The organism is Streptomyces sp. NPDC048825 (assembly GCF_043198355.1).
Classification (GTDB): domain Bacteria; phylum Actinomycetota; class Actinomycetes; order Streptomycetales; family Streptomycetaceae; genus Streptomyces; species Streptomyces xiangluensis.
In genome coordinates, this window is the sequence record NZ_JBICUR010000007.1 from 225,142 (window position 1) to 280,398 (window position 55,257).

Sequence of the window (55,257 nt, forward strand, 5' to 3'; positions counted from 1 at the left end):
GTCTCTTCGGCAACGTCGACTACCCGAGCGACATCAGCCTGGACGATCTGCGCACCTTCTACGACGCCGTGGTCTTCTCCACCGGGGCGACGGCCGACCGGGCGCTCGACATACCCGGCATCCACCTCGACGGCTCGTACGGCGCGGCGGACTTCGTCTCCTGGTACGACGGCCACCCGGACGTCCCGCGGACGTGGCCGCTGGAGGCGGAGAAGGTCGCCGTACTCGGTGTCGGCAATGTGGCGCTCGACGTGGCGCGCATCCTGGCCAAGACGGCCGAGGAGCTGCTGCCGACCGAGATCCCGCCGAACGTCCACGACGGACTGAAGGCCAACCGGGCTCGCGAGATCCACGTCTTCGGCCGCCGTGGACCGGCGCAGGCGAAGTTCAGCCCGATGGAGCTGCGGGAGCTGGACCACTCCCCCAACATCGAGGTGATCGTCGACCCCGAGGACATCGACTACGACGAGGGATCGATCGAGACCCGGCGCGGCAACAAGCAGGCCGACATGGTCGCCAAGACGCTCGAGAACTGGGCGATCCGCGATGTCGGCAACCGGCCGCACAAGCTGTTCCTGCACTTCTTCGAGTCGCCGAGCGAGATCCTCGGCGAGGACGGCAGCGTCGTCGGCCTGCGCACCGAGCGCACCACCCTCGACGGCACCGGCAACGTCAAGGGCACCGGCGAGTTCAAGGACTGGGACGTGACCGCGGTTTACCGCGCGGTGGGTTACCTCTCCGACAAGCTGCCCAAGCTGCCCTGGGACGTCGAGTCGGGCACGGTGCCGGACAACGGCGGCCGGGTGCTCGAGGACACCGGTGCGCACCTGCAGTCGACGTATGTCACGGGCTGGATCCGGCGCGGTCCCGTGGGCCTGATCGGTCACACCAAGGGTGATGCCAACGAGACGGTCGCCAACCTGCTGGACGACTACGCGGGCGGGCGTCTGCACACGCCCGGTTCGCCCGCCCCGGAGGCCGTGGACGCGTTCCTCGCCGAGCGGAACGTCCGCTTCACGACGTGGGACGGCTGGTACCGGCTGGACGCGGCGGAGAAGGCGCTGGGTGAGCCCGAGGGCCGGGAACGCGTGAAGATCGTCGAGCGTGAAAACATGCTCAGGGAGAGCGGCGCGTAGCACTCAGGCCGCGCGGCCGGGCCCTCCCCCCCATGTGCAGGGGGTGGGGCCCGGCCGCGCGGCGTTTTGAGCGCCGAGCGGTGATGTCACGCCGCGGACCAGCCCGCTGCGAGTGCTCGGCCGACATTGCCAATTCCGATACGCATGGTGTGACGCTAAAGTGCGCCCCTGTCCCGGCGGATCGGGCCGCGCGCCCAGGCAGGACCGGTTCCAAGGGCGTAGGTCCACAGCGCCTGACGTAACTTCAGGGGAACAACCGGCGCCGTTTGTACGTACATCTCTACGCCGGTGCGCCCCGCTGCAAGTGCGGCTCACGAAGCAACGAGGAAGGTCAGCACCATGACTGAAAGCACTTCCACTGCCACTGAACTGACGTCGCAGTACCTCGCCCAGGTGGTCGGCGACCTCGACCGCAACACCAAGGAACAGGAACGCATCCGCGCGGAGATCAGCGCGTTGCAGGAACAACTGCTCGCCCTGCAGCATGACCACACCGTGCTCGTGAACATGCAGCGGGCGCTCGGCCCGGACGCGCCTACTCAGCCCGCGCAGCCCGAAGATGCCGCGGCACCCGGGGCACCTCCCACTCCCAGGAGGAAGAGGCCGAAGGCCGCGTCCGAGTCCGGCACCGGAAAGCGTGCCGGGACGAAGAAGGCCGCCGGCGCACAGGGCGGCACGACAGCGGCCAAGAAGCCCAAAGCACAGCCCAAAGGCGCGCCCATAGCCAAGGCCGAAGCCTCAAAGCCAGCCCAGCCCACGCTCGTTGAACTCATCCGCCGTCATCTCGGCGAGCAGAGCGAACCCCGCTCCGCGGCGGAAATCGCCACCGCGCTCGGCCAAGCCCACCCGGAGCGTCGCATCAAGTCCACCGTCATACGCACCTCGCTCGAAGGACTCGTGGCCAAGAGCCAGGCCCACCGCACCAAGCAGGGCTCGTCCGTCTTCTACACCGCCCCGGACGCACCCGAGCCGACGGCGCAGCCCCTGACCGAAACCCCGTCACCGAGCACCGATTGACGAGTCGTCAACTGCGCTGGGGGTGCGGCGGCGCCTCCGGCGTCGTAGGTCAGGCGTTGGGGTCGAAGGCGATGCCGGCCGGCTTGGCCGCGGCGAGATGGTTGTTGAAACTGCCGTCCTTGAGGCCGAAGTTGGCGCTGCCGAAGTTGGCCTGGCTCAGCCTGTCGCGCAGACCCGCGGGGTAGCCGTTCCAGCCGACCAGCGGGGGGTACTGCCAGGTGCCCTTGTGGTTCTCCGGCGGTTCGTCGCCCGCGGTCGCGGGGCGGAAGGCGTGCGTGCTGACGCCGTCCTTGTGGTACACGATCTTGGGGTGGTTTCCGTCCCAGCGGATCTGGTCGCGGCCGTGGACGCTGAAGCTGCCGTGGGCCGAAGTGGACACGTACATGGCCTGGTTGTTCTGCACCCACAGCACGACGTGCTCCCAGTCGTGGCGGTGTCCGCCGAGACTGCTGCCGGCCACGGCCTGGTCCTTCTCGAAGTACAGGCCGTACATGATGGCGCACCAGCCGTTGTTGCACTTGTAGCGGGAGTACCCATTGGTGTTGTCCAGGTCCGAGGCGTCGCGGCACTCGCCGTTGAGCGCTCCGGACGGGTTGAGGCCGCCGTTGATGGTTCCGTCGGGTCCGATGGCCGGCGTGGAGTAGCAGCCGTCCGTGTCGTAGTCGTACGTCGGCTGGAACGTCTGCTCCAGTGCCTCCGCGTTGGCGGGCAAGGACGGCGGCGGGGCCGCGAGAGCACTGCCCGGGAAGGCGACGACCAGCGCAACGGCGCTGCCCAGTACGAGAGTTGCCCTGCGGATCCGTGAACTCGTCTTCAACGCGTCCTCCTGATCGACCACGATGTGGGCGCATGATGGCACGATTGACATGCCCAGAACAGTCATCAGGAGGCACATTGACACCGTGACCCTCGCGAGGTGTTGAAACGATGAAGTGCCCGCTAATACATCGGATTTGACCAGCCGAGTCGGTCGGCGCACGAGTGCCGGCGGGTCAAGTACGGCTCCCGGCCCCTTCCGGTTGACGACCTGACGTGTCGTCATGCCGAGGCAGGAGGAGCGGTGTTGTGAGGATCAGGAGTCCGGCGATCGCGATCGCGGTGCGGGGGCCGGTGAGGCCGGCCAGCAGACCCCACAGGGCGGTCAGGGCCGCGACGGTGAGTTTGCTGGTGATCGACCACGCGGACAGGGTGCGGGCGACCCGGTCCGTCGCCGTCTGTTCGAGCCGGTAGGTGGCATACACCGGGTTGAACACGCCCATGCTGGTGATCAGCCCGAATTCGACGGCGATGACGAGCACGAGTCCGGCGGTGCCGGGGCGGACGAAGGCCAGCCCGAGCAACCAGCACGCGCGCAGCGTCCCGGCGGTGAGCATGACCCTGTGCTGCCCGAACCGCGCGACGAGCGGCCGGGCCAGTCGTGAGCCGACCAGGCCGCCGACGCAAGGCGCGGCGAAGGCGAGGCCGTACTGCCACGGCGCGAATCCGAGGTCGCCGAGCATGAGGACGGCGAGCACCGGCGAGGTCGCCATGATCAGGCCGCTGACGAGGATCGTGTTGAAGAACAGCGGGCGCAGCGCCGGGTGGGCCAGGATGTACCGCCACCCTTCGAGCAGGTCGCCGACTCTGAGTCGGCCCCGTGCGCCGGTTCGCGCGGGGCGCGGCTCCCTGCCGCCGATCGCGCGGATACCCATGGCCGAGAGCAGGTAGCTGACCGCGTCGGCCATCACGGTCATCACCGGGCCGAACAGGCCGATCGCGGCCCCGCCGAGCGGCGGTCCGAGCACGGTGGCGGTCCAGTTCGTGGATTCGAACCGCCCGTTCGCGACGAGCAGGTTCTCCGGCGGTACGAGCGCCTTGAGGCAGGCGCCGCTCGCCGTGGTGAAGGTGATGTCGGCCGCGGCGACGACGACTGACACGATCAGGAGCTGGACGAAGCCGAGCCGGCCGAGCGCGTAGGCGGCCGGGATGCTCATCAGTGCCGCGAACCGGATCAGGTCCATCGCGACCATCACGGGGCGCTTGCGGCGGAACTCCACCCAGGGGCCGAGCGGCACCGCTGCCGCCGCGCCGACGGCCAGTCCCGTGGCTGCCAGCGCCGACACCTCGGCCGGGCCGGCGTGCAGCACCGTGATCGCGATCAAGGGGAACGCGTCGAACGCCAGCCGCGTGCCGAACGTACTGACCGCGTACGCCGCCCAGAGCCATCCGAACTGCCGCCCCAGCGGGCGCCCGGCCGCCATGTCCTGTGCACCCCCCCCCGCTGCCTCGCTGGAACTACGTCGCGCTGATCAGCGAGATCCAACCGAGCGGGGGCCGAGCGGTCAAACAACCGCTCGGCCAGGAAGCGACAACCGCGGGTTGTGCCACGAGGTTGGTGGGCTGGCGCTCCGCTGGGAGGGCGGTTTGAAGGTGCGGGTTCGTCGTGGCTGGTCGCGCCCACGCGGCGGAGCCGCAAATTGACACAGCCCCGCGCCCTTTCGGGGCGCTACTCGAACCGGACTTCGGCAAGTTCGTCAGCGGCAACAACGCCCTGAGCCGCAACAGCCAGGCCAGGGCGACGAGTGCAACAGTCGTCTCAGGAACCCAGGCGTCTCCACGCCCGCTGAAGCAGAGTCCTGAGCAGTGCCGCCTCCTCGCCGCCGAGGGCCGTCACGATGCCCTCCTGCTCCTGCTCCACCGCCGCAGTCCAGCGACCTAGCGCCTCGTTGCCGCGCTCGGACGCGAAGACCAGCACGCGTCGCCGGTCCGCGTCGTCCACCCGCCGCAGGACGAGGTTGAGGGACACCATGCGGTCGACCACCTTGGTCAGGGTGGGAGCCGACAGCAGTGCGAACTCGGCGATCTCCGTCATCGCGTGGCCGGCGCCGTCGCCCAGGAACGACAGCACGCGCCACTCCTCGAGCGTCGCACCCTCCGCCTTCAACGCCTCACCGAGCCTCGATACGACGCTCCGCTCCACGAGCGTGAGCGCCCGCGCGAAGTCGAGGTCGGATACGGCCGTCGCCGGGGTCGTCGTCATCGCCCTGCCAAAGCTTCGTCGGTGTCGTTGCGGCGCCATGGTGACCGATCGTCAGCGCACGGCAGACCGGCCGGATCGCATGGAGTGATTCCACGATACAGTCATATCCTTATCGCCGCGAAATATTCTCGTAGCAACCAATCGCTAGTGTGAGCGCCTATGATCGAGAAGGCGTCTGTCCGGCTCGGCACTCCGGCAGGCCCCCGGACCCGGGACGCGCTGAATGTCGCCCTCGTGATCCCGCTCCAGGGACCGGCCGGAATCTTCGGCCCGTCCTGCGAATGCTGCGCCCGGCTCGCGGCCGAGGAGGTCAACGCCGAATCGGGAGTGCTGGGCAAGGAGCTGCGGCTCGTACTCGTCGACGGCGGGGCGCCGCGCGAGCAGGTGGCCACCGAGATCGACGCGCTGATCTCAGGCGGCGTCGTCGACGCGGTGGCCGGCTGGCACATCTCCGCCGTCCGGGAGGTCGTCGCCCCGCGCATCGACGGCCGGGTGCCGTACGTCTACACCGCGTTGTACGAGGGCGGTGAGCGGTCCCCCGGCGTGTTCCTCACCGGTGAGACCCCGAACCGCCAACTGCGGCCCGCCTTGCAGTGGTTCGCCGGCGAACTCGGCATCCGGCGGTGGACGATCGTCGGCGACGACTACGTCTGGCCCCGTTCCTCCGCCCGCGCCGCCCACCGCTATCTGCGCGAACTCGGCGGGGAGGTCTGCGACGAGATGTACGTGCCGCTGGGTACCAAGGACTTCGGCCAGGTCCTGGCCAGGGTCTCGGCCAGCGACTGCGAGGCCGTCCTGATGCTGCTGATCGGTGACGACGCCGTGCTCTTCAACCGCGCGTTCACCGCCGCCGGGCTCGACCGCGACCACATCCGGTTCAGCTCGCTGATCGAGGAGAACGTGCTGCTGGCGACCGGGCCGGAGAACACCCGGGGCCTGATGACTTCGGCCGGTTACTTCGAGGACCTGCCCACCGCGTACGGCCTTGACTTCGCCGCCGCGTACTTCCGCCGTTTCGGGCCCCGGGCGCCGGTGCTCAACAGCCTCGGCGAATCCTGCTACGAGGGCGTGCGCATGCTCACCGAACTGCTGCGCCGCGCGGGCACCATGGACATGGACCGCATCCAGGCGACCGCCGAGGGCCTCGAGTACGAGTCTCCGCGCGGCACCGTGCAGATCCGGGACCGCCATCTGAAGCAGCGGGTGTTCCTCGCCGCGGCCGACGGGCTGCAGTGGGACGTGCTCCAGCAGCTGCCGTAGCCGCCTCCTCCCCGTGGTGTGCCTTTCTTTTACACGCCCGTAACGCGCTGCCCTCTTGCCCAATTGCTTCGGTTGAAAATACTTTTTTCTCGAAGCTTTTGGAGGTTGGTCGTCATGGCCACGTATCAATACCGCTGCCCGGGCTGCGGCACCTTCGACGTGATCCGTCCGATCGGCCGCGCCCTCCCCCAAGAACCGTGCGACGCGTGCGGAGACCAGGCCCGCAGGGTCTTCACCGCCCCGATGCTCACCCGCACCCCCGCCCCTCTGTCCCGCGCCCTGCACGCCCAGGAGGCCAGCGCCCACGAACCGCGCGTCGTCGGCGAAGTGCCCCCGGCCGTCCGCAGTCCGGCTGCACCCGCCGACCCCCGGCATGCCCTGCTGCCCAAGCCCTGACTCCCCCTGTTCTGGAGGCCGTTCATGCCCGAAGTCGTCTTCAGCGTCGACCAAGCCATGTCCATGCGAGACCAGAAGGTCCCCGGCCACAACCGCTGGCACCCCGACATCCCGCCGGCCGTCACCGTGAAGCCGGGCTCGGATTTCCGCATCGAGTGCCGGGACTGGACCGACAACCAGATCGGCAACAACGACTCGGCCAACGACGTCCGTGACGTCGACCTCACCCACGCCCACATGCTCAGCGGCCCCATCGCGGTGGAGGGCGCCGAGCCGGGCGACCTGCTCGTCGTCGACATCCTCGACCTGGGCCCCGTACCGCAGTCGCAAGGAGAAGGCTCCGGGCAAGGCTGGGGCTACACCGGCGTCTTCGCCAAGAACAACGGCGGCGGCTTCCTCACCGACCGCTTCCCCGACTCGTACAAGGCCGTCTGGGACTTCCACGGCCAGCAGGCCACCTCCCGGCACATCCCCGGCGTCCGCTACACCGGCATCACCCACCCCGGCCTCTTCGGCACCGCACCCTCCGCCGAGTTGCTGGCCCGCTGGAACGCCCGCGAGCAGGCCCTCATCGACACCGATCCGCACCGGGTTCCGGCGCTCGCGCTGCCTCCGCTCGCCGACAACTCGCTGGCCGGCACGGCGGACGGCGAGACGGCCTCCCGTATCGCCGCCGAAGGCGCCCGTACGGTCCCGGCCCGGGAGAACGGCGGCAACCACGACATCAAGAACTTCACCCGCGGATCACGGGTCTTCTACCCCGTCCTCGTGCCCGGAGCCCTGCTCTCCGGCGGCGACCTGCACTTCAGCCAGGGCGACGGCGAGATCACCTTCTGCGGCGCCATCGAGATGGGCGGCTTCATCGACCTGCACGTCGACCTGATCAAGGGCGGCATGGAGAAGTACGGGGTGACGACGAATCCGATCTTCATGCCGGGCAACGTCGCGCCTCAGTACACCGAGTTCATCTCGTTCGTCGGCATCTCCGTCGACCACGAAACCGACACCAACCACTACCTCGACGCGACGATGGCGTACAAAAACGCCTGTCTCAACGCCGTCGACTACCTCATGTCTTTCGGCTACAGCGGCGAGCAGGCCTACCTTCTGCTCGGCTCGGCCCCGATCGAGGGCCGGCTCAGCGGCGTCGTGGACATCCCCAACGCGTGCAGCACCCTCTACCTCCCCACGGCGATCTTCGACTTCGACATCCGGCCGACGGCCGAGGGCCCGAGAAAAGCCGACCGCGGCCAGTGCGCCGTCACCTCCTGAAAGTCCTGAAAGGCAGCCCCATGAGTGACCATCTCACCTTCCAGCTGGGCGACTTCACCACCCAGAGCGGCGCCACACTGCGCGGCGCGCACCTCGCCTACACCACGTACGGCGAGCTCAACGCGGACAAGTCCAACGTGATCGTCTACCCGACCTGGTACTCCGGCCGCCACTGGGACAACGAGTGGCTCATCGGCCCCGGCATGGCCCTCGACCCGGCCGAGTACTTCATCATCGTCCCGAACATGCTCGGCAACGGCCTTTCCACCTCGCCGAGCAACACCCCGCCGCCGTACGACCGCGCCCGCTTCCCCGACATCACGGTGTACGACCAGATCGAGGCCCAGCACAAGCTGGTCACCGAGGAGTTCGGCATCGAGAAGATCCAGCTCGTGACCGGCTGGTCGATGGGCGCCGGGCAGACCTTCCAGTGGGCCGTCAGCTACCCGGAGATGGTCGAGCGGATCGCCCCCTTCTGCGGCTCCCCGCGCACCAGCCTCCACAACAAGGTCTTCCTGGAGGGCGTCAAGGCCGCGCTGACCGCCGACGCGGTCTACAACGGCGGCTGGTACGACGAGAACAAGTGGCCGACCACCGGACTGCGCGCGCTCGCCCGCGTGTACGCGGGATGGGGCTTCTCGCAGGCGTTCTACTGGGAGAAGGAGTACGAGAAGCTCGGCTACACCTCCCTGGAGGACTTCCTCGTCGGCTTCTGGGAGGGCTTCTTCCTCGACGGCCGCGACCCCAACAACCTGCTCACCATGCTCTGGACCTGGCAGAACGGCGACGTCGGGCTCACCCCCGGCTTCGACGGGAACACCGAGGCGGCGCTGGCCTCCATCAAGGCGACCACGCTGGACATGCCCGCCGAGAAGGACCTCTACTTCCCGCCGGAGGACGAGGCCTGGGCCGTCAGCCACATACCGGGCGCCGAACTCCGCGTGATCCCCGGCATCTGGGGCCACTTCGCCGGCGGCGGCAGCAGCCCCAAGGACACCGAGTTCATCGACACGGGTATCAAGGAACTGCTGGCCAAGCCGGGCGGATTGGCGTAGCCATGAGCAACGGACGCATCACACTGCCGCACGAGGTCAGCGCCTCGATCATCGCCTTCGCCACCGTCTTCCTGCTGATGAGCCCGCTCAACATGCCGACCTGGGCGATCTTCATCACCTGGGCTGGAACGTTCATGCAGGGCGGCCCGAGCATCGCCAACGCCATCTCCATGATCACCGCCACCACGACAGGGGCGGGGTTCGCGGTGGTGGCCGTCCTGCTCAACCGGGAGACGGGCACGATGTTCGGCACCGGGTCGTTCGCCCAGACCCTGGCGCTGGGCGTGGTGATCTTCTTCGTCAACGGCACCCTGCTGGCAACCGGTCGGCTGAAGCCGTTCGCTCTCATCCCGGCGATGTTCTTCGGCTTCGCATCGACCTTCGCCACGTACTTCGGCGGATTCGGCTATGACGCGGGGAATCTGGGCGCCGCCTTCGTCAGCGCCGCCGCGATGTGCGCCCTCGGCCCGCTCGCGGCCACTCTCGGACTGAGGCTGATGTTCGCCCCACCAGCCACGGCACCCGAGCCCGACGTACGCGAAACCGGGGAGGTGACACCTTCGGCCAGCGAAGCACGCGCCTGAGCACGGGGCCCGCCATGAGCTGCGCTGCACGACTGGCGGGCCCCTCATCGATCTCATCGGCGAGCCGACCGAGCCGAGGCCGAGGAGGGGGCGTGCGGCGCCATGTACGGCGCCGATCATGCCGGTTGGGACCACAACCACCCGCAGCGAGTCCGGCTCGGGGCATCAACGGCCCGCGCGGATCAGCCCCGTCAGGTACCGCCAGAGCGATGAGCGTTGCCGGGCGGACGGGTCCGGCACCACCGGTCCGGCCGCCTCCGGTTCAGGAGCGGCGGGCGCCGGCTGCTCGGCCGGTGAGGCGAGTTCGTACCGTACGGGCAGGGAGCGCAGGCCGCGCATGAACGGGGAGGAGCGCCAAGGGAGTTGGTCGGCCGGGAGGGCGAGGTCCAGGTCGGAGAACCGTTCGAAGAGGCGGCTCACGCCCACCGCCGCCACGGTGGAGGCCAGCTCCCGGGCCGGGCACTGGCGGCGGCCCGCGCCCCACGAGAGGTGGGCCCGGGTGCTGATCGTGGTGCTCCCCGCCACATGCCCGGCGAAGAGAGGGTCGGCGTGTGCGGCGGCCGAGGAGACCCACACCGGGTCGCCCGCGCGGATCGTGTAGTTGCCGAGCGGAGTGTCCTTGGCGGCGAACCTCGGCACGAAGTTCACCAGCGGCGGCTTGCGCATGACCGCCCGGTTCATGGCCTCCCTGACCATTCCGGCGGACAGGCTGGCCCGTACACCGCCCTCGCCCGCGACCACTTCGACCACGGTGTTGGAGACGAGGATGCCGACGTGGTCGGACGTCATGCCGAGCAGCATGAACAGCTCGCGGGCCAGTTCGTCGAGCGAGAGATCCGGGTGCGCCGCCAGCAGGTACGAGGGGAAGTCGTCCCCCGGTTCCTTCAGCTTCGCCGCCGCGAGTTCGGCCAGCGTCTCCAGCAGCCGCTCCAGCGCGGGTTCTGCGTCGGGGCCCGCGTCCAGTACGCGCCACATGTCCATCAGGGCGTCGTCGCCCTGCGAGCCGGGGAAGCCCAGCAGATGGCTGGCCACCATCAGCGGCAGCGGTCGCGAGAACTGCGCGGACAGGTCCGCCACACCCGTGCTGCCGCCCTGGGCGATGAGGGTGATCAGTTCGTCGGCGTACGCGGTGACGGCCGTCCTGAGGCGCTTCGCCTGAGGGTGGCGCGGGTCCTGGAACGGCTTGAGCGCCGCGTCCCACGCGCTCCGCAGCGTCCGGTACCCCGAACCGCCCTGGATCAGTACGTGGTTGACCTCGAGGGAGGGACCGAGCGGCCAGTCGGCGGGAACCCTGCCCTCGGTACGGGCACGCCAGTTCTCCAGCCCCTTCGGCCAGCCGTCGTCGTCCTGGAGCACCTGGAGGGACTCGCGATATCCCAGCACCAGCCAGGCGGGCACACCGAGCAGATCGACGGGCGCGACGGGGCCGTGCTGCTGCCTCAGCCGTTCGTAGACGAGGGCGGGGCGCGTCTCGTAGTCCCGGGTCAGCAGTGGCTGCGGGTTCAGCGCCTCGAGCCGTGTGTCGTCCAGGTCCACGGATGCGCCGTCATCAAACTGGGATTCCATCGCGTTGCGGCCCTCCGACACTCTCCGTAACGGCGGGCAACCGTTCGGTTTTGTTACTGACCGGTGGGGACCATACCTCAGGCCGGCCAGGGGGAGTTGTCCGGGTGCGGTATCCGCGTGAGGATCGGATCAACCTCGCCGAGGAGGACATATGACCACCCTTGCCGATCCCGTCCCGGGCGGGCGCCCGGGCGACGTCGAGCGGGCCACCGCCCTGAGCGCGGAGCTGACCGGGCGGGGTGTGCACGGCATCGTCCTCGCCTATGTCGACACCGCGGGCATCGGCCGGGTGAAGACGATCCCGACGGCCAAGCTCGCCTCGGCCGCCGCGTGGGGTGTCGGTATGTCGCCGGTGTTCGACACGTTCCTGGCGAACGACTCCGTTGTCTCCACCGACGTACTCGGCTCACCGGACGGCGATCTTCGCCTCTACCCCGATCTCGATCACCTGGTCGTCCTGTCCGGGCAGCCCGGCTGGGCATGGGCCCCGGTGGACCGGGTCACCCAGGAGGGCGAGCGGCATCCGGGGTGCGGGCGCACCTTTCTGCGCCGGATCGTCGCCGACGCCGCACAGCGGCACGGGATCTCGTTCCAGGCGGGCATCGAGATCGAGTGGGCGGTCGGACAGGGATCAGCCCCCGGCGACGACTTCGTGCCCGCGGTGTCGGGCCCGGCCTATGGCGCCACCCGGCAGGTCGAACTGAGCGACTGCACCGCCGAGTTGATGGCCGCACTGGCCGCCCAGGGCGTCGACGTCGACCAGCTCCACCCCGAGTACGCGGCCGGTCAGTTCGAGATCTCGGTGGGCGCGCTCGACCCGGTGGCCGCGGCCGACCGCAGCGTGCTGGTGCGGCAGACCATCCGGGCGGTGTCACAGCGGCACGGCCTCAAGGTCTCGTTCGCCCCGGCCGTCTTCGCCGAGGGCGTCGGCAACGGCGGCCATGTCCATCTCTCCGCCTGGCGCGAGGGGAGAAACCTGCACTCCGGCGGCGAGGGCCGGTACGGCATGACGGCCGAGGCGGAGTCGTTCGCCGCCGGCCTGCTCGCGCATCTGCCGGCGCTGACGGCCGTGACCGCGCCGAGCCCGGCCAGCTATCTGCGGCTCAAACCCTCGCAGTGGGCAGGGGTGTTCACCGCCTGGGGCCGCGAGACCCGCGAATCCGCGGTCCGCGTCATCACCGGCACGGCGGGCCATCGCGACCAGGCGGCGAACCTGGAGGTGAAGCCCGTCGACCTCGCCGCCAACCCGTATCTCGCGCTCGGCTGCCTCGTCGCCACCGGACTCGACGGCCTGGAGTCGTCCGCCGCCCTGCCCGACGAGATCACCGGAGATCCCGCGCGGTTCGGCGCCGAGGAGGCGGCGACCCGGGGCGTACGCCGACTGCCGACGTCGCTGGACGAGGCCGTCGAGGAGTTCCGCAAGGACGAGCTGCTCCGCGCCGCGCTGGGACCGGTCCTGGCCGACGCCGTGATCGCCGTGCGCCTCGGCGAGATCGCGGCCGTGGCCGGGCTGGACGACGGGCAGGTGGCAGCCGCGTACCGCTGGAAGTACTGACATGAGCGCCGGACCCGTCCAAGAGACGCTTGCCGCACTGCGGTTGGTGGATCACCACTGCCATGGTGTCACCGCCGCCGACCCGGACCGCGAGGGCTTCGAGTCGCTGATCACCGAGGGCGGGACCTGGCCCGGGATCTCGCCCTTCGACAGCCCGGTGGGCGTGGCCGTCCGCCGCCACTGCGCTCCCCTGCTGGACCTTCCGCGCCACGCGCCGCCCGAGGAGTACCTCGCCCGGCGGGCCGAACTGGGCCGGCGCGAGGTCGACCGGCGCTTTCTCGCCGCCGCGGGCACGGACGTCTTCTGTGTGGACACCGGGTTCGCCCCGGATCGCCTCACCGCGCCGCGGGAGCTGGCCGAGGTCGTGGGCGGGGCCGCGTACGAGGTCGTACGGCTGGAGAGCGTCGCCGAGGCAGTGGCGGCCGAGGGGGTCGAGCCGGACGCGTACGCGGACGCCTTCCGGGCGGCGGCGTGGGATGCCGTACGGCGGCCGGGCGTCGTCGCGGTGAAGTCGGTGGCCGCCTACCGCACCGGCTTCGGCCTGGACCCGGTTCGCCCCTCGGACGCGGAGGTCACCGAGGCGGCCCGGCGGTGGCTCGCCCGCGGCGGCCGGCTGGACGACCCGGTCCTCGCACGGCACTTGCTGTGGACCGCCGTGGACCTCGGGCTGCCGCTCCAGCTGCACACCGGCTTCGGGGACAGCGACATCCGGATGCACCGGGTGGATCCGACCCTGCTGACCGACTGGCTGCACCTGGCCTCCGGCACCATTCCCGTACTGCTCCTGCACTGCTGGCCCTATCAGCGCCAGGCCGCTTACCTGGCGACGGTCTTCGAGCAGGTGTACCTCGACGTCGGCCTCACCCTGCACTACGTCGGCCCCGCGCGGGCCCGGGCGATCCTGGAGGAGGCGCTGGAGATCACCCCGTTCCGCAAACTGCTCTACAGCTCCGACGCCTACGGAGTCGCGGAGTTCTACCATCTCGGCGCCCTCGCCTTCCGGCACGGACTGGCGGGGCTGCTCCAGGACCGGGTGGACGCCGACGAACTGAGCCTGCCCGACGCGCTCCGGATCAGCGGGTGGATAGGGCGCGACAACGCCTGCCGCGTGTACGGGCTCCCGCTATCCCACCCAGAGGTCCGGGCTTGAGGCGGACGGCTCAGGGCCGTGCGGGTTCCGCAGCGGTACGACGCCCACGCAGCGGCCGTCGCTGTCCAGCAGCCGGCCCATGTGCTTGACCGTGCGCAGGACCACGGACCGGTCGCCGATGGCCAGGCGGGGCAGCCGCCGGGAGAGGTGTGCCTCGAAGGTGTGGACGTCGGCCAGCTCACGCAGCCAGACGTCGATGACGAGGTTGTGGGGTCCCGCCGTGATCGCGCACGACCGGACCTCCCGCACACCGGCCAGCACCCGGACGGTCTCCGCCAGGTACTGGCCGGGTACGGACGCGAAGTACACCGCGGACAGCGGCCAGCCGGACAGCGGGCGGGCCAGGTCGCAGCGCAGGCTCACCCGTGAGGCGAGCAGCGAGTGGAGTCTGCGGCGGACCGTTGTCAGGCCCGCTTCGGTCGCCGCCGCCAGTTCGCGCAGGGACATCCGGCCGTCGGTGCCCAGCAGTTCCATGAGCCGCACGTCGAGGCCGTCCCATCCTGTGGGCTCGACCGCTGCGGGTGGCGCGGGCAGGGCCGCCTCGATCCTGGCGCACTGGAGCGAGTCCAGGCTGCGCAGCCTCCAACGGCTGCCCTCGGTGGGCACGCCCGTCGACACATGGGTACGGGTGGCCCGTACACCCGGTGTCGTCTGGAACAAGTACGTGGTGAGGCAGGCGAGTTCGTTGAGGTCCCGGGCGTGCACCGTGGCCACCAGGTCGCGGCCGCCCGCCATGAGCTTGAGGTTCGCCACGGCGGACTCCGTCGCGAGGGCCTGGGCCACGTCCTGAGCCGCGCCGGGCTCCGTGTCGACCTCCACCACCCCGCTCACCACGATCCGGGAGTCGGACAGCCGTGGATAGGCCGTCACCCAGGCCAGACCTGCCTCTTCCAGGCGCCGCCAACGCCGGGCCGCCGTCACAGGGTTGACGCCGAGCACGTCGCCGATCAGCGTCCAGGAGGCCCGGGGGCGGATCTGCAGCGCGTGCACGATGGCACGGTCCAGCTCGTCCATCTCGTCCGGTTCCCGAGTGGCACGATCCTGCGCTCCTCCGGGCGGCGCATTCCTGCGCGGTTCAGCGGGATCGAGGCCGAATGCTGCACTGTGACACGGCGTTTTCTTCTGCATTCCACACTCCATTCGCTTGTTTCCCGAGACCGGAGGAGTGATTCCGCCCACCATGACGGATGCCACGAAGCAGGAGACCACAAGGACCGCCCTGCGCGTCCGCAACGCCCGGCTCATCGACGGCACGGGGGCAACTCCCGTGGACGACGCGGTCGTTGTCATCGACGCAGAGGGAACCATCACCTACGCCGGCCCCGCCGCGACGGAGCCCGAGGACACCACCCCGACGCAGACCATCGACGCCGGGGGCCGCACGGTACTGCCCGGGTTCTTCGACTGCCACGTCCATCTCGCCTACGCGCAGGGCTCGCCGCCCGGTCGGCGCGCCGAACTCGACCCCGTTCTGGTCACCTTGGACACGGCCACACGGATGCGGCAGACCCTCGACGCGGGCATCACCACGGCCCGTGACGTGGGCGGTCTGTCCGCGGGCTACCGCACGGCCGTCGAGACCGGCCGGATCGTGGGCCCGCGCCTGCACACGGCCGTACGGATCATCAGCCACACCGGCGGCCATGCCGACGTACGCCTGCCCGACGGCACCGATCTGAGCGCGGGCATGTCGGAGATCGCGGACACGGCCGACGCGGCCCGGCTCGCCGTGCGCCGTGTCCTGCGGGACGGCGCCGACCTGGTGAAGATCTGCGCCACGGGCGGCATGGGCAGCCCGTACGACCAGCCCGATGACGAGGGCCTCCTGGAGGAGGAGATCCGGGCCGTGGTGGACGAGGCCCGGCGGCACGGGGGCAAGCCGGTCGCCGCGCACGCCCAGGGCAACGCGGGCATCGTCAACGCCATCCGGGGCGGTGTCACCAGCATCGAGCACGGCTACGGCCTGGACGAGCGGGCCCTGGAGATGGCGGGCGAGCGCGGCACCTTCGTCGTACCGACGCTGTCCACCGTGTACGCAGGCATCAACAAGGACACGATGCCGGACTACCACTACCAGAAGAAGGTCCGCTGGTCCGGGCTGACCAAGGAGAACATCGCCCGGGCCATCGGGTACGGCGCGCGGATCGCGCTGGGCACCGACGCCGCGGTCGGTCCGCACGGTGTGAACCTGATGGAGCTCAGCTATCTGGTGGACCTGGGCATGGACCCGATGGCCGCCATCGTCGCCGGTACCCGCACCTCCGCGGAACTCCTCGGTGTCGCCGACCAGTTGGGCACGCTCACGGCCGGCCGAACCGCCGATCTCGTCATCTGCGACGGCGATCCGCTCACGGACATCGGCGTCCTCGGCGATCCCGCCAACATCGTCTGCGTCGTCCAGGACGGCGTGATCCGCAAGGACCTGCTCCCAGCGGCCCCGACCGGAAGGCAGCCCTGATGTCCTCCTCATTGACCGGCCTCCCCACGCCGGACAGCAAATCCCCGGACCCCGAGCGGCGCGGCGCCCTCGACCGGGTGCTCTCGCTGATCGAGCGGGCGGGCAACGCCCTGCCCAACCCGATCGTCCTGTTCGCCTCGCTCTTCGTGATCCTGGGCCTCGTCTCCACCGCCCTCGCCCTGACCGATGTCTCCGTCGACGTCCCCGGCACCGACGACACCAAGCCGATCGCCGGGCTGTTCACCGGCGAGGGTCTGCGCTGGCTGGTGGAGAACCTGATCCCCAACTTCGCGACCTTCCCGCCGATCGGTGCCGTACTGGTCCTGATCATGGTGGTCGGGCTCGCGGAGAAGGTGGGCTTGCTGGAGACCCTGATGCGGGCCACGCTGGCCCGGGTGCCGCGGGCCGTGCTGCCGTACGCGGTGGCGCTCATCGCCAGCCAGGCGCACATGATGAGCGACGTCGCCGCGATCGTGCTGCCGCCGCTGGCCGCTCTGGTCTTCAAGAGCGCCGGACGTCATCCCGTCGCGGGTCTCATCGGCGGCTTCGCCTGCGTGACGGCGGGGTACTCCGCCGGCTTCACCATCGGCTCGCTCGACGCCCTGTACGTCGGGATCACCCAGCAGGCGGCCTCGGTGCTCCCTGCCGCCGACGGACTCGACATCCATCTGCTGATCAACTACTTCTTCACCGCGGCGAGCAGCATCGTCCTCGCCCTGCTCGGCGGATTCCTGATCAGCCGCGTCCTTGAGCCTCGGCTGGGCACGTACGAGCCCTCCGCCGACGAGCCCGAGCAGCGCAGCCTCGCCCTCACGCCCGTCCAGCGCCGAGGTCTCCTCTACACCGGTCTGGTCGTCCTGCTCTACCTCGGCGGAGTCCTCGCCCTGTGGCTGCCGCCCGGCGCTCCGCTGCGCGGTCAGGGCGGGGCCTTCGTGCCCTCGCCGCTCCTCAGCGGCATCGTCCCGGTCCTCTTCGGGGCCTTCCTGCTGGCGGGACTCACCTACGGCATCACGGTCAAGAAGGTCACCAGCACCGAGGACGCGGTGACCGCCGTGACCGACTCGGTGAAGAACATGTCCGGCTACATCGTCATGATGTTCGTGGCCGCGCAGGTCATCGCGCTGTTCACCTGGTCCAACGTCGGGGTGCTGCTGGCGGTGAAGGCCGCCGCGCTGTTCAACTCCATGGGAGTGACCGGCTTCTGGGCGATCGTCGTGTTCGTCCTGCTGGCCTCCTGCCTCAACCTCTTCATCGTCTCCGGCTCGGCCCTGTGGTCCCTCGTCGGCCCCGTCTTCGTCCCCGCGTTCATGCTGATGGGCATGAGCCCGGCGCTCAGCCAGGCGGCCTTCCGCATCGGCGACTCCGCGACGGGCGCCATCACCCCGATGAACCCGTACGTCTTCCTCATCCTGGCCATGCTCCGCCAGTACGAGCCTGAGGCCAGGCTCGGCACCCTGATCTCCCGGCTCGCCGTCTTCGTGGTGCCGTTCATGGTGCTGTGGCTTGTGGTCCTGGGAATCTTCTACGGATTCGATCTGCCGCTCGGGCCGGGAGCGCACATCGGTCTCAAGTGACCGTGTCCCGGCCTCAAGTGACCGGGTTACGCCGCCGCCACCCATTCCCGGACGACCTTCGACAGTTCCTCGGGCAGTTGTTCCAGGGCCGGGACATGGCCGCCGGACAGGACACGGGTCTCGCAGCCGAGGGCGGCGGCGAACTTCTCCAGGGAGGGCAGCGAGTAGTGGTCGCCAGAGGCGCAGACCGCGAGGGTCCGGGCGGTGATGTGGGGCAGACGTTCGTCCATCACGTAGCGCCGCACCGCCTCGTGGCCCTCCTCCACCCGGTCGAGGACGGTCAGCGCGTCGACCATGAACCGGTTGAGCGCGGCCTCCTCTCCTTCCTGGTAGAAGCCTCGGCGCCGGTTCCACAGCTCCAGCAGGTGCGAGCCGTCGGGTTTCGGGTCGACGTGGTCGACTGGTTTGCGCGTGGCTGCCGTACGCCGTTTCTCCTCGTCGACGAAGGAGGTCGCGGACAGCAGGAGGCTCGCGACCCGGTCCTGGTGGCGGGCAGCGAGTTCGACCGCGATCACCCCGCCCGTGTGGTGCCCGACGAGATGGAAGCGGTCCAGCTCCAGCGCCTCGATCAGGGCGTCGGCGGCGTCCGCGAACCGCTCGATCGAGTGCTGCCCCTCGGGTTTCGCGGAGGCGCCGAAGCCCAGGGTGTCCATGGCGATCGCCCGGTGTTCGGCGCCTACCAGGGGCAGTACGTCGAGGTATTCGGTCCAGGAGCGCGGGGTCTGGTGGAGCATCAGTACGGGCTCGCCGGTGCCGCATTCGGCATAGTGCAACTGCCCGAAGGGGCTGGGCACATAGCCCTTGCGCAGGGTGGGCGTCATCGGTGACCTGCCTTCGCTGGAGTGGGAGGGGAGGCGGGACGGGAGAGCGCCGGCAGCACCGAGGCGCCGACGGCTTCGATCAGTTCGGTGGGCGGGTCGTAGGAGCCGACGTGCTGGAGGAAGACCCCGGTGACTCCGGTGGTGTGCAGGGCGCGGAGGCGTTCGGTGATCTGCTCGGCGGTGCCGAACAGGCAGAATTCCCGGGCGAACTGGAGGGCGCTCTCGTCGCTGATCCATGCCGAGCAGATCTCGACGGCCCGGTCCCAGTCCTCCGCGTGCACGAGGTCCGGGTAGATGCCTTCGATCCTCGCGGGTACGTCGACCTCGATCCCGGCGAGGGCGAGGAAGGGCGCTCCGCCGTTCTGCGCGATCGAGGCGCAGATGGGTTTGAGCAGCCGGGCTTCGGCCTCGATGTCGTCGGTCACCGCGCAGAACGCGGAGACGGTCAGAGGGATGTCGTCGGCGTTCCGGCCGGCGGCCTCGGCGCCCTCCCGTACGCGGGCGGTGGCGCCGTTCAACGTCCTCGGCGAGACACCGCTGAGGAGGATCACGCCGTCGGCGATCTCACCGGCGAGCCGCAGGTTCTTCGGTCCGCTCGCGGCCAGGTGCAGGGGTACTTGGGGCTGCGGATCACGCAGTCGGGAGCGGACCCTGCCCTCGAAGTCCCATTCGTTGCCGTCCAGGAGCGTTCGCAGCATGCCGAGTCCCTCGCGCATCGCCGCCGAGGTGGTCTGGCGCAGGCCGATGGGACCGACCGAGCTGTTGCCCACGCCCAGGCCGAGCGTGAAGGGGCCGGGGGCGAGTTCGGCGACGCTGCGGGCCGCTGACGCGACGACGGCCGGGTGGCGGGTCGCCAGGTTGGTCACCGCTGTGCCGAGGCCGATCTGCTCGGTGCCCAGGGCGGCGGCGGTCAGGGTGGTGAAGACGTCCCGCCACAGCAGCTGGGAGTCCGGGAACCAGACGTCGTCGAAACCGAGTTGCTCCGCTCGTCGTACGGTCTCGACGACGCGGTCCGCGCGGTCGCAGGGCGGGACGCGGATCCCGATACGCAGCGGGATCCGTGCACTCACGCCCGCTCCCCAGTTGCCGCCAGGTCGAGGGCGATGTCGGTGATCATGTCTTCCTGGCCGCCGACCATTCCGCGGCGTCCGACCTCCACGAGGATGGCGCGGGTGTCCAGGCCGTAGCGGGCGGCGGCGCTCTCGGCGTGGCGCAGGAAGCTGGAGTACACCCCGGCATAGCCGAGGCTGAGGGTTTCGCGGTCGACGCGAACGGGGCGGTCCTGGAGGGGGCGTACGAGGTCGTCGGCGGCATCCATCAGCGGGAACAGTTCGCAGCCGTGCTGCCAGCCCATCAGGTCGGCGACCGCGATGAACGCCTCCAGCGGGCAGTTTCCGGCGCCGGCGCCCTGCCCGGCCAGCGAGGCGTCGACGCGGGTGCAGCCGTGCTCGACGGCGACCACGCTGTTGGCCACCCCCAGGGCCAGGTTGTGGTGGGCGTGGATGCCGAGTTCGGTGCCGGGGTCGAGGACGTCGCGGTAGGCGCGGAAGCGGTCCCGTACGCCGTCCATGGTGAGCCGGCCGCCGGAGTCGGTGACGTATACGCAGTGCGCGCCGTAGGACTCCATCAGCTTCGCCTGGCGGGCGAGTTCGGCGGGCTCCGCCATGTGGGACATCATCAGGAACCCGGCCACATCCATGCCCAACTCCCGTGCGGCGGCGATGTGTTGGGCGGCGATGTCGGCCTCGGTGCAGTGCGTGGCGATGCGGACGGAGCGGATGCCGAGGGCGTGGGCTTGTTTGAGGTCGTGGACGGTGCCGATGCCGGGCAGCAGCAAGGTGGTCGGAGTCGCCTGCCGTACCGCGTCGGTGACCGCTTCGATCCATTCCCAGTCGGTGTGGGCTCCGACGCCGTAGGTGATGCTGGAGCCCGCGAGGCCGTCGCCGTGCGCGATCTCGATCGCGGCGACGCCGGCGGTGTCCAGGGCGGTGGCGATGGTGCGGGCCTGGTCGACGGTGTAGCGGTGCCGGATGGCGTGCATGCCGTCCCGCAGCGTCACGTCCTGGAGGTACAGGGCCGGGGTCATCGGGCGGTCACCTCACGGGTGCGGTGGGCGGCCAGGCGTTCCGCGGTGCGCAGCGCGGCCGAGGTCATGATGTCGAGGTTGCCGGCGTAGGCGGGCAGGTAGTGGGCGGCGCCCTCCACCTCCAGGAACACCGAGACCTTCAGCGGTGCGGTGCCGGCCGGCACCAGCGTGCGCAGCGGGTCGTCGGCGGCGACCCTCTCGAACTGCACCTTCTGCTTGAGCCGGTAGCCGGGCACGTATGCCTGGACCCGCCCGACCATGGCCTCGACGGAAGCGGTGACGGCTTCCTCGTCGCACTCGGAGACAAGACAGTGCACCGTGTCCCGCATGATCAGCGGTGGTTCGGCGGGGTTGAGGACGATGATCGCCTTGCCGCGGGCCGCGCCACCCACCTTCTCGATCGCGGACGCGGTGGTCTCGGTGAACTCGTCGATGTTCGCCCGCGTGCCCGGCCCCGCCGAGCGGGAGGCGATGGAGGCGACGATCTCCCCGTAGTGCACGGGGGTGACGGCCGAGACCGCGGCCACGATCGGGATGGTGGCCTGCCCGCCGCAGGTGACCATGTTGACGTTCGGGCTGTCCAGGTGGGCGTCTGCGTTGACCGGCGGCACCACGTACGGGCCGAGGGCGGCCGGGGTCAGGTCGACCACCGTGCGTCCGAGACCGCGCAGCACCTCGTCATGGCGGCGGTGGGCACCGGCCGAGGTGGCGTCGAAGACGATCTGCACGTCTGCGAACTCGTCCATGGTGACCAGCCCGTCCACGCCCTCGTGGGTGGTGGCGACCTTCAGGCGGCGGGCGCGCGCCAAGCCGTCGGAGTCCGGGTCGATACCGGCCATCGCCGCCATCTCCAGGCTCTCCGACAGCCGCAGCACCTTGATCATGAGGTCGGTGCCGATGTTGCCCGAGCCGATCACGGCCACCTTGGTGCGGATACTCACGACCTGTCTCCCTCCCTCGCGAACTCGACCGCCACCCGGCCCAGTTGACTGATACGCGCCTCGAACCGATCTCCGGGCGTCGCCACGGCCATCGGCCCCAGCGCCCCGGTCAGCACCACATCCCCGGCCCGCAGCGGATCCCCCATGCCCGCCAGCGTCGAGGCCAGCCAGACGGCCGCGTTCAGCGGGCCGCCGAGGCAGTCGGCACCGGTTCCCTCGGAGACCGGCTCACCGCCGCGGGTCATCGTCATCCGCACGCCGCGCAGATCCAGGCCCATCAGCGGCACCGGCGTACCGCCGAGCACGAACAGGCCGCTGGAGGCGTTGTCCGCGACGGTGTCCACGAGGCTGATGTCCCAGTCGGCGATGCGGCTGTCCACGATCTCCAGCGCGGGAAGCGCGAAGTCGGTCGCCCGCAGCACATCGGCCACCGTGCACTCGCGGTGCGGCAGATCCGCGCCCAGGACCAGGGCAACCTCCGCCTCCACTTTCGGCTGCAGCAGCCGCCCAGCCGCCACCCGGCCGCCCTCCGGGACCGCCATGTCCGCGAACAGTGCCCCGAAGTCCGGCTGGTCCACGCCCAGTTGGGCCTGCACGGCCGGTGACGTCAGCCCGATCTTCCGGCCCACGACGCGCCGCCCGGCGGCCACGCCACGCTCGACGTTCACCCGCTGCACGGCGTACGCGGTCTCGACATCGCCCTCGGCGAGGAGTGAACGCACCGGCGGGCAGGCCGTACCCGTGCGACCCGCTTCGACAAGAGTGTCCGCGGCCTTGATCACCTCGGGGGCGGTCATGAGCTCGCCCCGGACGACTTGGACAGCAGAGGCGACTCGGCGTCGACGGGACCCACCCCGCTCGCACCGCCCGGTGTCCCCAGCGGCTCCGCCCGGCCGGGCAGCACCACCTCGAAGAACTGCTTGTTGTCCTCGCGGTGTTCGGGCTCGGCGCGCCGGTCGACGGTGATCGCCTGCTCGGGGCAGGCGACCTCGCAGGCTCCGCAGTCGATGCACTCCGTCGGGTTGATGTAGAGCTTGCGGGCGCCTTCGTAGATGCAGTCGACGGGGCATTCCTCGACGCAGGACCGGTCCATGATGTCGACACAGGCCGACCCGATGACGTACGTCATCTCAGTTCTCCTTCTCGGTGGAATGCCCGGGGAACAGCTGGGCCTCCGGGTCGATGACGGTGGCGGCGTTGTTCACAGCGGTGGCGACCTCGCCGAAGCCGACGGCGATGAGGCGCACCTTGCCCGGGTAGTCGGTGATGTCGCCCGCGGCGAACACGCGGGGGATGTTCGTGGCCATCCGGGTGTCCACGGCGATGTGCCGGGCTTGGAGGGTCAGGCCCCAGTCCTTGAGCGGGCCGAGGTCGGCCGTGAAGCCGAGGGCCGCGACGACGGTCTGTGCCTTCAGGAGGCGGGTGCTCTTGTCGACGCGGTGCCGGATCTCCGCCTGCTCCAGGAGCGTGGAGCCGTGCAGCGCGCTCACCTCGGAGTCGGTGATGATCTCGATGCCGAGGGCGCGGACCTTCTCCACCGTCGCGCCATGGGCGCGGAACCGGCTGGTGCGGTGGACGAGCTTGACGGACCGGGCGAGGGGGGCGAGCATCGCCGCCCAGTCGAAGGCGCTGTCGCCGCCGCCGACGACCACCACGTCGTGGCCGGCGTGGTCGGCGGGGTCCGGTACGAAGTAGACCTGGCCACGGCCGAGGTAGGCGTCGCCCGCCGGGAGGGGTCTGGGGGTGAACGTCCCCACTCCCCCGGTGATGACGACGGCTCCGGCGTGGACCGTGGTCCCCTGGTCGCTGCGTACGACGGGACGTCCGTCCGCGTCGTGGGAGAGCTCGACCGCGCGATGGCCGAGAAGGTAGACGGGCCCGTACGGCTCGGCCTGTGCGACCAGGTTGTCGACCAGGTCGCGGCCGCGCACCGACGGGAACCCGGCGATGTCGAAGATGGGCTTTTCCGGGTACATCGCGCTGATCTGGCCGCCGCACTGGGGCAGGACGTCCATGACCGCCACCCGGAGACCGCGGAAGCCCGCGTAGTAGGTGCCGTAGAGGCCCGCGGGCCCGGCGCCGATGATCAGGACGTCGGTCTCGATCCGGCGCGACTCTTCCGTGCTCACCGGCACGTCGGAAAGTACGCTCATGCTCCGGGAGCGTATGGACGGCTCTGATCCCGCCCAATGAGTTCGGTCCGGTGAGCAAGACGTTTCGCTTATGCCCGCCCGGGCGGCACTGGGATGGTCTGCGTCCGACGATTTCCCGCCATGGGAGGGCACACATGTACACGGCCAGAAAACCACGATCCGGGATCAGGCTCAGCACCATGACCGCCGCCTGCGCGGCGCTGGTCCTCACCACGGCCTGCACGGCAGGTACGACGGACTCGGCGGGGGTGTCGTCGGCGGGGCAGCCGACGGTACGCGTCGCCCTCGGTGTCGACGCCTCGTACGCCCCGTTCTATCTGGCCATGGAGCGCGGCATGTTCAAGAAGGCGGGCGTCAACGTCGAGTTGGTGAAGACCGAGGGCGGTCCGGCGGCCTCCGAGGCGGTGTCCGCGGGCACGGCGCAGATCGCGGCCAACGCCGACTCCACCGCCCTGCCGCTGATGGTCAGCAATCCCGATCTGCGGGCTCTCGGCGTCTTCCAGTCCTCCGACCGCTACCTCAAGGTCGTCCTGCGCGACGGCATCGACTCCCCGAAGCAGATCAAGACCATGGCGTCGATCGGCGGGCTCGGCCTGTATGCGACGCACCAGTATCTGCGGCACAACGGAATCGATCCGAAGTCGGTGAAGATCCCGCAGAGTTCGCCGCCGGAGATCCCGGGCATGCTGCAGCAGGGCTCGATCGACGCGTACGTCCTGTTCGAACCGTGGGCCGCGAAGGGCGACGCGGAGGGCGGTCACATCGCCGGGCGCATCGGTGACTTCGGGGTGACGTACAAGCAGTGGCTGCTGGCCGACCAGAGCTGGCTCAAGGACAACGAAGAGGCCGCCGGCAAGATCTTCAAGGTGGTGGCCGCCGCGGACAAGCTCGTCACCGACGACGTCGACGCCGCGGCGAAGGCCTCCAACCAGCAGGTCAAACTCCCCGTGGCGCAGACGAAGAAGGTACTGCCGGAGATCACCTTCGCCGCCCGCGGCATCAACGACACGGATGTCGCCGAGTCGAAGAAGATCGTCGACTTCCTCATCGCCCAGAAGCTGATCAAGAAGTCGCCGGACCTCGGGACCTCTCTGCTGAAGGGCTGGTACGAGCAGAACGCCAAGTGAGTCCGACGTGCCCTGTGACGCAGGGAGTGCCGCCGTCCTTGAGGACGGAGACGTCGAGCGTCACCCTCACTCCCTCGTCGCAGGGCTCGGTCGTGCGCACCGTCGCGGTCCAGGTGAGCTTCTCGCCGGCCACGGCGGTCGCCCGGTTGCGCCAGCTCACGGACTCCAGGCGGGCTTCCGGCCCGGCCCACTCCAGCGCATACCGGCTGAGCGTCTCGCCGTGCAGGGTGGACTGGACGACCACGTCCGGGAAGCCCTCCGAGGCGGCGAACTCGGCGTCGTAGTGGATGCGATGGGAGTTCCACGACACTGCGCCGAACCGGAACAGCTGCACCCTGCTGTGCGCGTACACGCGCGGCGGGCAGACCTGCCCGGCGACGAGGGCCGGCGTCATGCGGCGGCACCGCTCTGCTCATCGCCCTTCTCGGCGCTCTTCGCGCCCGGGAGGCCCTCCAGCACGCCGTCCAGGACGACGATCGTCTCGTCCACGGTCATAAGGTCCTCTCCGTCCTCAGCGGTGAAGCGGGTGGTGACACCGAGCAGCACGAACTCGCCCGACCTGCCGCGCCGTTGGTCGGCCGAGGTGACCGCGCGCGCGGCGGTGACGCGGGTGCCCGCGACCAGTGGGCGGCCCAGTCGGACCGACTGCCCGCCGTGCACCTGTCGTACCGGCAGGCCCTGGGTGCAGGGCGACTCCCGTACGGCCAGCCCGTCCGGGCGCAGTTCGTCCTCGGCCGGGCCGTCCTCCCAGCTCAGCGTCCCGGCCAGGAACAGGGCGGGGGCGACGACCTGCTCACCGGCCGCCTCCTGGGCGCGGGCCCGGCGGACGTAGCCCATGTCGTTGAGTGCGGCGGCGTACCGGCAGAAGTCCTTCACGCTCAGCAAGCCGCAGTCCTCGCTCTCCCACGCCCCGATCAGCTTCCGGGCCCGGGAGAGCACCTCGTCCAGTAGCGCGGTCACCGCAGCGACCGGCTGATTCCCAGGGCCGCGGTGCGCAGCGCGGTGGCGTGCCCGGACGGGTCCATGCGGTAGGTGGGCCCGGTGATGGACAGCGCGCCGACGAGCGTGGACTGGCTGCCGAAGACCGGTACGGCCATGCTCGTGTAGCCCAGGCGGATCTCCTCGGCCTCGACCGCGATGCCCTCCGCCCGGATCCGCTCCAGCTGGGTCCGCAGCCGGCCCGGCGAGGTGACCGTGTGGCGGGTGAACGGTTTCAGCCCGTTCCTGACCACATCGGCGAAGAGGGTGGGCGGGGAGAAGGCCAGGATCGCCTTGCCGGTGGCCGTGCAGTACAGCGGCAGCCGGCCCGCCACCCGGGACTCCTCGTTCAGCCCGCGGTGCGGCAGGATCTTCTCCAGGTACACCACGTCGAGGCTGTCGTGGATGGCGAAGTGGATCGTCTCCTGCGTGGCCAGCAGCAGGTCCTCCATGTACGGCTGTGCCACCTCGCGCAGGATCCGCTGCCGGTGCACCCGCTGGCCGATCTCGAACAGGCGCAGGCCGAGCCGGTAATCGCAGCCCGCCCGCTCCAGCAGCCCCCAGACGACCAGCTCCTGGGCGAGCCGGTGCACGGTCGCCTTGGCCACCCCGGTGCGGCGCACCAGCTCGGCCAGCGAGAGAGCGCTGTCCTCGGCGGTGAACGCCTCCAGAATGGGTCTGACCTTGCCCAGAACGGAGTTCATCGGGTCGGGGCAAGGAGCAGGAGCGGGATCAGGGCGAGGAATCGCGGATCCGACGGGTCCGACGCCGGTGTGGCCGACCGAGGTGACGGTCATGGGGAGAACCTCCCGATCAATCCGTTGCCTTCCGGAGAACGCGGTGCGTACGTGGCTGGAACTGGCCCTCCACGGAACCATGACTGCCTTGATCATGGCTATGAGCCGGGCTGTTAATTCGCGGTGACCGCGAACGCGGGACGGGACGGCGCGCCCGGCGCCGGAGGGGGCCCGCCCGGGTCCGCTATCGCGCCTCGGCGAGGAACGCCAGGCTGAGCGGGTTGTAGAGGTCGGCCTTCTCGTGCTGCGGCCAGTGCCCGCACTCGTTGAAGATCTCCAGACGTGCGCCGGGGATGGCGGCGGCGATGGCTTCGGCCTCCGGGACGTCCCCGAACGGGTTCTTGTTGGCCCACACCACGAGGGTGGGAGCCTTGATCCTGGCCATACGGTCCGGCCGGAGCAGGTTGCGTTCGCGGGTCTCGACCTCCTGAAGGGCCAGCAGGTTGTGCAGGTTCCGCTGGAATTCGGGCTGGTGGTAGATCTCGTACCGCACCTGTGTCAGCTCGTCGCCGAGGTCCTCGTCCCACTCGGCCCACAGCAGGCGCAGCCGGTCCCGGGTGAGGGAGATGTCGTCCTCCAGTGCGGCGGCCCGCGTCGAGGTCTTCAGCCGCTCCATCACCGTCGGGTTGACCTTCGTACCGCCCATGCACAGCAGTTGCAGGGAGGCGACCCGGTCGGGGTACTCGCTCGCCGCCCAGGACGAGACCCATCCGCCCAGCGACTCGCCGACCAGGTGGACGCGTTCGGCACCCACAGCGTCGAGGTAGGCCATCACGTGCTCGACGTAGGCAGGGATTTCACCGGGGCGGTCCGGCTTGCCGGTGTATCCGTGGCCCAGCATGTCGACGGCGTGGCAGCGGTAGCGCTCGGCGTGCGCCGGGATGTTCCGTACGAACGCCTCCAGGTGGCCGGTCGTGCCGTGCAGGAACACCACGTGCTCGCCGTCCTCGGGGCCCGCCTGCAGCGCGCGGGTCTTGATGCCGCCGGCGTCGACGTATGCGTGCCGGTAGTCGATGCCCGACAGTTCGGTCCAGATGCTCATGGCTGCCTTTCCTGGGTGGTGCGTGCGGGGTCGAGGACGGCGACGGCCATGCCGGTGAGCCACTCGGGCATGGGCTCGTACGCCAGTCGGCGCGCGGGTGCGTGGTCGAGCAGGGCCGCCGTGAGCAGCCAGGTGCGCAGCTCCTGCGCTCCGTTTCCCGCCGTCTTCTCCAGCGTCTCGGTGGTGTACTCGGTGATGCGGTGCGTCTGGCCGCGCTCCACCAGGGACAGGAACTCGTCGTCGAACTCCGGGTTGAGCGCCGCCTCGGCGGCCCGGATGATCTCGCGGCGCCGGGCGTCGTAGTCCTGCCAGTCGTCCCGGCCGTTCAGCCAGGCGCCGACCATGAACTCCTCGTCGTCGCCCTGCGGATGGCGCCAGTCCGGCCAGGGCAGCCGGTGCGAGAGTCCGCCGGAGCCGATGACGGCGACGCGGCGGCCCTCGGGGAACGCGAGCACGGCGTCCCGGATGGCCCGGCCCAGCTGCTCGCAGCGGTCAAGGGTCGGCAACGGAGGCGCGAAGACGTTCACGACGAGCGGCACGATCTCCACTTCCAGGCCGTCGAGAAGGTACTGGATCGCGTGCGACTGGCCGTGGTCGATCTGGAGGCGGGCGGAGAAGGCGACGTCGAAACGTCCGCCTTCCACAAGGGAGTTGGCGATGTACCGGGCCAGCGGCACATCCACCGGCTGCGAGCCCTTGGGAGTGCCGGACTCTCCGCTGGCGATGCACTCCCCCACGCCGATCGTGAAGCTGGGGATGAGGTCCAGCCAGAAGCCCCGGAAGTGGTTGGAGCCGACCAGGATCACCGTGTCGGGGCGGACCGCGGCGAGTTCGTCGCGCGCCGAGCGCAGTGCGTCACGGAACCGTTCGGCGCGGTCCTTGTGGAAGGTCTCCTCCCAGTGGGTGTTCATCAGCGTGCTGTGCGAGGCACCCACCCCGAGGACGATCTCGGTCATGCCGGCTCTCCTTCCATCTCGTTCAGTTCGGCCAGTTCGGCGCGGGAGCGGGTGACGGTGTCGACGGCCGTACGGACCAGATGACGCGTCAGCTTCTCCATGGCCCGTACGGAGACGGTGTTCATCCCCCGGGCGAAGTCGATCTCGAAGGGCGCCTCGTCTTCCGGGACCTTCGGCATGCCGACCCGCACGGTGGGGATGCCACGGCCGCGCAGGATGTTGGCGTCGGTGGCGCCGCTGTTGCCGCGGATCACCTCGTGTTCGCGTCCCTCGAAGGCCTCCCAGCCGGCCGCCGCACTGCGGAAGACCCAGCTGCCCGGATCGGTGCGCGTTCCGGGGATCGCCAGGATCATCTCGGCGGTGACGTCGAGTCCGGGAACCTTGTCCCGGATGGCCTCCAACGCGGCTGCGAACTCCCGCTTGGCCTGCATCGGGGTCGTGTCGGGGCTGATGCGCAGGTCCACCCTGAGGGTGCAGGCAGCCGGGGTGACCGCCGCCATGCGGGGCCAGCCGCCGCGCACGGAGGAGACGATGCCCTGCGGTGCGACGGTGCCGTCCGTGTGGCGGTCGGCGTATTCGACGAACCACTCCTCCAGGTGCCGGGCAACCTCGCCGGCGCGGGCGATGGCGTTGTCGTACGGAAGGCGGTGACGCGAGCCCACATAGGTGTGCGTGCCGCGGACGGTGACCTCGAACCAGGCGAGGCCGACCTCGTCCCAGGAGACCGTCCAGCCTGGCTTGGCGATGAGCGCGTAGTCGGTCCACACGCCCTGCTCGAGGAGGTACGAACAGCCCACGCCCTGCCCGGTGTTGTGCCGGGTGCCCACCGGCCGGGCGTTGGTGGGCATGCCGCCCGCCCCGAACGCGGCGACCAGATCTCCGGTGAGCGGGGTCCCGGCGGCGGCGATCGCCTCGACGGCCATCATCACGCAGGCGGCGTGGCCCTTGGGGTTGGAGGCCCCGAGGCCGACGACCAGGTCGTCGTAGACGGTGGCCTGCGGGCGCATGTCGTCGCGCAACTCCGGGCCGATCCAGGGGAGATCCTCGCTCTCCTCCCCCACGGTCAGGGTGTCGATGGGCGCGTAGAGCATGAGGTCGGGGCCGGTGCCGTCGCCGTCGAGCCGTGACCAGGCGTTGGCCTGGCGGTCGTCGAGGGGCTGGACTGTGGCGTGGCATCCTGCGGCTTTCAGTGTGTCCGCGATGTGCGCGGCGAGTGGGCCCTCGTCGCCTGTCGGGCTCGGGATGTCGACGAGCCCGGTGATCAGATCGCGCAGCCGGTCCTGGGTGACGTACCGCCAGGCCTCCAGGACCCAGGCGCTGCGTCGGTCGTCGAGCCCGGCCAGGCCCGTCGGCTGACCGCCGGTCATTGGTTGATCCTGTGGACCTGGGTCATCGTGGAGCGCTCGAAGCGCCTCTTGGCCAGGGGGAACGCGATGGCGATCGCGGCTCCGGCCAGCAGGGTGAGCAGGGTACGGCCCATGATCATCCCTTCTGCTCGTCGACGGGTCCGGCGGCCTTTTCGTTGACGGGTCCGGCGACGCCCACCGCGGCGAGCCTCTTGCCGTACTCCTCCTCGCTGAGGTTCCGCCAGGCGGTCAGCGAGATGTCGGGGCGGTAGAGCTTCTCCGGGGGTGCGTCGGTGACGTCGACCATCCAGGCGTCCTGGCCGGAGAACTGGCCGTGGAACAGCCAGCGGATGGCGCCCAGGTACTTGGCGTAGAAGCCCAGCGTCTGCCAGCCCTCGGTGAAGTTGACCATCACCCCGACGTAGCGGTGGTTGTCCGCGTCGACCGGGACGTAGAACTCGTAGTGGATGAAGTTGGGGTAGGCGATGCGCAGCACGCCCGGCATCGACAGGGACGCGAAGCCGGGGAACTCCTGGGCCTCGATCGTCGGGTTGATCTTGTCCGCCTTGCCGGTGTTGCCGATGTTGAAGGTCTCCTTGGGCGGCTGGAGCTTCCACCAGCGCTTGTTGGACCAGCGGCCGACGCCCGGGAAGTCGGCATCCCAGTGGACCTCGTCCTGCACCCGGAAGATCCAGCGGCCCTTGGGCACGATCCTCGTGATGTTCCAGGTCGGCATCGGCTTGAACAGCCGCCAGAGAGCCGTGCGGTGCAGGTACTTGGCGTGGCCCTCGTCGAAGCCGTTCTCGCAGGCGAACCGCCAGTTGCCACCGCGGGGTTCGATGCGGCCGCCCATGACGAAGCCGTTGGAGACGAGCTCCTCGGGAAGCTGCTCGTCGATCGGGGGCGGCTCCTCGTCGGCGACGGGGATGTACACCCACACCATGCCGAGGCGTTCCTCGACGGGGTACGTCTTCACCTCGACCTTGCCGGTCAGCCGGCAGTCGGGGCCGTCGGTGATGACCGCGCACAGCTTGCCGGTGGGCAGGTCGAACGTCCAGCCGTGGTACGGGCAACTGACCGTGCCGGGGAACTGCTGGTTGCCCTCGGACAGTGGCACACCGCGGTGGGGGCAGCGGTTGTGCAACGCGTATGCCGTGCCGCCGTCGCGGATCAGCGTGACCTTCTCGCCGCAGATCGTGAACGGGAGCGGTTTGCCGGTGATGTGGCTGGACCAGGTGACCGGATACCAGTAGCCGCGGAAGCCGGCCGCCGCGTCGTCGTAGTGGGGCCAGGACGACCAGTCCTGGCGGCCGGGCTGCCGGCCTTGCCGGCCGGCCGGTCTGCGGCCTCCTCGGCCGGCGCCCTTGGAGTCGAGCGCTCCCTCACCCGTCGTCATCGTGCGTGACCTCCTGGTGCCGTCGGAACATGGCATTGAGCATCAGGGGGCGCATCGGATCCGCCTACGGACTCGTTCCGCTGAGCAGACCGCGACCCGTCTCGGCGGCGGGCGGCCTGCTGTGGTTTTCGCCCCCGCCGCCCCTACCCGTCCCATCCTTCTGGGGCTCCGCCCCAAGTACCGCCAGGGGCTCTGCCCCTGCACCCCGATGGGGGCTGCGCCCCCAGACCCCCGCTATCGGCCTGAACGGCATCGCCTTCAGACGCCGGACGGACGGGCTGCTATTGCTAGCCGTTCAGGGGGCAAGCCCAAAGCCGAAGAGGGCGCTGCGGTTGACAGCGCCCTCTTCGGCTTTGGGACGCCGACCACTCACTCGTTCAGCGCCCGACGGCGACGGCTCCCTCGCGCAGTTCCAGCCGGGAGCCGGTGAACCGCGCCCGTATTCGACGGTCGTGGGTGACCATCACCAGCGCGCCCGCGTAGCCGGCCAGCGCTTCCTCCAGTTCCTCCACGAGCGCCGGCGAGAGGTGGTTCGTGGGCTCGTCCAGCAGGAGCAGGTCCACCGGCTCACTGACCAGCCGGGCCAGCTCGATCCGGCGCCGCTGCCCGTACGACAGCTCCCCGACGCGCAGCCGCAACGCCCCCGGGTCGAACAGACCGAGTGACAGCAGCCGGTCGGCGTGCTCGTCCCGGTCACCCGTGCGTCCTTGGGCGAACGCCTCCAGCACGGTCAGTTCCGGCGCCCACGGCGACTCCTCCTGCCGCAGGTGCCCCACTCGCCCGGGAATTCTTACCGCGCCTGCGTCCGGCAGCAGTTCCCCGGCCAGGACTCGCAGCAGGGTGCTTTTGCCTGCGCCGTTGGGGCCGGTGACCAACAGCCGCTCGGCCGGATCGAGTCGCAACTCCGGCAGGCACAGCCGCCCCTCCACGACCACACCGTCGAGCTCCGCGGCCGACGCCCCGCCCTGCCCGCCCGCGGTGGCGATACGGCCCATGAAGGACAGCGGGTCCGGCGGCGACGTCACCGGGTTCGCGGTGAGCCGCTCGACGCGCTCCTTGGCGTTGCGGATACGGCTCATCGCGCCGTGCGCCCGCCCGCGCGCCCGGAACCCGCCGTGCCCGAAGCAGGCCAGAGGCATCTTGCGCGGGATGCCGTCCAGACGGGCGACGCCTGCCTCGGCCAGCCGACGGCTGCGGTCGAGTTCGGCACGCCAATCTTCGTACTGCTGCTGCCGCCGTCGGCGTTCGGCGGCCTTGGCGGCACGGTAACCGGCATAGCCGTTGCCGTGCCGGGAGACGCGGCCGCCGTCGACCTCCAGGATCGTGGTGGTGATCCGTTCCAGGAACACCCTGTCGTGGGTGACGGCGACGACGGTGCCGCGATGGGTTCGCAGATGCTCCTCCAGCCAGCCGACAGCCCGGTCGTCGAGGTCGTTGGTCGGCTCGTCGAGCAGCAGCAGCTCCGGCCGGGAGGCCAGCGTCGCGGCCAGCGCCAGCCGCGACCGCTCACCGCCGGAGAGCGTCCCCAGCCGCCGGTCCCGAGGCAGCCCCGGCAGACCGAGCCCGTGCAGCGCGGCATCCACGCGGGCGTCGGCGCCGTAACCGTCGCGAGCCTCGTACTGCTCGGTCAGCCGCGCGTACGCGGCGAGTGCATCCTCCAGCGCCGCACCCTCGGGCGCCTCGGCCAGCGCGGCCTCGGCCCGCCGCAGCACCGCCTCGAGCGCACGCAGCTCCGCCAGCGCCAGATCGACGGCGTCCTGGACGCCGGCCTGCGCAGGGAGGTTGAGCGTCTGGGCGAGGTATCCGGTCCCGCCGGGCGCGGCCACGGTCATCTCACCCGCGTCGGGCCGCTCCTCGCCGGCGAGGAGACGGAGCAGCGTGGACTTCCCGGCCCCGTTGTCACCGACGACACCGGCCTTCTCACCGGGGGCGAGGCTGAAGGAGACCTGGTCGAGCACGGTGCGGTCGCCGTATCGCTTGGTGACGCCGTGCAGGGAAAGCTGTGAGGAATGTACGGAGGGTGAGAAATGTGACGCACGCATGGATAAGCCCCTGTTCCCGGCCATGCCGACAGAACGGATTCGTGAGGACGAATGAGCGCTACGACGGCGGAGCAGAGCTCTACGCGGTCGTGCGCGGGGCGATCACAGAGTTCCCATGACAACGACCCTACGTGAGTACCCGGCCGCCGGGCCAAGCATTTTTCAGCCGATCGCGCCGTTGTGTGGCCGAGTTGGCCCCGTGACTGTCCCGCTCAGCGGACCGCGATCCATGCCCGGTTGCCGCTCCGCGTTCTACGGTTCGCCAACTCCACGGCGCACCCCGAGGACCAGCCGGAACCGGCGGTCTCCCGCCAACCCACCGAGGCACTCATGCAGAAACGGGTCATCAGGAGACACCCCTTCACGGGTGTCGCCGCACTCTCCACCTTGATGTTCCTGACCGCGTGCAGCGCGGCCACCACCGATTCCGCCGGCGGTTCCGGCGCAGGCGCGGCCACCGGCCCCACGGTCAAGATCGCCGTCGGCATCGACCCCTCCTTCGCGCCCTTCTTCCTCGCCGACGAGCAGGGGCTGTGGGCCGAGCACGGTCTCGACGTCGAGCTCGTCCAGTTCGGGCGGGGCGGCGAAGGCGTCGACGCCCTGGCAGGCGGCCAGGTACAGCTGGCCGGGAACTCGGACACCACCACCATCGGCATGCTCCAGCAGAACTCGGGTCTGCGGTCGCTTCTGGTGTACGAGGAATCCGGCCGCTACCTCAAGGTTGTCCTCGGCCCCGACGTCGCCGAACCCTCGCAGATCCGGAAGATGGCCGTCGTACCGGGGCTCTCGGAACTCGCGGCGACCCGCTTCCTGGAGTCGAAGGACATCGACACCAACTCGGCCGAGTTCGTCACGGCAGACCCGCCGGAAATCCCGGCGCTGCTCCAGAAAGGCGACGTCGACGCCTACGTCCTGTGGGAACCCTGGCCGGCCAAGGGCACCGAGCTGGGCGGAAAGGTTCTGGAAACGACCGGCGACTACGGTCTGTCCTACGCCCACTGGCTCATCACGGACAACAAGTGGCTGAGCACCAACAAGACCACGGCCGTCAAGATCGCGCAGGCGCTCCAGGAAGCGGCACGGCTCACCGAGTCGGACCCGGAGGGAGCGGCGAGCGCCACCCAGAAGGCCGCGAAGATTCCCACCGCCCAGACCCTGACGGCGATCGAGGAGATCGACTTCGGCGTACGCGACATCACCGCACAGGACCTCAAGAGCTACACCGCCACCGCCAAGTTCTACGTGGACACCGGCAAGGCCAAGACCCCGCCCGACGTGGCGCGTGCCGTGCTGCGCGGCTGGTTCACCCAACAGACGAAGGGATCGTGATGACGAAGGCCATCGAGGCCGACCGGCCGCCGTCCGGCGCGTCAGCCGTCAACGGAAGCCGCGGCGCGGCCGTGTCCGTAGACGGAGTGGACATCCGGTTCGGCTCCTTCCACGCCGTACGCGGCATCTCACTGGACATCGCCGCCGGTGAATTCCTCTGTCTGCTCGGTCCGAGCGGCTGCGGCAAGTCCACTCTGCTGTCCGCGCTGGCCGGGTTCGTACGGCCGCACCGGGGCGGCCTCACCGTCGACGGCGTCGCGATCGGCGGCCCCGATCCCGACCTCGGCATGGTCTTCCAGAGCAGCGAGGCCCTCTTCGACTGGCTGACCGTCCGTCAGAACGTGGCGTTCGGCCCGCGTATGCGCGGCAAGTCCCGTGCCGAGCAGGCCAAGTTGGCCGACGAGTACCTCGCCCTGGTCGGGCTGCGGCACTGCGCCGACCGGTTCCCGGACCAACTGTCCGGCGGCATGCGGCAGCGGGTGCAGATCGCCCGTGTGCTGGCCAACGAACCGAGGGTCGTGCTGATGGACGAACCGTTCGGCGCGCTCGACGCACAGACCCGGCAGGTGATGCAGGAGGAGATGGGGCGTATCTGGCGGGCCTCGGGCTGCACCGTCGTCTTCGTCACTCACGACATCGACGAGGCGATCCTGCTGGCCGACCGCGTCGCCGTCATGACGGCAGGACCGGCGGCGTCGGTCAAGTCCGTCTACCCCGTCGACCTGCCCAGGCCGCGCGACGAGACCGACCCCGCGGCCCTCGAACTGCGCCGCGCCCTGCGGGACGACATCGGCGAAGAGGTACGCAAGGCCCTGCGCGACCAGGGCCTCGACGCGGAGGTGGACGCATGACGGTCGTCACGGCGAAACCGGCCGCCGAGCCCCGGGGCGAGCGGCGTGCGTTGCGGGACGCCGCGCGAGGACTGCGCGGGATCCTCCTGTCCGTGGTGTCGGTCCTCGTCGGCATCGGGGTCTGGCAGCTGCTGGCGATGCAGTACGGCGCTTCCCTGGTCGCCTCCCCGAGCGCGACCCTGGACGCGGCGGGCGAACTCTCGGGCGACGGAACGCTCACCAACTCGGTCATCGCCTCCAGCCGCCGCATCCTGATCGGCTGGGGACTCGGTCTGCTCGTGGGCGTACCGGTCGGCCTGCTCATCGGGCAGATCAAGCTCGTACGCCAACTCCTCGAGCCCTACATCGAGTTCTTCCGCTTCATTCCGCCGGTCGCGTTCGTGACACTGGCGGTGGTGTGGCTGGGCATCGGCGAGTCGTCGAAGGTCGTGCTGATTTTCTACACGGCGGTCTTCATCGTCACGCTCAACACGAGCGCCGGCGTGATGGCCGTGAGCGAGTCGAAACTGCGCGCGGCGGCGAGTCTGGGCGCGAGCCGCCGGCAGATCCTGCAGGGGATCGTGCTGCCGTCGACCGTGCCGTACATCGTCACCGGGGCTCGCCTCGCCATGGGCAACAGCTTCCTGACCATCGTCTCCGCCGAGATCGTCGCCGCCCAGGTCGGGCTCGGCTCGCTGATCTGGACCTCCCGCAACTACGGCCGCATCGACTGGGTCTTCGTCGGGATCATCACCTTGGGCATCCTCGGGTTCGTCTTCGACCGCGTGCTGCGCGTCGTCGCCTCCCGGGCCCTGCGTCGATACGGAGTGAAGATTTGAACAGCGAGACATCGCGCGCCCTGGTCCTCGAGGAGTTCGGCACGCTGCCCCGGCTGGTGGAGCGGCCGGTACCCGTACGAGAGCCCGGCCAGACCCTCGTACGGGTACGGGCGGCGCAGGTCGGCCACCTCGATCTGAACGTCGTGGACGGCAAGTTCGGCATCCTCCCGGATCTGCCCGCGGTACCGGGCACCACCGCGTGCGGAGTCGTCCTGGTCTCGGAGACGCACGCCGAGGGCAGCCTCGTAAGGATCAACGGCAAGGGCCTGGGGCTGCGCCGGGACGGCTGTTGGGCCGAGCACGCCGTAGTACCCGACTCGGCCGTGCTCCCGGTGCCCGAGGGCACGGACCCCGCGCTGGCGTGCAGCTTCTTCTCACCGGCGGGCACGGCGTGGGCGGCGGTGCACTCGGTCGCGGCCGTGCGGCCCGGGGAGCGCGTTCTGGTGACAGGGGCCGCGGGTGCGGTCGGGGCGCTGACCGTGCAGGTCGCGGCGCGGGCCGGAGCCGAGGTGATCGGCGTCGTCGGCCGTCCCGCCAAGCTGAACCATGTCCCGGCACCCGGAAAGCCGGTCCTGGCGGCCGAGTTGTCTCCGGAGTCGGTGGGCGGGCCGGTCGACGCGCTCATAGACACCGTCGGCGGACCGGTGCTGCGGGACGCGCTCGGGCTCGTCCGTCCACGCGGGCGTGTCGCGCTGGTCGGCTACACCGCCGGGCGCGAATTCACCGTGGACCTCGCGGACTTCCTGCTCGCCGACGTGGCACTGCTGCCCGTCAATCTGATGTCACGGGGCAGGGAGGTCGCCGCGGACGCCGAGCGGATGCTGGGCGAACTGGCGTCAGGGGAGCTGACGTTGCCGATCGAACGGTACGGGCTCGACCGGCTGGCGGAGGCCGTGGAGAGGCTGCGTACCGGGGAGGCGGTGGGGAAGGTGGCGCTGGACTTGTCCTGACACCGATCAGGCAGGACTGTCCCACAGCACGTGCAGGGTGGAGGGCTTACGGAAGACCAGACCGTGCGCAGTGGCGGGGCGGTCCGGGTCGAGGCGCAGGGCGGGGAGGCGTTCGAGCAGACCCTGGAGGGCGATGCGGGTCTCCAGGCGGGCGAGGTGCGCGGCAAGGCAGTAGTGCGGGCCGTGTGCGAAGGCCAGTTGGAGACGCACGTTCTCGCGTCGGACATCGAATCGGTCGGGGTCGAGGAAGACGGCAGGGTCGCGGTTGGCACCCGTCAGGGAGACGGTGACCAGGTCACCCCGGCGGATCGCGGCCGGGCCGAGGACGATGTCAGCGGTGGCGTAGCGGTCCACGACCGCCGCACCGGGTTCCAGGCGCAGCGATTCCTCTATAGCGCCGTCCAGCAGGTCGGCGTCGGCCCGGACCAGTGCGAGTTGGTCCGGGTGTCGCAGCAGGTGCAGCAGCGCGTTGGTGATCATCGCCTCGGTGGTCTCGATGCCTCCGAACATCAGCACCGCGGCATTGGACGCCACCTCGGGCAGCGCCAACTGCCCGGCAGCGGAGACAAGGAGCGAAGAACCTCCGCGGTCGGCGACGGTTGCTTCCACGGCGGCCCGTAGTCGCGCGTACGCCGCGGCTCCGGCGGGCTCCGCCTCATGTCCGGCTGTGATGGCCGAGACCGACCGCACTATGGAGTCGTACCAGGAGAGCACCGTGACCGGGGTGGTGCCGACCAGCCCGAGTGCCTCGGTCACGACGGCGACCGCGAGCGGGCCCGCGAAGGCACGCCGCAGTTCGACGGCGCCCGTCGGCTGCAGTGTGGTGATGAGCCGGTCGGTCTCCCGCTCGATGAACGAAGCGAAACCGTCATGCACCGTCCGAGGGCGAAAGGCGGAGGTGAAGGGCTCGCGGTGGCGGGTGTGCTGGTCTCCGTCCAGGGACAGCATGCTCGGCCCGACGACCTGTGCGGTGGAGAACCGAGGGTCGTCGACGGTGAAGGTCTCGGCGTCCCGCATCACACTCAACGCGAGGTCGCGACGCGTCACCAACCAGCCGTCCAGCTCCGGCAGCCAGGACACGGGCTCATGCGCACGCAGCAACGCCAGTCGCGGGTGCGGATCCCGCGCGAGTTCGGCGAGTGTGGTCGCGGCACCGAGCGGGAATGAGTCGACGGCGTTCATCGCGGACCTTGGCCGGGCAGGGGGAAACCGATCACAGCCAAGGCTACAACGTCTCTTCAGACGAGGCGGGTTGGGCTCCGCGAGGGGCGAAGCGCCGCCGCAGCGGCAGGACGGTCTCGCGTGCCACGGCGCCGAGGAGGTCGAGGTCGCCCAGATCCATGACATGGGCGCCGGTGAGGCCGGTGGCCGCCATGGCGCCAGCAGTTCGGCCGGCCGGGCGCGCCGTTCGGCGGGCGACGGGCGGGGCATGACCGCGGTGACCAAGGCCATCGCTGCGTGCTCGACCAAGTGCCCGGTCAGGCGCCCCCCCGGGTCGGCAAAGCAGGATCACGCCAGGCGCCGTTGCCTTCCGTGCCGCCACGGGCACGCAGAGCACACCAGGCAGGAGCCCGCGCTGTGAATACGCCGGACTCCCGGCGAGCAGCGATCTGTAGGAATTGCAGGGCTCGGGAGTCGGCGGGACGCTGGACAGGTCAGCCTTGCGGCATCCGGTGAGCCGACGCCCGTGAAATCCCGGGCTCAGAGACAACTTGGTGAAGTCCCGGTCCAAGCAGCGGGTGATCGAGGTGACAGCCGTGGAAGGCCGAAGCCGAGGGCAAGAAATCCGCTCCTCATGGGGCAGGGCGAGGACCAGGAGCGGGTCCGGGCCACCTACCGCGACCACTACGACCGGCTCGCACTGGTCAAGCGGACTCGGACGGTGCTTCGGGGTGCCGCGGTCTCTGCGCACCGCTGGTGGACGCCTGCGTGAGTATCCCGAACAGGGCGACCTGGCAGAGACCGTGCAGCGCGTGATGGAGACCGTTCGCGGCGGACGTGGTGACCAGTACGACGTCAGAGGGCCGGCGTCCGCCGACACTCATCGGCTGTCGGCTCCGGCACGAGGGCGTGCTCGCGGTGGGAGCCGCGGGGCCAGGACGGCGATGGTCCTGATACCCAGTTCTGTTGGTGTCAGACGAGCACGACCACGGCATGGCCCCGGCAGCAGACGGTGCCGGGGTCTTCGCCGTCCGGGACTCCGCAGTGCTCTACGAGGTCGAGCGTGACCTCACCGCGTCCGGGATCAACCTCTCGTACCGTGCCGGTGACCACGAGCCGGTCCCCCGCGTCGGCGGGCGCCCGGTTCTGCCAGGCGACCTCGCGTACCCGCCCGGTCTCGCCGGCGAAACCCGCCGCCGTCCGGTGGAAGAGGCAGCCGTGCAACTGCGCCATGACGACCGGGCCGTCCAGCCCTTCGGACCGGGCGAAGGCGGTGTCGTAGTGGATGCGGTGGGTGTTGCGGGTGACGGCGCCGAAACGCAGCAGGGCGACCGCGTCGGGCGTGGACTCGACGGGCGGTACCGGCTGCCCGACGGCGACGGAATCGATGCGCTTGCCGACCTTTTCGTGACTCACCGGACGATGAACCTCTCCATGACCTCGACGAGCGTTCCGCGCGCCGCGCTGTACGTCTTCTCCACCGTGAGCAACAGGAACCCGTCCCCCGCCCCCTTGCGCTCAACTGCCCTGAGAGCCCGTAGCAGTTCAAGCGTGTCCCCGGGCCGGACCTCCCCTGTCCAGCGCACCTGCTGGCCGCCCGCCATGAGCCGGACGTCGAGCCCGTCGGTGCCGGGGACCTCGTCGCGGTACATGCCGTCCGGCCGGACCTCGTCCGGGCCGGCTCCCGGCGCTCCGCGCAGCAGGCTGACGACGTACATGGGGTGGACGGTGAACCGGGGACTGCCCGGATCGACCAGGTGCGGCGCGCTCTCGCCGGCCGCCCGGGCGAACTCCGCGGCGTCCTCGGCCCGTACGACTCCCAGATGCCGCCGCTCCCACCGCCCGACCAACGCCCGTGCCCGCTCCTCGGCCAGGTCCAGCCCGTTCCCCATGCGCCGCCTCCACATTCGGATGACCGGAACTCGGATGACCGGACGCTAGCCAAGGACATCCCGGGCCACCACGGAACCGGCCCGCTCAGCGGACCGCTCCGCTTGGGTGGGCTGCCACCGCCGGAGACCATGCGGGACATGGACCTCATGGACATTCAGCCGCCTCCGCCGGGCGCCTACGCGGAGGCGGACGGCGTCACGTACCACTACATCGAGATGGGCGAGGGAAGCCCCACCGTCTTTCTGCACGGCGGCGGGCCGGGGTGCACGGGCTGGTCGGACTTCGGGCAGGTGGCGCCGCTGTTCGCGGCGGACCGCCGGTGCTTCCTCGTCGACATCCTGCAGTACGGGAAGTCCGCCAAGCCGGTCATCAAGGGCCCCATGTGGGACTACCACGCCGCCAGGACCGTGGCGCTGCTCGACTCGTTGGGGGTGGCACGCGCCGACTTCATCTGCAACTCGTGGGGCGGGACCATCGCCCTCAACCTGGCCGCCAAGTACCCCGAGCGGGTGCGCTCCCTCGTGATCACCGGCAGTATGCCGGTCTTCTACGGGCCCCTCGCACCCCTTCCGGAAGGCGGCCGCCGTGGTCGCAACGCCAGGGACGTGTACTACGGCGGAGACGGCCCCTCGCCGGCGAAGATGCGCGAGCTGATGGCCCGCCTGGAGTGGTACGACGCGGACGCCGTCCCCGAGGGCACGGTGAAGCTGCGCCACGAACAGAGCCTCGACCCCGAGGAGATGGCGCTCGCCGCCGCCTCGGACAACCCGCGCGGCGACTGGCAGGACCTGACGGACGAGCTGGGCCAAATCGAGGCCCCGTCGCTCTTCATGTGGGGCATGCACGACGCGTTCCTGACCCCGGACTACCCGCTGATGCTGGCCCGGATGGTCCCCCGGGGCAACCTCCACATCATGAGCCGGACGTCCCATCACCTCCAGGAGGAGCGACCATACGACTACTACTCCGTCGTCACCGGTTTCCTGAACCAGCACCACGCCTGACTCTCCACCGACACTCACCGGAGGAAACGTGAGCGAGGCGGCTAAGCGCGTCGTCGAACTGTCCAGTCCCTTCGCCCGTTTCGCGGGCAGGCTCCTGATGGGCCTCGGTCACGAGGTGGTGCTGGTCGAACCGCCGGGAGGCGATGCGACCCGGCACGAACTCGACGGCGACGCCTTCGCCCACTGGCACGCCGGGAAGCGCTCGGTGACGCTCGACACGGACACGCCCGAAGGTGCTGCTGAGCTGCGCCGGCTCCTTGAGGGCGCGGACGCGCTGCTCGACGGGAGCACCGAGGGCGCCGAGCCGGTCGCGGCCGGTCTCGATCACCTCGTACACGTACGCGTCACCCCTTTCGGCCTCGTCGGCCCGCGCAGCCACTGGCAGGGCACCGACCTGGTCGTGGCCGCGCTCGGCGGCATGCTGGCGCAGGTCGGCGACCCGGACGGCCCGCCGCTGCGGCTGCCGGAGAACCAGGCGGAGCAACTCGCCGGCGTCAACGCGGCGATCGCCGTCCTGCTCGGTCTGCGGGCCCGCCGGGGCGGCTCCGGGCAGCTCATCGACGTATCAGCACAGGCCTCCGTCGCCGCCGCACTGGAGGCGGGCGCCCTCGCCTACCTGCACGAGGACCGGGTTCCGCCGCGCCCGGGACGGGTGCATCCGCTGGTCCCGCACGGGCTGTTCCGGGCCGCGGACGGCTATCTGGGCGGCGGGCTCGGCGGCAGTCCTCGCATGTGGGACGCGCTGCTCGCCTGGCTGTGCGAGGAAGGCGCGGAGGCCGATCTGGCAGAGCCACGGTGGCAGGATCCCGTCGAGCGCAAAAAGCACCAGGAGCATGTGTTCAAGGTCGTGCAGGACTTCGTGGGCGCCTGGCCGAAGGCCGAGTTCGCGGAGCGGGCGCAGGCCAGGAAACTGCCGTGGGCCGCCGTCGACCTGCCCGACGAACTGCCGGGCAACCCGCAGCTCGCCGCGCGCGGCTTCTTCACCCAGGTCCGGACGGAGCAGGGCGACCGCACCGACCTCGGCTTCCCGTTCGCGTTCCCCGAGGGCCGCCGTGTCACGTCGCTCACCGTGCCCGGGCCCGGTGCCGACCAGACGCTGCTCGACGAACCTCGTCCGGTGCGCCCGGTCGACGGCGACTCCGCCGGCCTTCCCGCACTGGACGGCGTACGCGTCCTCGATCTGACCTGGGTGCTCGCGGGCCCGTACTGCACAAAGGTCCTGGCCGACCACGGCGCCGACGTCATCAAGGTCGAGTCCGTCCGGCGCCCCGACCCGACCCGTTTCGCGCCCTTCATGCACCTTTCCCGGGGCGACCATACGGACCCGGACACCAACGGCTACTTCAATGAGGTCAACCGGAACAAGCGCAGCATCGCGCTCGACACGCGGACCGAGGAGGGCGTCGCGGTGCTCCGCGACCTCATCGCCTCCTGCGACGTCCTCGTGGAGAACTTCAGCGCCACGGTCATGACCGGGCTCGGGCTCGGCTACGAGGCGCTGCGCGAGATCAACCCGGGCCTCGTCTACGTGAGCATGTCGGGCATGGGCCACACCGGACCGCGGTCCGGCTGGGTGTCGTACGCGGACACCGTCTCGGCCAGTGGCGGGCTGACCGGGCTCACCGGCTGGGGCCCGGACGACGTGGTGGGCGTGATCTACGGGCACGGGGACATCGTCGCGGGACTTCAGGCCGCGCTGGCCACGGTCGCCGCGCTGGAGCACCGCACGGAGACGGGCCGCGGACAGCACGTCGACCTCTCCCAACTCGAGGCGATCGCCGCCCACATGGGGACGAGCCTCCTCACGTCGGCACGGTCGCCGATGGGCAACGCAGACCCGCGGTGGAGCCCTCAGGGGGTGTACCGGTGTCTGGGCGCCGACCGCTGGCTCGCCGTCAGCGTCCGCTCGGACGAGGAGTGGACGGCCCTCTGCCATATGATCGGACGCCCCGGACTGGCCGATGACGAGCGGCTGTCGACTGCTGAGGGCCGCAGGCGGGAGAGAGCGCTGATCGATGGCGTACTCGGCGACTGGGCACGGGGGATGCCCGCCGATGCCGCTGCCGAGCTGTTGCAGGAGCGCGGGATTCCGGCCGGTGCGGTGCAGGACGGTCGTGAACTCGTCGAGCAGGATCCGCAGTTGAGGGCCCGTGGCTTCTACGTCCGTCTTGAGCACCCGGCGGCGGGCGCCTTCCTCCACGAGGGTGTGCCCATCCGCCTCAGCGGCACACCGGGCGGAGTGCGCAAGCCCGCACCCCTGCTCGGTGCCGACACCGACGAGGTGCTGAGCGAGGTGGCAGGCATCAGTCCCGAGCGGCTTCGGCGACTTCACCAGGCCGGAGTTCTGCGGTGAGTGGCATCGCGGATGCGCTGACCGTGCCGCAACTGGTCGACACCGCCGCCGAGAAGTTCGGCGACCGGACCTTCCTGCGTGTGGGCGACACGACGCGGACGTACGCGGAGACCCGCGAGGCCACCGCCACCATGGCCGGGGCACTCGCGGCACGGGGCTGCGGACCGGGCGACCGGATCGCGGCCCTGTTGCCCAACCGGATCGAACTCGTCGACCTGATCCTGGGCTGCGCCTGGCTCGGCGCGGTCGTGGTGCCGTTGAACACCGCTCTGCGCGGCCGGTCGCTGCGACATGTGCTGCGCGAAGCTCAGCCGCAATTCCTCTACGCCGAGGCCGAGTTGGCGAAACGTGCCGTCGAGGCCGGCCATCAGGGCACGGTGTGGGTGGCGGGCGAGGAGGACGTCCCCGCGCCCGGCACGACCGGAGCGCTCCCGCCCGCACCGGCACGTCCGCAGGACACCGCCGCCATTCTCTTCACCTCGGGCACCACGGGCGCGTCGCGCGGTGTCCGCTGTCCGCAGGCCCAGTTCGTGTGGTGGGGCCGCAACGTCGCGGACTCCCTGTGCCTGACCTCCGACGACGTGCTCTTCACCTGTCTGCCGCTGTTCCACACCAACGCCCTCAACACGCTCGCGCACGCCATGACGGTGGGCGCGGGCTGCGTCGTCGGCGGGCGGTTCTCCGCAACGCGGCACTGGGCGCAGGTCGCTCAGACCGGTGCGACCGCGGTGTACCTGCTCGGTGCGATGGTGCCCATGCTGCTGGCGCAGCCGCCGGGCCCTCAGGACCGGGCGCACCGGGCGTGGCGCGGGCTGTCGCCGGCGACCCCGGCCGCCGCCTGGGAGCCGTTCCGCGAGCGCTTCGGCATCCGTCTCGTCGACGGGTTCGGCTCCACCGAGACGAACCTCGTCATCGGCTCCACACCCGAGGAGGCCCGTCCCGGCTACCTCGGCACCGTACGCGCGGGCTTCTCCGCCCAGGTGGTCGACGAAGGCCTCGCTCCTGTTGCGGACGGGACGCCCGGTGAACTCGTCGTCCGCAGCCACCGGGAGCACGCCTTCTCGACCGGCTATGTGAACGATCCGGTGCAGCCGTCCGACTCCTGGCGCCGGACCGGCGACCGCGTGATCCGCGAGCCGGACGGCTGGTTCCGCTTCGTCGACCGGATCAAGGACGCCATCCGGCGCCGCGGCGAGAACATCTCCTCGTTCGAGGTGGAGTCGGCGGTCCGCACCCATCCGGCGGTCGCCGAGGCTGCCGCGTTCCCGGTCTCCTCCGAACTGGCCGAGGACGAGGTCATGGTCGCGATCGTCGTCCGGCCCGGCACCGATCTGGACCCGGAGGACCTGACCCGGCACTGCGCGCTGGAGCTGCCCGCGTTCGCCGTGCCCCGCTACATCGAGACGGTCCCGTCCCTGCCGCTGACCGAGACCGGCAAGGTCCGCAAAGCGGCCCTGCGGGAACGCGGCGTCACCGCCGGCACCTGGGACCGGGCACGCACCGCGGGACGCGCCGCCCAGGCCTGACGTCGACGGCCATCTGCCGGGAGTTCAGCCGCCGGTCGTGCCAAGGGCATCCGTCAGTGCGACCGGTTGTCCGGTGCGCAGCGACTCGTAGGCGGCCAGCACGATCCGGAGGGTGCGCAGGCCCGCCTCGCCGTCGGGAGACGGCCGCCGTCCGGTGCGTACGGCGTCGAGGAACTCCTCGAGCATGGCGGCGTCCAGGTCCGCCCCGCCCGCCTCCCAGCGGTCGCGACCGGTGGCGGAGTCGAATCCGCCGAGCAGCGGGGGGAAGGCGTCGAATTCCACGATCGCCTTCTCGCCGACGCAGGTCATGGCGAGCCCGCCCCACGTCGGGTGGTCGGGCGGATGGCTCCAGCTGGCGTCCACGGCGGCGACCAACCCGCTGGGGTACCGGACGGTGACAAGAGCCGCGGTCTCGACATCCGGAGCGGGGCCGTCGTCGTCGAGGATGCTGTTGGCCTGGGCGTACACCTCCGCCGCCTGCTCGCCGTCCAGCAGCGCGTCCACGAGGTCGGCGATGTGGACGGTGTGGTCGGCCAGCGCTCCGCCGCCGGCCAGTTCCGGGTCGGCGAACCAGGGGTGCGAACGGGCCGGGTTCGAGCCGTTGTTGGCTCCGTGGACGCTGATCAGCCCGCCGAGCGAGCCGTCGGCCAGCGCGCGGCGCAGGGCGGTGAAGGCGGGGCTGAACCGTACGGGATAGGCGGTCATCAGCCCGACCCCGGCGCGCTCACAGGCGTCGATCATGGCTCGTGCGTCCGCCTCGGTCGTCGCGAGGGGCTTCTCGCAGAGCACATGTGCCCCGGTCGCGGCGGCCCGCTCGACCAGGTGCCGGTGCCGGGCGTTCTCGCTGGTGACCACCACGGCGTCGGGGCGGAGGGCGAACACCTCGTCCCAGGTGTCGGCGTAGGCGGCACCCAGGCTTTCGGCGAGTTGACGGCCCCGGGTGGGGTCGCCCGGCGGGGCGTCGGGGTCCGCGGTGATCAGTTCGATGCCGTCGCGGTCGCGCAGCAGCCCTATGTAGGTCGCGGCGTGCACATGGGCGAAGGACAGTACAGCGACTCTCACTGGGCAATTCCCCCTGTGGGTACGGTGGTTGGCTCCGGGGCGAGCTCGACGGTCCGTCCGGTACGCGCGGACTGAGCCGCGGCCTCGGCGATGCGGACGGCCGCCACGCCGTCCTGACCGCTCACCCGTGGTTCCGGACCACCCGCGAACGCCTCGGCGAACTCGCGGATCTGGGTGAAGTACGGCGACTCCCCGAAGTCTCCGACGGGTATGCCGTCCGCCGGGCCGCCGGACGCGGCGCCGGTGATCCGCAGGTCGAGGTGGGCCTGGGAGTCGTGCTGGACGGTACCGCCGGTGCCCGACACATGGAACGTGGTGCGGAACGGCGTTGCCGGCGGCCCCCACACCCCTACGACCTGTGTGATGGCGCCTCCCGCGTGGGTGAGTACGACGGTACCGGTGGCGACCGCCCCTTCCGGGGCCGGGGCGGTGAGATGCCCCTGGTGCCGGGCGTGGACCCGTACGACCTCGCCGAACAGCCAGCGGGCGATGTCCATGTCGTGGATCATCTGGTCCGTCAGAATCCCGCCGGAACGCACCGGGTCGGCGAACCAGCCGCTCCAGGTGGGATAGCGGCCGGTACGGGTGAACCGGGCGACCGCCACCCGGCCCAGACCGCCCCCGGCGACCAGGTCGCGAAGCCGGGCGTAGGCAGGGAAGAAGCGCACGACATGTCCCGGGTACAGCCTCACTCCGGCCTCTTGTGCCGCGTCGGCCATCTCCCCGGCCTCGGCCGCGCTGAGCGCCAGCGGCTTCTCACACAGGACATGGGCCCCCGCCGCGACGGCGGCCAGAGTGATCTCCCGGTGGGTGTCGGTCGGGGTGCACACATCCACCACGGCGGCCGCGGCGATCGCCTCACGCAGGGAGCCCACGGACGTCGCGCCGAACTCTCGGGCCAGGGCGGGGGCGCGGCCGTCGGGTGCGTACAGGCGTACCCGCGCGCCGAGGGCGGCCCACGCGGGCAGATGCGTGCGGGCGATGCCGCCCGCACCGATCAGCGCGACTTCGAGTTCTGCCATCCGTGATCTAGCGGGGGGACCCTCGGCTTTAGCCGATGGGGGAATCGCTTCTCTCAACTGCTCTGACCTCAACTTTCTGTACGGATCTGCAGGGCTGGCCTGGGCCACGGCATCACGGACTGTTATACCTGTCGCGTATGTATAGTGATCGCGTGACTGTGGCCAGGAAGGTTCGCCGGTTCTCCGGAGGCGTGTACGACCTCGGGCTGCAGGTGGTGTGGTGCCCGAAGTACCGCCGTCCGGTCCTCGGCGGCCCGGTCGCGGCCCGCCTTGAGGAACTGATCCGGGCCAAGGCCGACGAACGGGGGTGGGAGATCGTGGCGCTTGAGGTGATGCCCGACCACGTCCACCTGTTCGTCAAGCACGATGCGAAGTCGTCGGCGTCATACGTGGCCAACCAGTTCAAGGGCTTCACGTCCCGCGTGCTGCGCACGGAGTTCCCGCACCTCAAGAGCCAACTGCCCACCCTGTGGTCGTCGTCGTACTTGGCCGCTTCCGTGGGCGCGGTCAGCGCGGACACGGTGCAGCGGTACATCGAGACGCAATGGGAGCGTCCGTGGAAGAAGGAGAAGGAGGAGCAGGCGTGATCCGCGCCTACAAGTTCCTCCTGCGCCCCACAACCCGGCAGGAGCAGGCGCTGCGCGAGATGCTCCGGGACCACTGCTCGCTCTACAACGGCGCGCTGCAGGAGCGCCGGGACGCCTGGCGTCACACATCGAAGACGAGCATCAAGTACGGCCACCAGTCCGTGCAGCTCAAGGAGATCCGGGCGTTCGACCCGGAGCGCCAGGGCCGCTGGTCGTTCTCCTCGCAGCAGGCCACCCTGCGCCGCCTGGACAAGGCGTTCCAGGCATTCTTCCGCCGGGTCAAGACCGGCGAGAAGCCCGGCTATCCGCGTTTCAAGGGTGTCGGGTACTTCGACACCGTCGTCTTCCCCAAGGACGGCGACGGCTGCCGCTGGGCCTCCACCCCGCACGATCCACAGACCCGCCTCCGGCTGCAGGGCGTCGGACACATCCGCGTGCATCAGCACCGGCCGGTCAGGGGCCGGGTTAAGACGATCACGGTGAAACGGGAGGGAAGCCGCTGGTACGTGGTCCTGTCCTGCGACGAGGTACCCGCCGAGCCGCTGCCCGCCACCGGCACGGTCGTCGGTATCGACCTGGGCGTCACTCACTTCCTGACCACGTCGGGCGGCGAGCACATCGCCAACCCCCGCTTCCTCCAGGAGGCGGCCGAGGAACTCGCCGCAGCGCAGCGGCACCTGGCGACTTTCCCCCAGCGCACCAAGCGGCGCACCAAAGCCGACCGCGCCGCCGCCCGCAAGGTCGCCAAGATCCACGCGAAGATCCGGCGCCAGCGCATCGACCACGCCCACAAGACCGCGCTCACCCTGGTGCGCGACCATGACGCGATCGCACACGAGAAGCTGAACACCGCGGGCATGACCCGCGCCCCCAAGCCGAAGCCCGACCCCGAACAGCCCGGCGCGTTGCTCCCGAACCAGCGAGCGGCGAAGGCCGGACTCAACCGAAGTATTCTCGACGCGGGTTGGGGGGTGTTCCTCGCGATCCTCACCAACAAGGCTGAAAGCGCTGGTCGGAGTGTCATCGCGGTGGACCCCCGCAACACCTCCCGCACCTGCCCGTCCTGCGGGCACACCGCGAAGGAGAACCGCGTCACCCAAGCGAAGTTCGAATGCACGACGTGCGGATTCGCGGCCCACGCGGACCACGTCGGCGCGCTGAACGTCCTCGACAGGGCCGGGCTGGTCCTCTGCGACGCTGCTTAGCCAGCGACGCAGGAAGCCCGCGCGTTCACGCGTGGGTAGAGTCACGGAATTCTCCGACCTCCTGTGGTCAGCCCTTGAGGGCGCCGCTGAGTACGCCACTGATGAAGTGCCGCTGGAAGAACAGGTAGACGAGCACCACCGGGGCGATCACGATCAGGGTGGCCGCGGCGAGCAGCGGCACGTCGACGCCGAACTGCCCGGTGAAGAAACCCAGTCCGGCCGGGGCCGTACGGCGGGCCGGGTCCTGGATCAGGATGAGCGGGAGCAGGAACTGGTTCCAGCTCCAGACGAAGTACAGAACGCCCAACGTGGTCACCGCCGGGCGGGAGTTGGGCAGCAGGATCCGCCAGAGCGTCGTCCACGACGAGGCGCCGTCCAGCCGTGCGGCCTCCATCAGGCTGCGCGGCATGGTCGAGAAGTGGGCGCGCATCCAGAAGACCCCGAACGGCATGAACGCGGCGATCTCCGCAAGTGCCAGCCCCGGCACGGTGTTGGTCAGGCCGATGGCGCGCAGGTCGTAGTAGAGCGGGATGATGGTGCCCTCGGTGGGGATGGACAGGCCGAGCAGCAGATACGCGTAGAGCCTTCCCCGGCCGGGAACGTCCAGGGTCGCGAGCGCGTACCCGGCGAGGGTTGCGCACACCACCGCGGCCGGCACCACGCACAGCGCGATGACCACGCTCGACCGCAGCAGTGTGCCGAAGCCGGCCGCGGACCAGGCGCGGGAGAAGTTCTCCAGGTGCAGCCCGTCCGGCAGGGCGAAGCCGGTCAGCGGAGCACCCGCCGGCTGGAGTGCTGCCAGCAGCAGGGAGGCGAACGGTACGAGCACGGCGGCCATGAACAGCGCGAGCACGAGGGGTGCCGCGAACCGCCCGGAGGACGCTCTTGTACCGGTGACCGCTCCTGGACCGGTCATCGCTTTGGTAGGTGAGGTCACGGCGCCTCCCTGGAAAGCCGGTTGATCACCAGGACGGCGAGGGAGATGACCCCCGTCAGCACGATCGCCAGCGCGCTGGCCACACCGACGGCGCCACCCCCGAAGGCCAGGCGGTAGATGAGGATTCCGGGGACGACGGTGCTGTTGCCCGGGCCCCCTCCGGTGGTGATGTAGATGAGGTCGAAGCTGGACAGGGCGGCGATCACGGTGATGGACAGTGCCACCGCGAACTCCGGCCGCAGCAGCGGGACGGTGATCGCCGTGAACTCGCGTACCGGGCCCGCCCCGTCCATCCGTGCCGCCTCGTAGATCTCAGGGTCGATGCGCTGGGTCCCGGACAGGAACAGCACCATGCACAGGCCCGAGACGACCCAGCTGCCGATCAGTCCGACGGCCGGCAGGGCCCAGGTGAAGCTGCCCAGCCAGGCGTCGGTGAGGCCGCCCAGGCCGATCGCCCTCAGCGCCTGGTTGAGGGTGCCGTCCTCGGCGTACACCCAGCGCCAGAGGATGCCGACCGCGACCAGCGGGATGACCTGGGGCAGGAACAGCACCGTGCGGACCAAGGTGGTGCCCCGGCGCCCGGCACGCCGGGACACGATCGCCGCCGAGACCAGCCCCAGGCAGATCGGCAGGACGGAGAAGAACAGGATCAGCGCACCGGCATGCCAGGCGGCGGCGCGCAGTTGCGGGTCCGTGGCGATACGGCCGTAGTTGTCGAGGCCGACGAAGGACGGGAGGGTCACCCCGTCCCAGTCGAACAGTGAGAGATAAGCGGTGTGCAGCAGCGGCAGTACGGCGAAGAGCGTGTAGGGCAGCAGCGCCGGCAGCAGGTACAGCAACGCCACGGCCCGGCGTCGGCGGCGGCCGGACCGCGCCGGGCGGGAGTGCCTGCGCACGGTGCCGCCCACCGCGCGCTCCGCCGGACTCTGGGCTCCGGGAGCAGGGGCGGGGCCGGTCAGTCGGTCGGCAGTGGTCATTTGTGATAGTTCTCGAAGTCCGCCTGGAGACCGGCCAGGAACTTCTCGGCGGTGACCTTGCCCCCGGCGAGCAACTGCAGCTGGGTGGTGAGGGTGTCGCCCATCGTCGGGCTGGAGGAGTTCTGGATGAACGGCTGCAGGCCGGCGTCCTTGACGATCGTCTGCCAGCCCTTCTGGACATCGCCCAGCAGCCCGCTCTGGCTCGGCATGGCGCCCGCGTCGGGAGCCATGAAGCCCGCCTTGGCGGTGATGGCGGCGGCCTCCGCGCCGGCGGTGAAGTCGAGGAACGCGGCGGCCGCGGCAGCGTTCTTCGACTTGCTGGAGACGCAGTAGTACACCCCGGCACCGGTGGTGCGTACCTTCCCGCCGGAGGTGACGGTCGGCATGTTGAAGTAGCCGGCCCCCTCCCCCAGACCCTCGGCCACCGCCGCCGCGGCCCAGTTGCCGCTGATCCGGAAGACTCCCTCGCCCTTGGCGAACGCGGCGGTGGCGTCGTTGTCGCTGACGCCGTTGACCTTGGGGGTGACGTACCCCTTGTCCACCCACCGCTTGAGCGTCTCGGCCGCCTTCTCGGCCTCCGGCAGCACGATGGTGGCGCTCTGGTGGCCATAGGCCCACGCCTCGCGGTCCTTCGGCGTCAGATAGACCGAGAGCAGCACGTTGAAGGCGTGGTTGAGGCCGCCGTCGAGGTTGCCGGCGACCAGTGCGGTCTCACCGGCCGCCTTGGCCTTGGCGAACAGGGCCTCCAGCTCGTCCAGGGTGGCCGGAGGGACGGTCAGGCCCAGCTTCTGCGCCTTGGCCTTGTTGTAGTAGACGCCTTCGAACGACAGGCCCGCGCCCACCCCGTACAGGTCGCCGGTGCCGACGGTCTTGCCGTCCGAGGTGAGGGTGATCTGGTCCAGGCCGGGGAACTTCTCCGCCCAGCCGTACGCCTTGCCGTACTCGCCGACCTTGAGCAGCAGCCGTCCGGGGACGAGGTTCTGCATACCGGAGGTGAACTGGGCGATGTCGGGGGCGCTGTCGGCCGACATGGTGGTGTTGATGCTCTTGAGGTAGTCGTCCCAGCCGGTGTAGTTGCGCTTGACGGTGATGTTGGGGTGCTTCTCGCGGAAGGCCGCGATGAGGCCCGGGGTCATGGTGGTGTCGTCGGCGTCGGCGACCACCAGCGTGATCTTCTCGTCGGCCGGTATCGCCGTGGAGACGGGACCGGAACTGCTCTTGTCGGACGACGATGCGCCTGGGGTCAGATCGCTGCACGCGGTGAGCGCCGCGGCGCCGATTGCGCCGGTGGCCGTGAGGAACGTACGTCTGGACAGGGACGACGGGCTGGGGCTCATGGGGTCTCCTGGGCGTGACGGGACAGGGAAAGCCGACGGCGGGGCCGGCCGGCGGTGGAGACGTGGTGCATGAGGCCGCGATGGTGCGCGGCGCGACGGAGGCGGCGCGAGGAGGGTGGGAAGACGCCGTGGACGGGGCCGGATCGCGGTGGGTCCTGCGAGCGGCGGGATTTCGGCAGCTCAAGGAACTTGATCAGTGAGCTCGGTAGTTCGATAACGCAGTTGCGTTTTATAATCGGAGCGAGCCCGGCATGCGTCAAGGACTCATGGCTGGATTGTTATCGTCGGGGCGGTCCGCACCGGTCCCCGTCGGGCCGCTCCACAGGAGGTTGATCATTGGCCACGTCCAGGGACCGCTCCCCGTCCACGGCCCCCGCCACGCGGGCGCTGTGGCCGCTCGGCGGGCTGCCGGAGCCGAACTCCCCCGGGCGCGAACTGCCCGCGGTGGTGGGCGTCGCGGACCTGCGTGCCACGAACGCCGCGGCCATCCTCGCCGCCGTCCGCTCGACCGACCCGCACCCCCGGCTCTCCACCCTGGCCGAGGCAACCAAGCTCTCCCGCCCCACCGTTGAGGCGATCGTCGAGGAACTCATGGACTGCGGCCTCATCGAGGTCGCCCCGGCCGTCTCCGCCCGTGGTCAGCGTTCGCCCGGCCGCCCGGCCCGCCGGTTCCGCTTCTGCCCGCGCGCGGGCTTCGTCATCGGCGTGGATGTACGGGCCCGCTCGGTGAGCGCCTGCCTGGCCGACCTCGACGGCCGGCCGGTGGCCGTCGAACGCAAGGCGGTGCGCGCCGACTTGGGCGGCCGGGCCCGCGCCCGCGCCGTGACCGGGGTGGTGCAGCGCGCGATCGACCGCTCCGGCGCCGACGCCGACGCCCGACGGGTGTGGGCCGCGACGGTGGGCACCCCCGGCCTGGTGGACCGGAGCAACACCCGTATCCGGCAGGCCGACAACCTCAAGGGCTGGGCCGAGGCGGACATCGTCAGCACCCTCCGCGACGCCCTCGGCTGCCCGGTCGCCGTGGAGAACGACGCCAACCTCGCCGCGCTCGGCGAGCAGTGGCGCGGGGTCGGCGGCGCAGCCGACGAGATGGTCTTCGTCCTGCTCGGCGAACGCCTCGGCGCCGGTGTCATCACCGGGGGGCGCCTGCTGCGCGGACACCGCGGTGCGGCCGGTGAGATCGGCTTCATCCGCTTCCCCGGCAGCCCCTCCTCGCAGCCCGGCCTCGAACCCCTGGTCCCGGACGCCGTTGCCCCTGATCCTGCTGACCCTGTGCGGCGCACCGGTACCGACATCGTCCGTGGCGCCGCCTCAGGGGATCCCGAAGCAGTCGCGGCCATCACGTCGTACGGGCGGAGGCTGGCCGCCGGGATCGCCCCCGTGCTGCTGGCGCTCGACCCGGCGCTGGTCGTGCTCGGCACCAGCCTCTTCCCTGTCCCCGGCCTGCTTCCGGCGGGTGAACTCCTCCTGAGCGCAGCCGAGGAGGAAGCCGGCAGCCTCCTCGTCGACCTGCCGCAGTGGCGGCTGTCCGCCCTGGGCGACGAGGCCGTGATCACCGGCGCGGTCCGCTTCGCCCTCTCCTCCGTCGAAGAGGTGCTGCGCACCCGGCCCACCAGCCTTCCGTCCCAGGGCGCGCTCGGCCGGCCCACGGGCGTGGAGACGGGAGCAGAAGCCCCCTAGGAAGTGTCGTCAAATGGACACTTGCCAGGGCGCAAGGGCTGACCTTCGGTCTGGCCTGCACGTACCATCCCGCGCATGGGGAAGTGGGGATTTCTGCTGGGGCTGCTTTGCGCCGGGATGCTTGGCTGGGCGTTGGCTGGAGCGGTGACCAGTGGCTGCGGGCCATCGCGTCGAGGCGGCTGTGGTGTTCCAGAGGGGGCCGGCTGGTATTTCGCAGCGATGATGACCGCGCCGTTGCTTTTGGTCTTCCTCGCGCACTCAGTGACCCGCCACGGCGGCGGGGGGCCAACAGCACTGGGCGTCTCTGCCGGGTTGCTCGTGAGCATCGCATTCGTACTGTCCAATGACCCAATGCTGCCACGCATGTGGGGTCTGACTGTGGTTCTTGCGGGCTTGGCGATTGGTACGCCCCTCGTGGCGTGGCGCCTGGGTCGCAACCGACGCACTTCGCCCGCTCAGAGGTGGCAGCCTTGATACGCCATCATGAACTGCCCGATGGTGAGTGGGAGTTCGTCCGGTCGCTTCTGCCTGCGTCGATTAGGTGGCGAAAGCGGCTGGACGACCGGCGTGTCCTGAATGGGATTGGAAGTTCCGCACAGGGACAGCCTGGCGGGACGTGCCCGAGCGGTACGGGCGCTGGGCCACGCTCCACACCCGTTTCCGCCGATGGGCGACGGACGGCATCTTCGAACTAACGTTCAAGGCTGCCCAGGCTCGGGCGGACGCGGCCGGGAACATCGAATGGCTGATGCCGGTCGACTCCACCATCGTCCGTGCGCACCAGCATGCCGCCGGAGCCCGAAAAAGGGGTTCCGCGACCCTGGCCTCGGACGTTCCC

General features: G+C 70.3%; 52 protein-coding genes and 1 pseudogene (2 of these 53 cut by a window edge). 24 read left to right on the plus strand and 29 right to left on the minus strand.

The window, feature by feature from the left end:
- Both ACGFNK_RS19460 and ACGFNK_RS19465 read left to right on the plus strand, forming a co-directional pair.
- Nucleotides 1–1,136, plus strand: the 3' portion of a protein-coding gene (locus ACGFNK_RS19460) for an FAD-dependent oxidoreductase (RefSeq protein WP_393417383.1). 229 nt of this gene lie to the left of the window's left edge; 1,136 of the gene's 1,365 nt are visible here — the last part of the coding sequence; its start codon lies off the left edge, out of view; its stop codon occupies nt 1,134–1,136.
- A 339-nt stretch (nt 1,137–1,475) separates the two neighbouring features.
- On the plus strand, nt 1,476–2,153 hold the full coding sequence (locus tag ACGFNK_RS19465) for a hypothetical protein (protein ID WP_393417385.1): 678 nt from the start codon (nt 1,476–1,478) through the stop codon (nt 2,151–2,153).
- A gap of 49 nt (nt 2,154–2,202) precedes the next feature.
- On the opposite strand, the gene ACGFNK_RS19470 is transcribed toward ACGFNK_RS19465, so the two are convergent.
- From ACGFNK_RS19470 to ACGFNK_RS19480, 3 genes are all read right to left on the minus strand, one after another.
- Nucleotides 2,203–3,021 (minus strand): NPP1 family protein, encoded by an 819-nt coding sequence (locus tag ACGFNK_RS19470; RefSeq protein WP_393417387.1) that lies wholly within the window; start codon nt 3,019–3,021, stop codon nt 2,203–2,205.
- 124 nt (nt 3,022–3,145) lie between these two features.
- Nucleotides 3,146–4,393, minus strand: a complete 1,248-nt coding sequence (locus ACGFNK_RS19475) for an MFS transporter (RefSeq protein WP_393417389.1) — start codon at nt 4,391–4,393, stop codon at nt 3,146–3,148.
- A 335-nt stretch (nt 4,394–4,728) separates the two neighbouring features.
- Nucleotides 4,729–5,172 (minus strand): MarR family winged helix-turn-helix transcriptional regulator, encoded by a 444-nt coding sequence (locus ACGFNK_RS19480; RefSeq protein ID WP_393417391.1) that lies wholly within the window; start codon nt 5,170–5,172, stop codon nt 4,729–4,731.
- Nucleotides 5,173–5,331: 159 nt separating this feature from the next.
- On the opposite strand from ACGFNK_RS19480, the gene ACGFNK_RS19485 reads away from it, so the two are divergent.
- The 5 genes from ACGFNK_RS19485 (at nt 5,332) to ACGFNK_RS19505 (ending at nt 9,739) form a co-directional block, all read left to right on the plus strand.
- Entirely contained in the window at nt 5,332–6,432 is a 1,101-nt protein-coding gene (locus ACGFNK_RS19485; protein WP_189321763.1) for a substrate-binding domain-containing protein, read from the plus strand.
- Between the two features lie 114 nt (nt 6,433–6,546).
- Nucleotides 6,547–6,828 carry an FmdB family zinc ribbon protein gene (locus ACGFNK_RS19490; protein ID WP_393417393.1) on the plus strand — a complete coding sequence of 94 codons (282 nt, stop codon included), beginning with the start codon at nt 6,547–6,549 and terminating at the stop codon, nt 6,826–6,828.
- 24 nt (nt 6,829–6,852) lie between these two features.
- Nucleotides 6,853–8,100 (plus strand): formamidase, encoded by a 1,248-nt coding sequence (gene fmdA, locus ACGFNK_RS19495; RefSeq protein WP_328773640.1) that lies wholly within the window; start codon nt 6,853–6,855, stop codon nt 8,098–8,100.
- 20 nt (nt 8,101–8,120) lie between these two features.
- On the plus strand, nt 8,121–9,155 hold the full coding sequence (locus ACGFNK_RS19500; protein ID WP_165342866.1) for an alpha/beta fold hydrolase: 1,035 nt from the start codon (nt 8,121–8,123) through the stop codon (nt 9,153–9,155).
- 2 nt (nt 9,156–9,157) lie between these two features.
- Nucleotides 9,158–9,739, plus strand: coding sequence for a DUF1097 domain-containing protein (locus ACGFNK_RS19505; protein WP_393417396.1), 582 nt, complete (start codon nt 9,158–9,160; stop codon nt 9,737–9,739).
- Nucleotides 9,740–9,904: 165 nt separating this feature from the next.
- Here ACGFNK_RS19505 and ACGFNK_RS19510 read toward each other — a convergent pair whose 3' ends face one another.
- Nucleotides 9,905–11,305: a cytochrome gene (locus ACGFNK_RS19510; protein ID WP_393417398.1), complete on the minus strand. Its 1,401-nt coding sequence runs from the start codon at nt 11,303–11,305 to the stop codon at nt 9,905–9,907.
- Nucleotides 11,306–11,456: 151 nt separating this feature from the next.
- Between ACGFNK_RS19510 and ACGFNK_RS19515 the strand changes: the two genes are divergently transcribed.
- Together ACGFNK_RS19515 and ACGFNK_RS19520 are read left to right on the plus strand one after the other, a co-directional pair.
- Nucleotides 11,457–12,860, plus strand: a complete 1,404-nt coding sequence (locus tag ACGFNK_RS19515) for a glutamine synthetase family protein (protein ID WP_393417400.1) — start codon at nt 11,457–11,459, stop codon at nt 12,858–12,860.
- A 1-nt stretch (nt 12,861) separates the two neighbouring features.
- Nucleotides 12,862–14,010 carry an amidohydrolase family protein gene (locus ACGFNK_RS19520; RefSeq protein WP_393417402.1) on the plus strand — a complete coding sequence of 383 codons (1,149 nt, stop codon included), beginning with the start codon at nt 12,862–12,864 and terminating at the stop codon, nt 14,008–14,010.
- Here ACGFNK_RS19520 and ACGFNK_RS19525 read toward each other — a convergent pair.
- A complete protein-coding gene (locus ACGFNK_RS19525; RefSeq protein WP_393417403.1) occupies nt 13,984–15,024 on the minus strand; it encodes an Lrp/AsnC family transcriptional regulator in 1,041 nt (346 codons plus the stop codon). The genes ACGFNK_RS19520 and ACGFNK_RS19525 overlap by 27 nt on opposite strands.
- A gap of 166 nt (nt 15,025–15,190) precedes the next feature.
- Between ACGFNK_RS19525 and ACGFNK_RS19530 the strand changes: the two genes are divergently transcribed.
- Complete coding sequence (locus ACGFNK_RS19530; RefSeq protein WP_393417405.1) at nt 15,191–16,468, plus strand: amidohydrolase family protein; 1,278 nt, start codon at nt 15,191–15,193, stop codon at nt 16,466–16,468.
- The gene (locus ACGFNK_RS19535) at nt 16,468–18,042 is read left to right on the plus strand and encodes an AbgT family transporter (protein ID WP_393417407.1); all 1,575 of its coding nucleotides are present in this window, start codon (nt 16,468–16,470) and stop codon (nt 18,040–18,042) included. The genes ACGFNK_RS19530 and ACGFNK_RS19535 overlap by 1 nt, the downstream gene beginning before the upstream one ends.
- Before the next feature lie 26 nt (nt 18,043–18,068).
- On the opposite strand, the gene ACGFNK_RS19540 is transcribed toward ACGFNK_RS19535, so the two are convergent.
- Genes ACGFNK_RS19540 through ACGFNK_RS19570 form a run of 7 tightly spaced genes read right to left on the minus strand, consistent with a single transcriptional unit; the run spans nt 18,069 to nt 24,043 of the window.
- Nucleotides 18,069–18,863: an alpha/beta fold hydrolase gene (locus ACGFNK_RS19540; protein WP_393417409.1), complete on the minus strand. Its 795-nt coding sequence runs from the start codon at nt 18,861–18,863 to the stop codon at nt 18,069–18,071.
- Entirely contained in the window at nt 18,860–19,933 is a 1,074-nt protein-coding gene (locus tag ACGFNK_RS19545; protein WP_393417411.1) for an LLM class flavin-dependent oxidoreductase, read from the minus strand. The genes ACGFNK_RS19540 and ACGFNK_RS19545 overlap by 4 nt, the downstream gene beginning before the upstream one ends.
- Nucleotides 19,930–20,949 (minus strand): 4-hydroxy-2-oxovalerate aldolase, encoded by a 1,020-nt coding sequence (gene dmpG, locus ACGFNK_RS19550; RefSeq protein ID WP_393417413.1) that lies wholly within the window; start codon nt 20,947–20,949, stop codon nt 19,930–19,932. Before dmpG ends, ACGFNK_RS19545 begins: the two co-directional genes overlap by 4 nt.
- Nucleotides 20,946–21,884, minus strand: a complete 939-nt coding sequence (locus ACGFNK_RS19555; protein ID WP_393417690.1) for an acetaldehyde dehydrogenase (acetylating) — start codon at nt 21,882–21,884, stop codon at nt 20,946–20,948. Before ACGFNK_RS19555 ends, dmpG begins: the two co-directional genes overlap by 4 nt.
- 2 nt (nt 21,885–21,886) lie before the next feature.
- Nucleotides 21,887–22,687, minus strand: a complete 801-nt coding sequence (gene mhpD, locus ACGFNK_RS19560; protein WP_393417416.1) for a 2-keto-4-pentenoate hydratase — start codon at nt 22,685–22,687, stop codon at nt 21,887–21,889.
- Nucleotides 22,684–23,019 carry a ferredoxin gene (gene fdxA, locus ACGFNK_RS19565; protein ID WP_393417418.1) on the minus strand — a complete coding sequence of 112 codons (336 nt, stop codon included), beginning with the start codon at nt 23,017–23,019 and terminating at the stop codon, nt 22,684–22,686. The genes mhpD and fdxA overlap by 4 nt, the downstream gene beginning before the upstream one ends.
- A gap of 1 nt (nt 23,020) precedes the next feature.
- Nucleotides 23,021–24,043 (minus strand): NAD(P)/FAD-dependent oxidoreductase, encoded by a 1,023-nt coding sequence (locus ACGFNK_RS19570; RefSeq protein ID WP_393417420.1) that lies wholly within the window; start codon nt 24,041–24,043, stop codon nt 23,021–23,023.
- Nucleotides 24,044–24,222: 179 nt separating this feature from the next.
- On the opposite strand from ACGFNK_RS19570, the gene ACGFNK_RS19575 reads away from it, so the two are divergent.
- Nucleotides 24,223–25,170 (plus strand): ABC transporter substrate-binding protein, encoded by a 948-nt coding sequence (locus ACGFNK_RS19575; protein ID WP_393417422.1) that lies wholly within the window; start codon nt 24,223–24,225, stop codon nt 25,168–25,170.
- Here ACGFNK_RS19575 and ACGFNK_RS19580 read toward each other — a convergent pair.
- The 8 genes from ACGFNK_RS19580 to ACGFNK_RS19615 form a co-directional block, all read right to left on the minus strand.
- The gene (locus ACGFNK_RS19580) at nt 25,106–25,564 is read right to left on the minus strand and encodes an acyl dehydratase (protein ID WP_393417424.1); all 459 of its coding nucleotides are present in this window, start codon (nt 25,562–25,564) and stop codon (nt 25,106–25,108) included. The genes ACGFNK_RS19575 and ACGFNK_RS19580 overlap by 65 nt on opposite strands.
- Nucleotides 25,561–26,130 (minus strand): MaoC family dehydratase N-terminal domain-containing protein, encoded by a 570-nt coding sequence (locus ACGFNK_RS19585; RefSeq protein ID WP_393417426.1) that lies wholly within the window; start codon nt 26,128–26,130, stop codon nt 25,561–25,563. Before ACGFNK_RS19585 ends, ACGFNK_RS19580 begins: the two co-directional genes overlap by 4 nt.
- A complete protein-coding gene (locus ACGFNK_RS19590) occupies nt 26,127–26,945 on the minus strand; it encodes an IclR family transcriptional regulator (protein WP_393417428.1) in 819 nt (272 codons plus the stop codon). The genes ACGFNK_RS19585 and ACGFNK_RS19590 overlap by 4 nt, the downstream gene beginning before the upstream one ends.
- Before the next feature lie 184 nt (nt 26,946–27,129).
- Complete coding sequence (locus ACGFNK_RS19595; RefSeq protein WP_393417430.1) at nt 27,130–27,987, minus strand: alpha/beta fold hydrolase; 858 nt, start codon at nt 27,985–27,987, stop codon at nt 27,130–27,132.
- A complete protein-coding gene (locus tag ACGFNK_RS19600; RefSeq protein WP_393417432.1) occupies nt 27,984–28,943 on the minus strand; it encodes a catechol 1,2-dioxygenase in 960 nt (319 codons plus the stop codon). The genes ACGFNK_RS19595 and ACGFNK_RS19600 overlap by 4 nt, the downstream gene beginning before the upstream one ends.
- Nucleotides 28,940–30,310, minus strand: a complete 1,371-nt coding sequence (locus tag ACGFNK_RS19605; protein ID WP_393417434.1) for a M20 family metallopeptidase — start codon at nt 30,308–30,310, stop codon at nt 28,940–28,942. The genes ACGFNK_RS19600 and ACGFNK_RS19605 overlap by 4 nt, the downstream gene beginning before the upstream one ends.
- A 115-nt stretch (nt 30,311–30,425) precedes the next feature.
- Nucleotides 30,426–31,685 (minus strand): Rieske 2Fe-2S domain-containing protein, encoded by a 1,260-nt coding sequence (locus tag ACGFNK_RS19610; RefSeq protein WP_393417436.1) that lies wholly within the window; start codon nt 31,683–31,685, stop codon nt 30,426–30,428.
- A 377-nt stretch (nt 31,686–32,062) separates the two neighbouring features.
- On the minus strand, nt 32,063–33,727 hold the full coding sequence (locus ACGFNK_RS19615) for a TlrC/CarA/OleB/SrmB family ABC-F type ribosomal protection protein (RefSeq protein WP_393417438.1): 1,665 nt from the start codon (nt 33,725–33,727) through the stop codon (nt 32,063–32,065).
- Between the two features lie 237 nt (nt 33,728–33,964).
- On the opposite strand from ACGFNK_RS19615, the gene ACGFNK_RS19620 reads away from it, so the two are divergent.
- From ACGFNK_RS19620 to ACGFNK_RS19635, 4 genes are read left to right on the plus strand one after another with little or no spacing between them, the layout of a single operon-like run.
- Nucleotides 33,965–35,056, plus strand: a complete 1,092-nt coding sequence (locus ACGFNK_RS19620) for an ABC transporter substrate-binding protein (RefSeq protein ID WP_393417440.1) — start codon at nt 33,965–33,967, stop codon at nt 35,054–35,056.
- A complete protein-coding gene (locus ACGFNK_RS19625) occupies nt 35,056–35,907 on the plus strand; it encodes an ABC transporter ATP-binding protein (protein WP_393417442.1) in 852 nt (283 codons plus the stop codon). Before ACGFNK_RS19620 ends, ACGFNK_RS19625 begins: the two co-directional genes overlap by 1 nt.
- Nucleotides 35,904–36,725 (plus strand): ABC transporter permease, encoded by an 822-nt coding sequence (locus tag ACGFNK_RS19630; protein ID WP_393417444.1) that lies wholly within the window; start codon nt 35,904–35,906, stop codon nt 36,723–36,725. The genes ACGFNK_RS19625 and ACGFNK_RS19630 overlap by 4 nt, the downstream gene beginning before the upstream one ends.
- The gene (locus ACGFNK_RS19635) at nt 36,722–37,675 is read left to right on the plus strand and encodes a zinc-binding alcohol dehydrogenase family protein (protein WP_393417446.1); all 954 of its coding nucleotides are present in this window, start codon (nt 36,722–36,724) and stop codon (nt 37,673–37,675) included. Before ACGFNK_RS19630 ends, ACGFNK_RS19635 begins: the two co-directional genes overlap by 4 nt.
- 6 nt (nt 37,676–37,681) lie before the next feature.
- Here the strand turns inward: ACGFNK_RS19635 and ACGFNK_RS19640 are convergent, their stop codons facing one another.
- Both ACGFNK_RS19640 and ACGFNK_RS19645 read right to left on the minus strand, forming a co-directional pair.
- On the minus strand, nt 37,682–38,857 hold the full coding sequence (locus ACGFNK_RS19640; protein WP_393417448.1) for a cytochrome P450: 1,176 nt from the start codon (nt 38,855–38,857) through the stop codon (nt 37,682–37,684).
- Nucleotides 38,858–38,939: 82 nt separating this feature from the next.
- Nucleotides 38,940–39,172: pseudogene (locus ACGFNK_RS19645) on the minus strand (amidohydrolase); the annotation flags it as partial.
- A 298-nt stretch (nt 39,173–39,470) separates the two neighbouring features.
- Between ACGFNK_RS19645 and ACGFNK_RS19650 the strand changes: the two are divergent.
- A complete protein-coding gene (locus ACGFNK_RS19650; RefSeq protein ID WP_393417450.1) occupies nt 39,471–39,608 on the plus strand; it encodes a hypothetical protein in 138 nt (45 codons plus the stop codon).
- A gap of 200 nt (nt 39,609–39,808) precedes the next feature.
- Here the strand turns inward: ACGFNK_RS19650 and ACGFNK_RS19655 are convergent, their stop codons facing one another.
- Nucleotides 39,809–40,252, minus strand: a complete 444-nt coding sequence (locus ACGFNK_RS19655; RefSeq protein ID WP_393417452.1) for an acyl dehydratase — start codon at nt 40,250–40,252, stop codon at nt 39,809–39,811.
- Nucleotides 40,249–40,728, minus strand: a complete 480-nt coding sequence (locus ACGFNK_RS19660; protein ID WP_393417454.1) for a MaoC family dehydratase N-terminal domain-containing protein — start codon at nt 40,726–40,728, stop codon at nt 40,249–40,251. Before ACGFNK_RS19660 ends, ACGFNK_RS19655 begins: the two co-directional genes overlap by 4 nt.
- 138 nt (nt 40,729–40,866) lie before the next feature.
- Here ACGFNK_RS19660 and ACGFNK_RS19665 point away from each other — a divergent pair, with 138 nt between their 5' ends.
- Genes ACGFNK_RS19665 through ACGFNK_RS19675 form a run of 3 tightly spaced genes read left to right on the plus strand, consistent with a single transcriptional unit; the run spans nt 40,867 to nt 45,612 of the window.
- Nucleotides 40,867–41,733, plus strand: coding sequence for an alpha/beta fold hydrolase (locus tag ACGFNK_RS19665; protein WP_393417456.1), 867 nt, complete (start codon nt 40,867–40,869; stop codon nt 41,731–41,733).
- Nucleotides 41,734–41,761: 28 nt separating this feature from the next.
- A complete protein-coding gene (locus tag ACGFNK_RS19670; RefSeq protein ID WP_393417458.1) occupies nt 41,762–44,086 on the plus strand; it encodes a CoA transferase in 2,325 nt (774 codons plus the stop codon).
- On the plus strand, nt 44,083–45,612 hold the full coding sequence (locus tag ACGFNK_RS19675; protein ID WP_393417460.1) for an AMP-binding protein: 1,530 nt from the start codon (nt 44,083–44,085) through the stop codon (nt 45,610–45,612). Before ACGFNK_RS19670 ends, ACGFNK_RS19675 begins: the two co-directional genes overlap by 4 nt.
- 24 nt (nt 45,613–45,636) lie before the next feature.
- Here ACGFNK_RS19675 and ACGFNK_RS19680 read toward each other — a convergent pair whose 3' ends face one another.
- Both ACGFNK_RS19680 and ACGFNK_RS19685 read right to left on the minus strand, forming a co-directional pair.
- Complete coding sequence (locus ACGFNK_RS19680; protein ID WP_393417462.1) at nt 45,637–46,674, minus strand: Gfo/Idh/MocA family protein; 1,038 nt, start codon at nt 46,672–46,674, stop codon at nt 45,637–45,639.
- The gene (locus ACGFNK_RS19685; protein WP_393417464.1) at nt 46,671–47,696 is read right to left on the minus strand and encodes a Gfo/Idh/MocA family protein; all 1,026 of its coding nucleotides are present in this window, start codon (nt 47,694–47,696) and stop codon (nt 46,671–46,673) included. Before ACGFNK_RS19685 ends, ACGFNK_RS19680 begins: the two co-directional genes overlap by 4 nt.
- Nucleotides 47,697–47,833: 137 nt before the next feature.
- On the opposite strand from ACGFNK_RS19685, the gene tnpA reads away from it, so the two are divergent.
- Together tnpA and ACGFNK_RS19695 are read left to right on the plus strand one after the other, a co-directional pair.
- The gene (gene tnpA / locus ACGFNK_RS19690; RefSeq protein ID WP_393417465.1) at nt 47,834–48,283 is read left to right on the plus strand and encodes an IS200/IS605 family transposase; all 450 of its coding nucleotides are present in this window, start codon (nt 47,834–47,836) and stop codon (nt 48,281–48,283) included.
- Complete coding sequence (locus ACGFNK_RS19695) at nt 48,280–49,488, plus strand: RNA-guided endonuclease InsQ/TnpB family protein (RefSeq protein WP_393417466.1); 1,209 nt, start codon at nt 48,280–48,282, stop codon at nt 49,486–49,488. Before tnpA ends, ACGFNK_RS19695 begins: the two co-directional genes overlap by 4 nt.
- Before the next feature lie 67 nt (nt 49,489–49,555).
- Here the strand turns inward: ACGFNK_RS19695 and ACGFNK_RS19700 are convergent, their stop codons facing one another.
- The 3 genes from ACGFNK_RS19700 to ACGFNK_RS19710 are packed head-to-tail and all read right to left on the minus strand — an operon-like array spanning nt 49,556 to nt 52,739.
- The gene (locus ACGFNK_RS19700; protein WP_393417468.1) at nt 49,556–50,404 is read right to left on the minus strand and encodes a carbohydrate ABC transporter permease; all 849 of its coding nucleotides are present in this window, start codon (nt 50,402–50,404) and stop codon (nt 49,556–49,558) included.
- Between the two features lie 17 nt (nt 50,405–50,421).
- The gene (locus ACGFNK_RS19705; protein ID WP_393417469.1) at nt 50,422–51,402 is read right to left on the minus strand and encodes a carbohydrate ABC transporter permease; all 981 of its coding nucleotides are present in this window, start codon (nt 51,400–51,402) and stop codon (nt 50,422–50,424) included.
- Complete coding sequence (locus ACGFNK_RS19710) at nt 51,399–52,739, minus strand: ABC transporter substrate-binding protein (protein ID WP_393417471.1); 1,341 nt, start codon at nt 52,737–52,739, stop codon at nt 51,399–51,401. The genes ACGFNK_RS19705 and ACGFNK_RS19710 overlap by 4 nt, the downstream gene beginning before the upstream one ends.
- Nucleotides 52,740–53,075: 336 nt before the next feature.
- Between ACGFNK_RS19710 and ACGFNK_RS19715 the strand changes: the two genes are divergently transcribed.
- Together ACGFNK_RS19715 and ACGFNK_RS19720 are read left to right on the plus strand one after the other, a co-directional pair.
- Nucleotides 53,076–54,419 (plus strand): ROK family transcriptional regulator, encoded by a 1,344-nt coding sequence (locus ACGFNK_RS19715; RefSeq protein ID WP_393417473.1) that lies wholly within the window; start codon nt 53,076–53,078, stop codon nt 54,417–54,419.
- 541 nt (nt 54,420–54,960) lie between these two features.
- On the plus strand, nt 54,961–55,257 hold the 5' portion of the coding sequence (locus ACGFNK_RS19720; RefSeq protein ID WP_393417474.1) for a transposase. 12 nt of this gene lie beyond the right edge of the window; only the first 297 of its 309 coding nucleotides appear in the window; it begins with the start codon at nt 54,961–54,963; its stop codon lies off the right edge, out of view.

Bases quoted from the DNA above. Each gene is read 5' to 3' on its own strand.
- dmpG (WP_393417413.1), bottom strand. From the start codon at position 20,949: ATGACCCCGGCCCTGTACCTCCAGGACGTGACGCTGCGGGACGGCATG.
- ACGFNK_RS19570 (WP_393417420.1), bottom strand. From the start codon at position 24,043: ATGAGCGTACTTTCCGACGTGCCGGTGAGCACGGAAGAGTCGCGCCGG.
- ACGFNK_RS19590 (WP_393417428.1), bottom strand. From the start codon at position 26,945: ATGACCGTCACCTCGGTCGGCCACACCGGCGTCGGACCCGTCGGATCC.
- ACGFNK_RS19515 (WP_393417400.1), top strand. From the start codon at position 11,457: ATGACCACCCTTGCCGATCCCGTCCCGGGCGGGCGCCCGGGCGACGTC.
- ACGFNK_RS19475 (WP_393417389.1), bottom strand. From the start codon at position 4,393: ATGGCGGCCGGGCGCCCGCTGGGGCGGCAGTTCGGATGGCTCTGGGCG.
- ACGFNK_RS19605 (WP_393417434.1), bottom strand. From the start codon at position 30,310: ATGACCGGCGGTCAGCCGACGGGCCTGGCCGGGCTCGACGACCGACGC.
- ACGFNK_RS19660 (WP_393417454.1), bottom strand. From the start codon at position 40,728: ATGGGGAACGGGCTGGACCTGGCCGAGGAGCGGGCACGGGCGTTGGTC.
- fmdA (WP_328773640.1), top strand. From the start codon at position 6,853: ATGCCCGAAGTCGTCTTCAGCGTCGACCAAGCCATGTCCATGCGAGAC.
- ACGFNK_RS19615 (WP_393417438.1), bottom strand. From the start codon at position 33,727: ATGCGTGCGTCACATTTCTCACCCTCCGTACATTCCTCACAGCTTTCC.
- ACGFNK_RS19510 (WP_393417398.1), bottom strand. From the start codon at position 11,305: ATGGAATCCCAGTTTGATGACGGCGCATCCGTGGACCTGGACGACACA.
- ACGFNK_RS19710 (WP_393417471.1), bottom strand. From the start codon at position 52,739: ATGAGCCCCAGCCCGTCGTCCCTGTCCAGACGTACGTTCCTCACGGCC.
- mhpD (WP_393417416.1), bottom strand. From the start codon at position 22,687: ATGACCGCCCCCGAGGTGATCAAGGCCGCGGACACTCTTGTCGAAGCG.
- ACGFNK_RS19535 (WP_393417407.1), top strand. From the start codon at position 16,468: ATGTCCTCCTCATTGACCGGCCTCCCCACGCCGGACAGCAAATCCCCG.
- ACGFNK_RS19505 (WP_393417396.1), top strand. From the start codon at position 9,158: ATGAGCAACGGACGCATCACACTGCCGCACGAGGTCAGCGCCTCGATC.
- tnpA (WP_393417465.1), top strand. From the start codon at position 47,834: ATGTATAGTGATCGCGTGACTGTGGCCAGGAAGGTTCGCCGGTTCTCC.
- ACGFNK_RS19665 (WP_393417456.1), top strand. From the start codon at position 40,867: ATGGACCTCATGGACATTCAGCCGCCTCCGCCGGGCGCCTACGCGGAG.
- ACGFNK_RS19640 (WP_393417448.1), bottom strand. From the start codon at position 38,857: ATGAACGCCGTCGACTCATTCCCGCTCGGTGCCGCGACCACACTCGCC.
- ACGFNK_RS19630 (WP_393417444.1), top strand. From the start codon at position 35,904: ATGACGGTCGTCACGGCGAAACCGGCCGCCGAGCCCCGGGGCGAGCGG.
- ACGFNK_RS19480 (WP_393417391.1), bottom strand. From the start codon at position 5,172: ATGACGACGACCCCGGCGACGGCCGTATCCGACCTCGACTTCGCGCGG.
- ACGFNK_RS19490 (WP_393417393.1), top strand. From the start codon at position 6,547: ATGGCCACGTATCAATACCGCTGCCCGGGCTGCGGCACCTTCGACGTG.
- ACGFNK_RS19625 (WP_393417442.1), top strand. From the start codon at position 35,056: ATGACGAAGGCCATCGAGGCCGACCGGCCGCCGTCCGGCGCGTCAGCC.
- ACGFNK_RS19520 (WP_393417402.1), top strand. From the start codon at position 12,862: ATGAGCGCCGGACCCGTCCAAGAGACGCTTGCCGCACTGCGGTTGGTG.
- ACGFNK_RS19465 (WP_393417385.1), top strand. From the start codon at position 1,476: ATGACTGAAAGCACTTCCACTGCCACTGAACTGACGTCGCAGTACCTC.
- ACGFNK_RS19650 (WP_393417450.1), top strand. From the start codon at position 39,471: ATGGGGCAGGGCGAGGACCAGGAGCGGGTCCGGGCCACCTACCGCGAC.
- ACGFNK_RS19530 (WP_393417405.1), top strand. From the start codon at position 15,191: ATGACGGATGCCACGAAGCAGGAGACCACAAGGACCGCCCTGCGCGTC.
- ACGFNK_RS19470 (WP_393417387.1), bottom strand. From the start codon at position 3,021: ATGTCAATCGTGCCATCATGCGCCCACATCGTGGTCGATCAGGAGGAC.
- ACGFNK_RS19525 (WP_393417403.1), bottom strand. From the start codon at position 15,024: ATGGACGAGCTGGACCGTGCCATCGTGCACGCGCTGCAGATCCGCCCC.
- ACGFNK_RS19600 (WP_393417432.1), bottom strand. From the start codon at position 28,943: ATGACCGAGATCGTCCTCGGGGTGGGTGCCTCGCACAGCACGCTGATG.
- ACGFNK_RS19540 (WP_393417409.1), bottom strand. From the start codon at position 18,863: ATGACGCCCACCCTGCGCAAGGGCTATGTGCCCAGCCCCTTCGGGCAG.
- ACGFNK_RS19705 (WP_393417469.1), bottom strand. From the start codon at position 51,402: ATGACCACTGCCGACCGACTGACCGGCCCCGCCCCTGCTCCCGGAGCC.
- ACGFNK_RS19580 (WP_393417424.1), bottom strand. From the start codon at position 25,564: ATGACGCCGGCCCTCGTCGCCGGGCAGGTCTGCCCGCCGCGCGTGTAC.
- ACGFNK_RS19610 (WP_393417436.1), bottom strand. From the start codon at position 31,685: ATGACGACGGGTGAGGGAGCGCTCGACTCCAAGGGCGCCGGCCGAGGA.
- ACGFNK_RS19485 (WP_189321763.1), top strand. From the start codon at position 5,332: ATGATCGAGAAGGCGTCTGTCCGGCTCGGCACTCCGGCAGGCCCCCGG.
- fdxA (WP_393417418.1), bottom strand. From the start codon at position 23,019: ATGACGTACGTCATCGGGTCGGCCTGTGTCGACATCATGGACCGGTCC.
- ACGFNK_RS19685 (WP_393417464.1), bottom strand. From the start codon at position 47,696: ATGGCAGAACTCGAAGTCGCGCTGATCGGTGCGGGCGGCATCGCCCGC.
- ACGFNK_RS19500 (WP_165342866.1), top strand. From the start codon at position 8,121: ATGAGTGACCATCTCACCTTCCAGCTGGGCGACTTCACCACCCAGAGC.
- ACGFNK_RS19575 (WP_393417422.1), top strand. From the start codon at position 24,223: ATGACCGCCGCCTGCGCGGCGCTGGTCCTCACCACGGCCTGCACGGCA.
- ACGFNK_RS19595 (WP_393417430.1), bottom strand. From the start codon at position 27,987: ATGAGCATCTGGACCGAACTGTCGGGCATCGACTACCGGCACGCATAC.
- ACGFNK_RS19700 (WP_393417468.1), bottom strand. From the start codon at position 50,404: ATGACCGGTCCAGGAGCGGTCACCGGTACAAGAGCGTCCTCCGGGCGG.